This window comes from Micromonospora salmantinae (assembly GCF_022230905.1).
Classification (GTDB): Bacteria; Actinomycetota; Actinomycetes; order Mycobacteriales; family Micromonosporaceae; genus Micromonospora; species Micromonospora salmantinae.
Genome location: NZ_JAKKFG010000027.1, coordinates 1 through 55486 on the forward strand (window position 1 = coordinate 1; position 55486 = coordinate 55486).

At 71.5% G+C, this 55486-nt stretch carries 60 protein-coding genes and 1 pseudogene (1 of these 61 cut by a window edge); 19 read left to right on the forward strand and 42 right to left on the reverse strand.

What is annotated here, in order from left to right:
• Positions 1–425 precede the first annotated feature (425 nt).
• A complete protein-coding gene (locus tag PSH03_RS21010; protein WP_210787591.1) occupies positions 426–722 on the forward strand; it encodes a thiamine-binding protein in 297 nt (98 codons plus the stop codon).
• Between the two features lie 189 nt (positions 723–911).
• A complete protein-coding gene (gnd, locus tag PSH03_RS21015) occupies positions 912–2354 on the forward strand; it encodes an NADP-dependent phosphogluconate dehydrogenase (protein WP_210787592.1) in 1443 nt (480 codons plus the stop codon).
• A gap of 90 nt (positions 2355–2444) precedes the next feature.
• On the opposite strand, the gene PSH03_RS21020 is transcribed toward gnd, so the two are convergent.
• The 5 genes from PSH03_RS21020 to recO all read right to left on the reverse strand — a co-directional run bounded on the left by PSH03_RS21020 (position 2445) and on the right by recO (position 5670).
• The gene (locus PSH03_RS21020) at positions 2445–3206 is read right to left on the reverse strand and encodes a pirin family protein (protein WP_210787594.1); all 762 of its coding nucleotides are present in this window, start codon (positions 3204–3206) and stop codon (positions 2445–2447) included.
• On the reverse strand, positions 3203–3430 hold the full coding sequence (locus tag PSH03_RS21025) for a thioredoxin reductase (protein WP_238690171.1): 228 nt from the start codon (positions 3428–3430) through the stop codon (positions 3203–3205). The genes PSH03_RS21020 and PSH03_RS21025 overlap by 4 nt, the downstream gene beginning before the upstream one ends.
• A 299-nt stretch (positions 3431–3729) precedes the next feature.
• The gene (locus PSH03_RS21030) at positions 3730–3915 is read right to left on the reverse strand and encodes a hypothetical protein (protein WP_030336441.1); all 186 of its coding nucleotides are present in this window, start codon (positions 3913–3915) and stop codon (positions 3730–3732) included.
• A gap of 71 nt (positions 3916–3986) precedes the next feature.
• A complete protein-coding gene (locus tag PSH03_RS21035) occupies positions 3987–4799 on the reverse strand; it encodes an isoprenyl transferase (RefSeq protein WP_210786091.1) in 813 nt (270 codons plus the stop codon).
• 4 nt (positions 4800–4803) lie between these two features.
• Positions 4804–5670, reverse strand: a complete 867-nt coding sequence (gene recO, locus PSH03_RS21040; protein ID WP_210786090.1) for a DNA repair protein RecO — start codon at positions 5668–5670, stop codon at positions 4804–4806.
• Between the two features lie 102 nt (positions 5671–5772).
• Between recO and PSH03_RS21045 the strand changes: the two genes are divergently transcribed.
• A complete protein-coding gene (locus PSH03_RS21045) occupies positions 5773–6582 on the forward strand; it encodes a DUF4097 family beta strand repeat-containing protein (protein ID WP_210786089.1) in 810 nt (269 codons plus the stop codon).
• 4 nt (positions 6583–6586) lie between these two features.
• Here the strand turns inward: PSH03_RS21045 and PSH03_RS21050 are convergent.
• From PSH03_RS21050 to PSH03_RS21085, 8 genes and pseudogenes are all read right to left on the reverse strand, one after another.
• A pseudogene (locus PSH03_RS21050) lies at positions 6587–6754 on the reverse strand (acyltransferase family protein); the annotation flags it as partial.
• Between the two features lie 121 nt (positions 6755–6875).
• Complete coding sequence (gene era, locus PSH03_RS21055; protein ID WP_372494829.1) at positions 6876–7772, reverse strand: GTPase Era; 897 nt, start codon at positions 7770–7772, stop codon at positions 6876–6878.
• A gap of 5 nt (positions 7773–7777) precedes the next feature.
• On the reverse strand, positions 7778–8164 hold the full coding sequence (locus tag PSH03_RS21060; RefSeq protein ID WP_238690172.1) for a cytidine deaminase-like protein: 387 nt from the start codon (positions 8162–8164) through the stop codon (positions 7778–7780).
• Positions 8157–9581 carry a hemolysin family protein gene (locus PSH03_RS21065; protein WP_238690212.1) on the reverse strand — a complete coding sequence of 475 codons (1425 nt, stop codon included), beginning with the start codon at positions 9579–9581 and terminating at the stop codon, positions 8157–8159. The genes PSH03_RS21060 and PSH03_RS21065 overlap by 8 nt, the downstream gene beginning before the upstream one ends.
• Entirely contained in the window at positions 9557–10030 is a 474-nt protein-coding gene (ybeY, locus tag PSH03_RS21070) for an rRNA maturation RNase YbeY (RefSeq protein WP_030491788.1), read from the reverse strand. Before ybeY ends, PSH03_RS21065 begins: the two co-directional genes overlap by 25 nt.
• A 15-nt stretch (positions 10031–10045) precedes the next feature.
• Positions 10046–11104, reverse strand: coding sequence for a PhoH family protein (locus PSH03_RS21075; RefSeq protein ID WP_210786087.1), 1059 nt, complete (start codon positions 11102–11104; stop codon positions 10046–10048).
• 131 nt (positions 11105–11235) lie between these two features.
• The gene (locus tag PSH03_RS21080; protein ID WP_238690173.1) at positions 11236–12603 is read right to left on the reverse strand and encodes a serine hydrolase domain-containing protein; all 1368 of its coding nucleotides are present in this window, start codon (positions 12601–12603) and stop codon (positions 11236–11238) included.
• A 26-nt stretch (positions 12604–12629) separates the two neighbouring features.
• The gene (locus PSH03_RS21085) at positions 12630–12989 is read right to left on the reverse strand and encodes a histidine triad nucleotide-binding protein (RefSeq protein ID WP_088988083.1); all 360 of its coding nucleotides are present in this window, start codon (positions 12987–12989) and stop codon (positions 12630–12632) included.
• A 98-nt stretch (positions 12990–13087) separates the two neighbouring features.
• Between PSH03_RS21085 and PSH03_RS21090 the strand changes: the two genes are divergently transcribed.
• Complete coding sequence (locus tag PSH03_RS21090) at positions 13088–13849, forward strand: SDR family NAD(P)-dependent oxidoreductase (protein WP_238690174.1); 762 nt, start codon at positions 13088–13090, stop codon at positions 13847–13849.
• Positions 13850–13891: 42 nt separating this feature from the next.
• Here PSH03_RS21090 and PSH03_RS21095 read toward each other — a convergent pair whose 3' ends face one another.
• Positions 13892–14563, reverse strand: coding sequence for a hypothetical protein (locus tag PSH03_RS21095; protein WP_238690175.1), 672 nt, complete (start codon positions 14561–14563; stop codon positions 13892–13894).
• A gap of 144 nt (positions 14564–14707) precedes the next feature.
• On the opposite strand from PSH03_RS21095, the gene PSH03_RS21100 reads away from it, so the two are divergent.
• On the forward strand, positions 14708–14932 hold the full coding sequence (locus PSH03_RS21100; protein WP_238690176.1) for a hypothetical protein: 225 nt from the start codon (positions 14708–14710) through the stop codon (positions 14930–14932).
• Positions 14933–14998: 66 nt separating this feature from the next.
• Here the strand turns inward: PSH03_RS21100 and PSH03_RS21105 are convergent, their stop codons facing one another.
• The 3 genes from PSH03_RS21105 to hrcA form a co-directional block, all read right to left on the reverse strand.
• Positions 14999–15733, reverse strand: coding sequence for a 16S rRNA (uracil(1498)-N(3))-methyltransferase (locus tag PSH03_RS21105; protein ID WP_238690177.1), 735 nt, complete (start codon positions 15731–15733; stop codon positions 14999–15001).
• Between the two features lies 1 nt (position 15734).
• On the reverse strand, positions 15735–16880 hold the full coding sequence (dnaJ, locus tag PSH03_RS21110) for a molecular chaperone DnaJ (RefSeq protein ID WP_181518639.1): 1146 nt from the start codon (positions 16878–16880) through the stop codon (positions 15735–15737).
• A 75-nt stretch (positions 16881–16955) separates the two neighbouring features.
• The gene (hrcA, locus tag PSH03_RS21115) at positions 16956–17978 is read right to left on the reverse strand and encodes a heat-inducible transcriptional repressor HrcA (RefSeq protein ID WP_203124700.1); all 1023 of its coding nucleotides are present in this window, start codon (positions 17976–17978) and stop codon (positions 16956–16958) included.
• Between the two features lie 226 nt (positions 17979–18204).
• Here hrcA and PSH03_RS21120 point away from each other — a divergent pair, with 226 nt between their 5' ends.
• On the forward strand, positions 18205–18831 hold the full coding sequence (locus PSH03_RS21120; RefSeq protein WP_238690178.1) for a DUF4870 domain-containing protein: 627 nt from the start codon (positions 18205–18207) through the stop codon (positions 18829–18831).
• A 66-nt stretch (positions 18832–18897) separates the two neighbouring features.
• On the opposite strand, the gene hemW is transcribed toward PSH03_RS21120, so the two are convergent.
• Positions 18898–20121: a radical SAM family heme chaperone HemW gene (gene hemW, locus PSH03_RS21125; RefSeq protein ID WP_238690213.1), complete on the reverse strand. Its 1224-nt coding sequence runs from the start codon at positions 20119–20121 to the stop codon at positions 18898–18900.
• A 19-nt stretch (positions 20122–20140) separates the two neighbouring features.
• Between hemW and PSH03_RS21130 the strand changes: the two genes are divergently transcribed.
• The 4 genes from PSH03_RS21130 to PSH03_RS21145 all read left to right on the forward strand — a co-directional run bounded on the left by PSH03_RS21130 (position 20141) and on the right by PSH03_RS21145 (position 24510).
• The gene (locus PSH03_RS21130; RefSeq protein ID WP_238690179.1) at positions 20141–20929 is read left to right on the forward strand and encodes an enoyl-CoA hydratase-related protein; all 789 of its coding nucleotides are present in this window, start codon (positions 20141–20143) and stop codon (positions 20927–20929) included.
• A gap of 235 nt (positions 20930–21164) precedes the next feature.
• Complete coding sequence (locus PSH03_RS21135) at positions 21165–22025, forward strand: hypothetical protein (RefSeq protein WP_238690180.1); 861 nt, start codon at positions 21165–21167, stop codon at positions 22023–22025.
• A 221-nt stretch (positions 22026–22246) separates the two neighbouring features.
• A complete protein-coding gene (locus PSH03_RS21140) occupies positions 22247–23149 on the forward strand; it encodes a phytanoyl-CoA dioxygenase family protein (RefSeq protein WP_112604298.1) in 903 nt (300 codons plus the stop codon).
• A gap of 176 nt (positions 23150–23325) precedes the next feature.
• Positions 23326–24510 (forward strand): low temperature requirement protein A, encoded by a 1185-nt coding sequence (locus PSH03_RS21145; RefSeq protein ID WP_210786080.1) that lies wholly within the window; start codon positions 23326–23328, stop codon positions 24508–24510.
• A gap of 30 nt (positions 24511–24540) precedes the next feature.
• Here PSH03_RS21145 and PSH03_RS21150 read toward each other — a convergent pair whose 3' ends face one another.
• The 9 genes from PSH03_RS21150 to PSH03_RS21190 form a co-directional block, all read right to left on the reverse strand.
• Positions 24541–25734 carry a low temperature requirement protein A gene (locus tag PSH03_RS21150; RefSeq protein WP_238690181.1) on the reverse strand — a complete coding sequence of 398 codons (1194 nt, stop codon included), beginning with the start codon at positions 25732–25734 and terminating at the stop codon, positions 24541–24543.
• Positions 25735–25884: 150 nt separating this feature from the next.
• The gene (locus PSH03_RS21155) at positions 25885–26526 is read right to left on the reverse strand and encodes an MOSC domain-containing protein (protein WP_210786078.1); all 642 of its coding nucleotides are present in this window, start codon (positions 26524–26526) and stop codon (positions 25885–25887) included.
• A gap of 52 nt (positions 26527–26578) precedes the next feature.
• Positions 26579–27409, reverse strand: coding sequence for a carbohydrate ABC transporter permease (locus PSH03_RS21160; RefSeq protein ID WP_238690182.1), 831 nt, complete (start codon positions 27407–27409; stop codon positions 26579–26581).
• Positions 27406–28392 carry a carbohydrate ABC transporter permease gene (locus tag PSH03_RS21165; protein WP_210786076.1) on the reverse strand — a complete coding sequence of 329 codons (987 nt, stop codon included), beginning with the start codon at positions 28390–28392 and terminating at the stop codon, positions 27406–27408. Before PSH03_RS21165 ends, PSH03_RS21160 begins: the two co-directional genes overlap by 4 nt.
• The gene (locus PSH03_RS21170) at positions 28389–29675 is read right to left on the reverse strand and encodes a sugar ABC transporter substrate-binding protein (RefSeq protein ID WP_210786075.1); all 1287 of its coding nucleotides are present in this window, start codon (positions 29673–29675) and stop codon (positions 28389–28391) included. The genes PSH03_RS21165 and PSH03_RS21170 overlap by 4 nt, the downstream gene beginning before the upstream one ends.
• Positions 29676–29926: 251 nt before the next feature.
• Positions 29927–30211 (reverse strand): GlsB/YeaQ/YmgE family stress response membrane protein, encoded by a 285-nt coding sequence (locus PSH03_RS21175; protein ID WP_091410004.1) that lies wholly within the window; start codon positions 30209–30211, stop codon positions 29927–29929.
• 317 nt (positions 30212–30528) lie between these two features.
• Positions 30529–30813, reverse strand: coding sequence for a GlsB/YeaQ/YmgE family stress response membrane protein (locus PSH03_RS21180; protein ID WP_091409827.1), 285 nt, complete (start codon positions 30811–30813; stop codon positions 30529–30531).
• Between the two features lie 368 nt (positions 30814–31181).
• A complete protein-coding gene (gene lepA / locus PSH03_RS21185) occupies positions 31182–33059 on the reverse strand; it encodes a translation elongation factor 4 (protein WP_145792555.1) in 1878 nt (625 codons plus the stop codon).
• A gap of 116 nt (positions 33060–33175) precedes the next feature.
• On the reverse strand, positions 33176–33712 hold the full coding sequence (locus PSH03_RS21190) for a DUF4240 domain-containing protein (RefSeq protein WP_238690184.1): 537 nt from the start codon (positions 33710–33712) through the stop codon (positions 33176–33178).
• Between the two features lie 61 nt (positions 33713–33773).
• Between PSH03_RS21190 and PSH03_RS21195 the strand changes: the two genes are divergently transcribed.
• Both PSH03_RS21195 and rpsT read left to right on the forward strand, forming a co-directional pair.
• The gene (locus tag PSH03_RS21195; protein ID WP_238690185.1) at positions 33774–34760 is read left to right on the forward strand and encodes a phosphotransferase; all 987 of its coding nucleotides are present in this window, start codon (positions 33774–33776) and stop codon (positions 34758–34760) included.
• 249 nt (positions 34761–35009) lie between these two features.
• Positions 35010–35276 (forward strand): 30S ribosomal protein S20, encoded by a 267-nt coding sequence (gene rpsT, locus PSH03_RS21200; protein WP_030491765.1) that lies wholly within the window; start codon positions 35010–35012, stop codon positions 35274–35276.
• Between the two features lie 166 nt (positions 35277–35442).
• Here the strand turns inward: rpsT and PSH03_RS21205 are convergent, their stop codons facing one another.
• The 4 genes from PSH03_RS21205 to PSH03_RS21220 all read right to left on the reverse strand — a co-directional run bounded on the left by PSH03_RS21205 (position 35443) and on the right by PSH03_RS21220 (position 40204).
• Positions 35443–35865 (reverse strand): hypothetical protein, encoded by a 423-nt coding sequence (locus PSH03_RS21205; RefSeq protein ID WP_238690186.1) that lies wholly within the window; start codon positions 35863–35865, stop codon positions 35443–35445.
• Positions 35862–36842: a DNA polymerase III subunit delta gene (holA, locus tag PSH03_RS21210; RefSeq protein WP_210786071.1), complete on the reverse strand. Its 981-nt coding sequence runs from the start codon at positions 36840–36842 to the stop codon at positions 35862–35864. The genes PSH03_RS21205 and holA overlap by 4 nt, the downstream gene beginning before the upstream one ends.
• Positions 36843–36977: 135 nt before the next feature.
• Positions 36978–39380: a ComEC/Rec2 family competence protein gene (locus tag PSH03_RS21215; protein WP_238690187.1), complete on the reverse strand. Its 2403-nt coding sequence runs from the start codon at positions 39378–39380 to the stop codon at positions 36978–36980.
• Complete coding sequence (locus PSH03_RS21220) at positions 39377–40204, reverse strand: ComEA family DNA-binding protein (protein WP_238690188.1); 828 nt, start codon at positions 40202–40204, stop codon at positions 39377–39379. Before PSH03_RS21220 ends, PSH03_RS21215 begins: the two co-directional genes overlap by 4 nt.
• Positions 40205–40221: 17 nt before the next feature.
• Between PSH03_RS21220 and PSH03_RS21225 the strand changes: the two genes are divergently transcribed.
• Both PSH03_RS21225 and PSH03_RS21230 read left to right on the forward strand, forming a co-directional pair.
• Entirely contained in the window at positions 40222–40452 is a 231-nt protein-coding gene (locus PSH03_RS21225) for a hypothetical protein (protein ID WP_210785350.1), read from the forward strand.
• A gap of 77 nt (positions 40453–40529) precedes the next feature.
• Positions 40530–40853, forward strand: coding sequence for a hypothetical protein (locus PSH03_RS21230; RefSeq protein ID WP_238690189.1), 324 nt, complete (start codon positions 40530–40532; stop codon positions 40851–40853).
• An 82-nt stretch (positions 40854–40935) separates the two neighbouring features.
• Here PSH03_RS21230 and PSH03_RS21235 read toward each other — a convergent pair whose 3' ends face one another.
• The 6 genes from PSH03_RS21235 to nadD form a co-directional block, all read right to left on the reverse strand.
• Positions 40936–41310 (reverse strand): VOC family protein, encoded by a 375-nt coding sequence (locus tag PSH03_RS21235; protein WP_238690190.1) that lies wholly within the window; start codon positions 41308–41310, stop codon positions 40936–40938.
• A 239-nt stretch (positions 41311–41549) separates the two neighbouring features.
• Positions 41550–42323, reverse strand: a complete 774-nt coding sequence (locus PSH03_RS21240) for an SDR family NAD(P)-dependent oxidoreductase (RefSeq protein ID WP_238690191.1) — start codon at positions 42321–42323, stop codon at positions 41550–41552.
• Positions 42324–42326: 3 nt separating this feature from the next.
• The gene (locus PSH03_RS21245) at positions 42327–43181 is read right to left on the reverse strand and encodes a DegV family protein (RefSeq protein WP_210785346.1); all 855 of its coding nucleotides are present in this window, start codon (positions 43179–43181) and stop codon (positions 42327–42329) included.
• Between the two features lie 48 nt (positions 43182–43229).
• Positions 43230–43889, reverse strand: coding sequence for a histidine phosphatase family protein (locus tag PSH03_RS21250; protein WP_238690192.1), 660 nt, complete (start codon positions 43887–43889; stop codon positions 43230–43232).
• Entirely contained in the window at positions 43886–44293 is a 408-nt protein-coding gene (gene rsfS / locus PSH03_RS21255; protein WP_210785344.1) for a ribosome silencing factor, read from the reverse strand. The genes PSH03_RS21250 and rsfS overlap by 4 nt, the downstream gene beginning before the upstream one ends.
• A 110-nt stretch (positions 44294–44403) precedes the next feature.
• Entirely contained in the window at positions 44404–45000 is a 597-nt protein-coding gene (gene nadD / locus PSH03_RS21260) for a nicotinate-nucleotide adenylyltransferase (RefSeq protein ID WP_030336528.1), read from the reverse strand.
• 158 nt (positions 45001–45158) lie between these two features.
• Between nadD and PSH03_RS21265 the strand changes: the two genes are divergently transcribed.
• Together PSH03_RS21265 and PSH03_RS21270 are read left to right on the forward strand one after the other, a co-directional pair.
• Positions 45159–45902: a PadR family transcriptional regulator gene (locus tag PSH03_RS21265; protein WP_238690193.1), complete on the forward strand. Its 744-nt coding sequence runs from the start codon at positions 45159–45161 to the stop codon at positions 45900–45902.
• 187 nt (positions 45903–46089) lie between these two features.
• Positions 46090–47295, forward strand: a complete 1206-nt coding sequence (locus tag PSH03_RS21270; RefSeq protein WP_238690194.1) for an FAD-dependent oxidoreductase — start codon at positions 46090–46092, stop codon at positions 47293–47295.
• 115 nt (positions 47296–47410) lie between these two features.
• On the opposite strand, the gene pepN is transcribed toward PSH03_RS21270, so the two are convergent.
• A complete protein-coding gene (gene pepN / locus PSH03_RS21275; RefSeq protein WP_238690195.1) occupies positions 47411–49927 on the reverse strand; it encodes an aminopeptidase N in 2517 nt (838 codons plus the stop codon).
• A gap of 69 nt (positions 49928–49996) precedes the next feature.
• Between pepN and PSH03_RS21280 the strand changes: the two genes are divergently transcribed.
• Positions 49997–50215, forward strand: a complete 219-nt coding sequence (locus PSH03_RS21280; protein ID WP_124817462.1) for a DUF397 domain-containing protein — start codon at positions 49997–49999, stop codon at positions 50213–50215.
• A gap of 120 nt (positions 50216–50335) precedes the next feature.
• Here PSH03_RS21280 and PSH03_RS21285 read toward each other — a convergent pair whose 3' ends face one another.
• Positions 50336–50737: a hypothetical protein gene (locus tag PSH03_RS21285; RefSeq protein WP_238690196.1), complete on the reverse strand. Its 402-nt coding sequence runs from the start codon at positions 50735–50737 to the stop codon at positions 50336–50338.
• A 146-nt stretch (positions 50738–50883) separates the two neighbouring features.
• Between PSH03_RS21285 and PSH03_RS21290 the strand changes: the two genes are divergently transcribed.
• On the forward strand, positions 50884–52128 hold the full coding sequence (locus tag PSH03_RS21290; protein ID WP_238690197.1) for a cytochrome P450: 1245 nt from the start codon (positions 50884–50886) through the stop codon (positions 52126–52128).
• A gap of 48 nt (positions 52129–52176) precedes the next feature.
• On the opposite strand, the gene PSH03_RS21295 is transcribed toward PSH03_RS21290, so the two are convergent.
• The gene (locus PSH03_RS21295) at positions 52177–53346 is read right to left on the reverse strand and encodes a zinc-dependent alcohol dehydrogenase (RefSeq protein ID WP_238690198.1); all 1170 of its coding nucleotides are present in this window, start codon (positions 53344–53346) and stop codon (positions 52177–52179) included.
• Positions 53343–53981, reverse strand: a complete 639-nt coding sequence (locus tag PSH03_RS21300; RefSeq protein WP_238690199.1) for an SRPBCC family protein — start codon at positions 53979–53981, stop codon at positions 53343–53345. Before PSH03_RS21300 ends, PSH03_RS21295 begins: the two co-directional genes overlap by 4 nt.
• Before the next feature lie 158 nt (positions 53982–54139).
• On the opposite strand from PSH03_RS21300, the gene PSH03_RS21305 reads away from it, so the two are divergent.
• Entirely contained in the window at positions 54140–55219 is a 1080-nt protein-coding gene (locus PSH03_RS21305; protein WP_210785337.1) for a glycosyltransferase family 2 protein, read from the forward strand.
• Positions 55220–55325: 106 nt separating this feature from the next.
• On the opposite strand, the gene PSH03_RS21310 is transcribed toward PSH03_RS21305, so the two are convergent.
• A protein-coding gene (locus tag PSH03_RS21310) for a DUF3618 domain-containing protein (RefSeq protein ID WP_210785336.1) crosses the window boundary here: on the reverse strand, positions 55326–55486 show its final stretch. 457 nt of this gene lie beyond the right edge of the window; the window shows 161 of its 618 coding nt (coding positions 458–618); its start codon lies off the right edge, out of view — the gene reads right to left on this strand; the stop codon is at positions 55326–55328.

Sequence of the window (55486 nt, forward strand, 5' to 3'; positions counted from 1 at the left end):
GGAGGCGGGGGGGAGGGGGGGGGGGGCACGGGCGGGGGGCGGGGCCGGGAGGGTGGGTGGGAGCGGGCCGTGGCCGGCCGCCCGGTCGACGCCGAGCGGGGTACGGGTCTTCTTCGGATTACGCCTGGCAGGCATCCGGGCCTCCTTCAATGCCGACCGGCACGGCCGGTCCCGCGCTGCGGCGGTCGGTCGGATCGGCTGGTGACCGCCGTTGCGCGACGGTCGAGTGGGGAAGGGACTGCTCACCGGGGCCAGGCAGGGCCATCGCCGCCCAACGGCGGGGAGGGGATGCGGGACGCCCGGGAGCGCACGGACCGCGACGCGGGACGGCGGGCCGGCTCGGAAGTGGGGCGTCAGTTACGCATGTTCGTACCGTAGCCACCGCCGGACCGACGCGCATCCGGTTTTCCTGGCACGATCGGCACATGCTGATCGCGTTCTCGATCACCCCGCTCGGCGGTGACGACTCCGTGGGTGACCTGGTCGCCGAGGCGGTGCGGGTGGTCCGTGCGTCCGGTCTGCCCAACCGGACCGACGCCATGTTCACCACCATCGAGGGTGAGTGGGACGAGGTGATGGCGGTGGTGAAGCAGGCGGTCGAGGTGGTCGGCGCGCGGGCGCCCCGGGTGAGTGTGGTGATCAAGGCCGACGTCCGGCCCGGGGTCACCGACGCGCTGACCGGGAAGATCGCCCGAATCGAAGCCCGTCTCGCCGAAGGCTGATGCGCCCGGCGCGGGATGACGACACGTTTCCCTGCGCGGGGCACACCGACCGTTGTCGAGGGCCCGAGCGGCCAGGGGCAACGTCCACATCACGTGCAGTAAAGGGACGTCGATCACTGGTCCGTATCGGCTCACACCACGGTAAGTTTCCAAGCGCTGATAGTGGTGTGACGAGAGGTGGCGGCACGAATGGCTGATCAGGCGAGGGCACAAATCGGTGTGACCGGGCTGGCGGTGATGGGTCGCAATGTGGCCCGCAACCTGGCCCGCAACGGCTTCACGGTGGCAGTGCACAACCGCTCGCCGGAGCGCACCCGCAGCCTGGTCGCCGAGCACGGCGACGAGGGCACGTTCCTGCCGGGCGAGACGATGGCCGATTTCGTGGCGTCACTGGAACGACCCCGCGCGGTCATCGTCATGGTGAAGGCCGGCGCTCCCACCGACGCGGTGATCGACGAGTTGGTGCCGCTGCTCGACGAGGGCGACATCATCGTCGACTGTGGCAACGCCCACTTCGCCGACACCCGTCGCCGCGAGGAGGCGCTGCGGGCGCAGGGGCTGCACTTCAGCGGCACCGGCGTCTCCGGCGGCGAGGAGGGCGCGCTGCTCGGGCCGAGCATCATGCCGGGTGGCTCCGCCGAGTCGTACGCGAAGCTCGGGCCGATGTTCGAGAAGATCGCCGCCCAGGTGGACGGCGTGCCGTGCTGCACGCACGTCGGGCCGGACGGCGCCGGGCACTTCGTCAAGATGGTGCACAACGGCATCGAGTACGCCGACATGCAGCTCATCGCCGAGGCGTACGACCTGCTCCGGGCCGGCCTGGACGCGACGCCGGCCGAGATCGCGGAGATCTTCCGGGAGTGGAACAACGGCGAGCTGGAGTCGTTCCTCATCGAGATCACCGCCGACGTGCTCGCGCACACCGACGCGGCGACCGGCCGGTCGTTCGTGGACATCGTGCAGGACCGGGCCGAGCAGAAGGGCACCGGTCGGTGGACCGTACAGAGTGCCCTGGACCTGGGCATCCCGATCACCGGGATCGCCGAGGCGACCTTCGCCCGTTCGCTCTCCGGGCACGTCGACCAGCGTGAGGCGGCCCGTCGGGCGTTCCCCGACGCGGGTGACAAGTGGCAGGTCACCGACCGGGACACGTTCGTCGAGGATGTCCGCCGGGCGCTGCTCGCTTCCAAGATCGTTGCGTACGCGCAGGGCTTCGACCACATCCGCGCGGGCAGCCAGGAATACAACTGGGACATCGACCTGGGCGGCACCGCGACGATCTGGCGGGGTGGCTGCATCATCCGGGCCCGCTTCCTGAACCGGATCCGTGAGGCGTACGACGAGCAGCCCGACCTGCCGACGCTGCTGGTGGCGCCCTACTTCGCCGAGGCGGTCAGCGCTGGCGTGCCGAGCTGGCGGCGGGTGGTGGCCGACGCGACCCGGGCCGGCGTGCCGACGCCCGCGTTCTCGTCGTCGCTGGCGTACTTCGACGCGTTGCGCGCGGAGCGGCTGCCCGCCGCGCTGATCCAGGGTCTGCGGGACAACTTCGGCGCGCACACCTACCAGCGGGTGGACCGCGAGGGCTCGTTCCACACCACCTGGGCCGCCGACCGCACCGAGTCGCCGGCGTAGCTCGATCCTTGATGTGGTGGTCCTCCCCGGCTGGGAGGCCACCACATCCATGCTCGGGCGAGATCATGGGGTAGGCCGCGCGGGTGACGGTCAGGCAACAGTGGCGTGCATCTCCCAGACGAGGATCTCGGCCGGTTCGTCGGCGGTCACCCGCCGGCCACCGGTCATGGTGAGCCGGGCCGCGTCGCCGCTGCCGAGCGGGCCGCTGCCCTCCAGGGTCACCGTGCCGTCGGGCACGTAGAGGTGCACGTAGGGCGCGTCCGGGATGGTGACCTCGTCGCCGGGGGCGAGACGGGCGGCGTGCAGTGTCGCGTACCGGTTGCGGATCCGGATCGCTGACGCGCCGTCGTAACGGTCCATCCCGGAGGCGATCGGGACCAGGCCCCCGCGGAGCAGCTCGTCCTCGATCTCCAACTGCTCGTAGCCGGGGTCGACGCCCTGCTCGTCGGGGAGCACCCACATCTGCACGAAGTGCACCGGGTCGGTGTGCGGCTCCTGGTTGTTGAGCCGCCAGGCGTCGTTCTTCTCCGAGTGCAGGATGCCGGTGCCGGCGCTCATCCGCTGGGCCAGACCCGGGTAGATCACCCCGGAGTGCCCGGTGGAGTCCTGGTGCACCAGGGAACCACGCAGCACCCAGGTCACGATCTCCATGTCCTGGTGCGGGTGGGTCTCGAAGCCAGCGCCCGGTCGGACCACGTCGTCGTTGTTGACCAGCAGCAGGCCGTGGTGGGTGTTGTCCGGGTCGTAGTGCCGGGAGAACGAGAAGGAGTGCTTGGAGTCCAGCCAGGAGATCCGGGTGGCGAAGCGATCATCGGCACGACGGATGTCAACAGCAGGTGCGGGCGCGGTCACCAGGCACGCTGCCCGGCGTCGGGGGTCGACGGCGCCCAGGTCAGGGCCGGCTCGCCGGTGGCCAGTTCGGCGATCTCACCGGTGCGCAACTGCGGTGTGTGGCCGAACTCGGCGCAGTGCTGCTCGGCGATCTCGGCACAGATTTCGGCCACCTGCTCGCACATCGGGTCGCCCAGATCGGCGGCGTTCAACGCCATGATCATCTTAAAGCGGAGATCGCGCATCTGCCCCCCAACCGCCATCGTCCCACCACCTCCGGACCCTACCCGCCACCCTTGCGCAGGACCCCGAAACGACCGCACCCCACCCCAACCCGCCCCACCGGCCGCGCACCCGCCCCCGGGTCGCGTCGATCATGGAGTTGTGGTGGTGAACATAAGTCGCAAAAGCACCTAACCCGGCCACCACAACTCCATGATCGATGGGCGGGGCGGGGGCGGGGCCGGCGGGGCGGGGGCGGGGATGCGGCGGCGCCCCACGCACGAGGGTGCGGGGGGCGCCGGAGACAGTTGGGGTGGGTTGGTCAGAAGAAGCGGCGGCGCTTGGCCTTCTGCGGACGGATCAGGTCCGCACCCTTGGTCAGCAACCGGGTCGCCCCGGAGGGACCACGCCGGGCCTCCAGGGTGTGGCTGAGCCGGCGAGCGCCGGCCGCGGCCAGCGGCACCGCGATAGCCATCACCGCCCACTGGGCAATGCGCTTCTGGATCATGTGGGTTCACCTCCGTCAGTGGCTTCTGACGTCTCTGATACCCAGAGTGACGTGCGGGTAAGCGCGTCGGCTCAGATAACCGGAGCGACCGGGTTGGGCAACGCGCCGCCGAAGCGTCGGTCCCGCTGGGCGTACAACTCACACGCGTACCACAGGTGGCGGCGGTCGAAGTCGGGCCAGAGCGTGTCCAGGAAGACCAACTCGGCGTACGCGGTCTGCCAGAGCAGGAAGTTGGAGATCCGCTCCTCCCCGGAGGGGCGCAGGAACAGGTCCACCTCCGGGATCTCAGGGTGGTAGAGGTACTTCGCCACGGTCTTCTCGGTGACCTTCGCCGGATCCAGCCGGCCGGCCGCCACGTCCCGCGCGATCGCGGCGGCGGCGTCACCGATCTCGGCCTGCCCGCCGTAGTTGACGCAGAACTGCAGGGTCAGCGTCGAGTTGTCGCGGGACATCTCCTCGGCGGTCTGCAACTCGGAGATGACGCTCTTCCACAGCCGACCGGGCCGGCCCGACCACACCACCCGTACGCCCAGGTCGACCAACTGGTCACGGCGGCGACGGATCACGTCCCGGTTGAACCCCATCAGGAACCGGACCTCGTCGGGCGAGCGCCGCCAGTTCTCGGTGGAGAACGCGTACGCAGACAGGTACGGGATGCCCATCTCGATGGCGCCCTCGATGGTGTCGAAGAGGCTGTGCTCCCCCGCCTCGTGCCCCTTGGTGCGGGGCAGCCCGCGGTCCTTGGCCCAGCGGCCGTTGCCGTCCATCACCACCGCCACGTGCTTCGGCACCGCATCGGTGGGCAGCGCCGGGGGGCGGGCCCCGGACGGGTGTGGCACCGGCGGCGTCGGCTCGCGCCGGCCGGCCTTCTTCGATCGAATCACTCGGTCACTCCCTGTTCGCGCCGTCCGCCCCAGCCTCGACGTCGCCACGTGGCCGGAGCACCACGGCCCCGGTGCCCTCCGGCGGCGGGGCCGTGCCGGCCGCCGAGGAACCCCGGTCGACCAGCGGCAGCGAGCGTAGCGCGCGCTCCAGGTGCCACTGCAGGTGAGCCGCGACAAGCCCGCTGCACTCCCGACGTACGGCGGTGTCGGTGGCGTCGGCGATCACCCAGTCGCCGGAGGTCAGCGCGGACATCAGATCGATGGTGGCGGGGGCGGGATGAGCCGCCCCGGGAGGCCGACAATCCGGGCAGACCGCGCCGCCGGCCGGCACCGAGAACGCCCGGTGCCGCCCGGGCGTGCCGCAGACCGCGCAGGCGACCAGCGCCGGCGCCCAGCCGGCCAGGGACATTCCGCGCAGCAGGTACGCGTCGAGCACCAGGGTGGTGGCGTGCTCGCCCCGGGACAGCGCCTTCAGCGCGCCGATGGTGAGCTGGAACAGCCGCAGCGACGGCTCCCGTTCCACCGGGGTCAGCCGCTCGGCGGTCTCGGCGATCGCGCTGGCCGCCGTGTAGCGCGGATAGTCGCCCAGGAACCGTTTGCCGTACAGCTCGATGCCCTCGACCTGGCTCACTGTGTGCAGAGAACTGCCGTGGTTGCCCTTCGGGTCACCGGCGAGCTGGAGGTCGACGTGGCCGAACGGCTCCAGCCGGGCACCGAACTTGCTGGTGGTGCGGCGGATCCCTCGAGCCACCGCGCGCAGCCGGCCGTGCCGGCGGGTGAGCAGGGTGATGATCCGGTCGGACTCGCCGAGCTTCTGCACACGCAACACCACCGCGTCGTCGCGGTAGAGCTGTCGGCGATACCCGGCCATCGGGCCATTCTCCCTCGGGGTGTGAAATCAGGGTTGGTTCGGGGTGCAAGCGCGGATGAACCCCGATGCGGCCACCTCGTGCTCGGCCGTAGCGTGCTGGTCATGGCACTGCACCCGACCACCACCCCCCGCCGCCGTCGCGTCGCCGCTCCCGTCGCGCTAGGGCTCGCCACCACCCTCATCGTGCTCGCCGGGTGCGACAACCTGTCGTTCCGTCGGCTCGACTACGACAACACCGAGGCGGTCCGGATCACCACGGTGCGGGTCTCCGGGGGCTCGGGCGACGTGGTGGTCCGCGGCACCGGCCCGGCGTCCGAGGTGCGGATCAAGCGAGTGGTTCGCTACCAGGGCGGTGAACCGGACAACACCCGCTACGAGATCAAGGGCAGCGAGCTGGTGCTGGACACCGACTGTGGCTCGCGGTGCAGCATCTCCTACGAGGTGACGGTGCCGGAGGGTGTGGCGGTGCAGGGCGAGACCAGCTCCGGCAACGTCGAGCTGAGCCGGGTCGGCACCGTGGAGCTGCAGGTGAGCTCGGGCGACGTGCGGATCTCGGGTGCGTCGGGCGCGGTCGGGGTGGAGGCACGCTCGGGCAACATCGAGGTGAACGAGGCCACCGCGGCGGTACGGCTGCGCGCCTCGTCGGGAGACATCACGGCACGCCGGCTGGGCGGCACCGTCGACGCCGAGGCCAGCTCGGGCAATGTCAACGTGGAGCTGGACAAGCCCGCCTCGGCCCGGGTCCACGCCTCCAGCGGTGACGTCACGCTGGTGGTGCCGGAGGGCAGCTACCGGGTCCGGTCCAACGCCGACTCCGGCGACGAGACCGTCACCGTCGCCGACAACCCGGCGGCGTCCCTGGTGCTCGACGGTTCGGCCAACAGCGGCAACCTCACGATCAGCGAGCGTTGATCTCGACGCTGGCCCCGACCAGGGCGAAGACCAGCAGTACCCGGATGGCCAGGCCCACCGGGTCCTGGTGGGACCAGCCCACCACGTCGACCAGCGGAGTGAGCGCCACCACGAACGGCATGTGCCAGAGGTGGACGGTGAGCGCCCGCCGGTTGAGCAGGGCAACCGCCCGGTCGGCCCGACCCTGCGTGGCACCCGCACCAGACGACAGCTACCTCGACCGGGCGTGAACATCCCCGGCTGCCCGACCGAAGGCGATAGTGCCGCCGGTCGGGCACCGCAGACGAGGTGGGTCAGAAGCCCAGCTTGCGCAGTTGCCTCGGGTCGCGCTGCCAATCCTTCGCCACCCGTACGTGCAGGTCGAGGTAGACCCGACCGCCGAGCAGCTCCTCGATCTGCTTGCGGGCGTTGGTGCCGACCTCCTTGAGCCGGCTCGCCTTGTGCCCGAGCACGATGGCCTTCTGGCTGGGCCGCTCCACGTACAGGTCGGCGTAGATCTTCATGACCTGACCCTCGGGGATCATCTCCTCCACCACCACGGCGATGGAGTGCGGCAGCTCGTCGCGGACCCCCTCCAAGGCGGCCTCCCGGATCAGCTCGGCGACCAGCACCTGCTCGGGATCGTCGGTGAGCATGTCGTCCGGGTAGAGCTGCGGCGACGGCGGCAGGTACTTGGTCATCACGTCGACGAGGGTGTCCACCTGGTGCCCGGACACCGCGCTCACCGGCACGATCTCGGCGAACTCCCCCATCTTGCTGACCGCCAGCAGCTGCTCCGCCAGGCGACGCTTGTCCACCAGGTCGGTCTTGGTGACCACCGCCAGCACTGTCGCCTTCAACTCGGCCAACTCGCCGGTGATGAACCGGTCACCGCGCCCGACCGGCTCGTCGGCGGGGATGCACAGGCCGATCACATCGACCTCGGTCCAGGTGGACCGGACCAGGTCGTTGAGGCGTTCGCCGAGCAGCGTACGGGGGCGGTGCAGGCCCGGCGTGTCGACGAGGACCAGCTGCGACTCCGGTCGGTGCAGCACCGCCCGGATGACGTGCCGGGTGGTCTGCGGCTTGTTCGAGGTGATGGCGATCTTGGTGCCGACGATGGCGTTCGTCAGCGTCGACTTGCCGGCGTTGGGGCGACCGACGAAGCAGCCGAACCCGGCCCGGTACGGACGCGCCTGCGGATCCTGCACCGGGCTCACTGGGTCACCGTGCCGAGGACCGTGCCGTCCGGAGCGGCCACGTGGACCGGTGCGTCCACCGCGAGGTCCCGTACCGCAGCGTGCCCGGCACCATCCAGCGTCGACGCCTCGGTCACCACCACCGCCGCCTCCAGCCGACTCGCCCCGGCCGCCACTGCCGAAGCGACCGCCAGCTGCAACGCGGTGAGCGTCAGCGACGGCAGCGCGACACTGGCCGCCGCGTACGTCCGGCCGTCCTGGTCGCGGACCGCGGCGCCCTCGACGGCGCCGACCCGCGCGCGGGCTCCCCGGGCCAGGACGACGAGCTTGCCGTCCTCGGCGCTCAGCGCGCCCGACGCGGTGGGGGTGGGCCGGGCGGCAGGCGCGGCGGGTGTGTCAGGCATCGGCGGGTTGCCTCTCGTCGTCTCGATAGTTGTCAGTGTCGTCCCCGGGGCCGGTGTGCTCGCCGCGCCCCGCGGTGTCCTGCTCATCGCCCGGCTCCACCCGACTGACCAGGACGGTGTCGATCCGGTTGCGCCGGCCGGTGGTGCCCTCGGCGACCAGGCGGAGACCGGCGACCTCGGCCTCGGCACCCGGGATCGGCACCCGCCCCAGCGACTGGGCGAGCAGACCGCCGACCGTCTCCACCTCGTCGGTGGGCAGGTCGGCGTCGAACATCTCGCCGAGATTCTCCACCGGCAGGCGAGCGGTCACCCGCACCGAGGAGTCCGCCAGACGTTCGACGGGCGGGCGCTCGACATCGTACTCGTCGGTGATCTCGCCGACGATCTCCTCGAGGATGTCCTCGATGGTGACCAGACCGCCGGTGCCGCCGTACTCGTCGACCACGATGACCAGGTGGTTGCGGGCCGCCTGCATCTCGGACAGCAGGTCGTCGACCGGCTTGGACTCCGGTACGAAGGTCGCCGGGCGCATCAGCTCGGCCACCGGCAACTGCTCGGCCCCCGGGTCCCCGCCACGGGAGCGCCGGATCAGATCCTTGAGGTAGAGCACCCCCAGCACGTCGTCGACGCTCTCGCCGATCACCGGGATGCGGGAGAAACCGGAGCGTAGGAAGAGCGCCAGCGCCTGCGCGAGCGTTTTGCCCTCCTCGATCCACACCATCTCGGTACGCGGCACCATCACCTCACGGGCGATGGTGTCGCCGAGCGCGAAGACGGAGTGGATCATTTGGCGTTCGCCGTGCTCGACCACGCCGCGCTGCTCGGCGAGGTCGACCAGCTCCCGCAGCTCCACCTGGGTGGCGAACGGACCTTCCCGGAAGCCGCGCCCCGGGGTGACCGCGTTGCCGATCAGGATCAGCAGCGACGCGAGCGGGTTGAGCGCCCGGCCCAGCCAGCGGACCAGCGGCGCCACCGCACGACCCACGGCGTAGGCGTGCTGCCGGCCGATGGTGCGTGGTGCGACGCCCACCACCACGAAGCTGACCACTGTCATCGCGCCGGCGGTCACCAGCGCGGCCCGCCAGCCGGCGCCGAAGCTGTCCACCGCCACGAGCGCCACCAGTGTGGTGGCGGTCAGCTCGGCGAGCAGCCGCAACAGCAGGAGCAGGTTGAGGTGCCGGACGACGTCGCCGGCCACGACCTGGAGGGTACGGGCGCCGCGCACGCCGTCGCGGGCCAGCTCGGCGGCTCGGGCCGGTGAGACCGCGGCGAGGGCCGCCTCGGTCATCGCGATCAGGCCGGCCAGCACCACCAGACCGGCCGCGAAGACGATCAGCTGAAAGTCGGGAAGGCCGGCGGTGGCGCCGGCCGCGAGTAACGGAGGAGTGGACATCACTGGGTGCGGGTCGACCGCCAGCTCGCCAGCAGCCGAGCCTGGAGTGCGAACATCTCCCGCTCCTCCTCCGGCTCGGCGTGGTCGTAGCCGAGCAGGTGCAGCACACCGTGCACGGTGAGCAGGTGCAGCTCGTCGGCCGGTGCGTGCCCGGCGGTCGCCGCCTGCTTGGCCGCCACCTCCGGGCAGAGCACGATGTCGCCGAGCAGTGCGGGCTCGCCGCCGGCCGGTGCGGACTCACCCGGGCCGTGGTCGACGCTGCCCTCGTCCATGGGGAAGGCGAGCACGTCGGTCGGGCCGTCGCCACCCATCCAGCGGTGGTTCAGCTCGGTCATGTAGTCGATGTCGACAAGCAGCACTGACAGCTCGGCGAGGGGGTTGACCCCCATCTCGTCGAGGGCGTGCCGGGCGACGGCGAGCACGGCGTCGGTGTCGACGTCGACGCCGGACTCGTTGGCGATCTCGATGGACAACTGCTTTCCTCTGCTTTAGCGGCGGCGGCCGGCCCGGCCGCCCTGGGCGGGTCGCCCAGGCACGGCGTGAACGCCCTGCGCCTGCTGGTTCTCCCGCTCGGCGTCCCAGCGGGCGTACGCGTCGACGATCTCCCCGACCAGCTGGTGGCGGACCACGTCGGAGCTGGACAACTGGGAGAAGTGCACGTCATCGACGTTTTCCAGGATCTCCCGAACCACCCGCAGGCCGCTGCTCGTCCCGCCGGGAAGGTCCACCTGGGTGATGTCACCGGTCACGACGATCTTGGAGTTGAAGCCGAGTCGGGTGAGGAACATCTTCATCTGCTCGGGCGTCGTGTTCTGCGCCTCGTCCAGGATGATGAACGCGTCAGAGAGCGTACGACCCCGCATGTAGGCCAGCGGGGCGACCTCGATCGTCCCCTGGGCCATCAGCTTCGGGATCGTCTCTGGGTCGAGCATCTCGTGCAGCGCGTCGTAGAGCGGGCGCAGGTACGGGTCGATCTTCTCGTTGAGCGTGCCGGGCAGGAAGCCCAGTCGCTCGCCCGCCTCGACCGCCGGCCGGGTGAGGATGATCCGGTTGACCTGCTTGGCCTGCAACGCCTGGACTGCCTTCGCCATCGCCAGGTAGGTCTTTCCGGTGCCGGCCGGGCCGATGCCGAAGACGATGGTGTGGGTGTCGATCGCGTCGACGTACTTCTTCTGCCCGAGCGTCTTGGGGCGGATGGTGCGCCCGCGCCGGGAGAGGATGTTGAGTGTCAGGACCTCGGCGGGCCGCTCGGCGCTGCCCTGCTCGAGCATGCCGACGGTACGCCGGACGGCGTCAGTGGTCAGGGTCTCGCCTTTCTCGATGAGTTCGAGGAGCTCGCTGAAGACCCGCTCGGCGAGGGCGTTGTCCGCAGGGTCACCGGTGATGGTGATCTCGTTGCCGCGGACGTGCACGTCACTGGTGACCGAGCGTTCGACGAGTCTGAGGATCTCGTCGCCTGCGCCGAGCAGATTGACCATGATCTTCGGGTCGGGCACGGTGATCCTGGTCTGCACCCGGGGCGGGCCGGGAGGTGGGGTGCCGGTCATAGGTTGGGCCGAAGGGCCCTGCGCCACCTGCTCTCGATCTCGGCGCCGGCCTCCTGGCCTGGCGTGCGGACGTTACACCCATCGTATCGGTTCAACGCGGGCCGCATCGCGCCCATTTCCGCTGGCCGCGATCAACTCCCGGCCCGGAAGTCGTACCTGTCGAAGGTCTCCTGGTGGCGGGTGAACCGGTACGTCGCCCAATGCATCCGGACCACCGCGCCGGCCCCGTCCCGGGTCAGCCGCAGCAGCTCACCGACCTCCCGACCGGAGACCACCCGGAACACGTCCGGCTGGTCCGCCAGCGGCGTGAAGATCGCCGGCGGACGTCCGGCCGGGTCACCGACCCCACGCGCTCGGAGGGTGCCGTCGTGCCAGGAGAAGACGTACTCGGAGCCTTCGCCCCACCAGCGACCGAGCACACCCCGCAGGGCCGCCGGCGCGGGTGCGCCGGGCCGCCAGGGCTCGATCTCGGCCGGGTCGTGCTCGACCGCGGCGGCGAGCAGCCGGTGCGACAGGTCGAACAGTTCGCTCGCCGTGCCGGACGAGCCGAGCACCGCGGCGCCCATCGCGCCGGGTGTGCCGTCACCGCCGCGGCGGCCGTACGCCCCGGCGAGGAACCCGGGCATCGCCCCGTCGTGCCCCACGTGCATCACCCGTTCCCCCTGCGGGATCAGGATCAGCCCGAGCCCGAAGCCCGCGCCCCAGAGCGTCTCGTCGGTGGTGGTCAGCGGCCAGCGCATCTCGTCCAGGGTGGCCGGGGCGAGGACCGCGCCGGCCGGGTCCAGCGCCACCGGGTCGGCCAGGAACGCCGCCCAGCGGGCCATGTCGGTAGCGGTGCTCCAGAGCTGGGCGGCCGGGCCGACCGCGCCGAAGTCGGTCGGCGGTTCCGGGTGCGCCTCGTCGGAGTACGCGTCGACCAGGAACCCGGTGGCCGCCGTCGGCCGTGGGGTCACAGTGGTGTCGGTCAGCCCCAACGGCGTCAGGATCCGCTCGGCGAGCGCCTGCGCCCAGCTGCCGCCCCGGAGCCGGGCGACGAGTTGGCCGAGCACGGCCACGCCCAGGTTGGAGTAGTGGAACCGCCGGCCGGCCGGCAGCACCCGCTCGGCCCGATCCAGCTCGGCGACCAGTTGGTGGTCGTCCGGCGCGCGCAGGCTGTCCCACACATCGCCGAACGGCTCGCGTTGCAGCCCACCGGTGTGCGACAGCAACCGGCGTACGGTCAGCTCGCCGTGCGCCGGGAGGTCCAGGTGCCGGCCCACCGGGTCGTCCAGGTCCAGCAACCCGTCGTCGCGGCACTGCAGGACCAGCACCGCGGTGAACGTCTTGGTGATCGAACCGATCCGGAACTGGGTGCCCGCGCCCAGGGGGCTGTCGGTGCCGGTCTCGCCGACGGTGCGGCTCCAGAGCGGTCGGTCTGCCCGGTGCAGCGCCGCCGACACCGCGGGCACCCGGGCGTCGGCCTGCACCCGCCGGACCAACCGGTCCAGGTGCTCGTTCACCCGAGAGCCAGGCGCCGCACCTGGGGTCACGCCAGGTCCCGGGCGAGCATCGGGCCGAGCGGCGCACCACCGAGCAGGTGCGCGTGCACGTGGAACACCTCCTGCCCGCCGTACGCGCCGGTGTTGAACATCAGCCGGAAGCCGTCGCCGAGCAGTCCCTCGTCCTCGGCCACGGCGGCGGACGTCGCCAGCACGTCGGCGGCCAGCGCCGGGTCGCCCTGGGCGAGCGTGGCGACGTCGGCGTAGTGCTCCTTCGGAATTACCAGGACGTGCACCGGCGCCTTCGGGTCGATGTCGCGGAAGGCGAGCGTGGTGTCGGTCTCCCGGACCACGGTGGCCGGGATCTCCCCGGCGACGATGCGGCAGAACAGGCAGTCGGATCCCATCGGGGCAGTGTAAGGACTAACGGGCCGGGGGTGCTCCGGTGCAGCATGCGCCGCCGGCCCGTTAGCAGGGGAGGCACGGCTGAGGCAGGATGGCCGGCATGACGGATCGGGCGGTACTCGTGACCGGGGCCTCGCGCGGGATCGGCCGCGCGGTGGCGAAGGCGTTCGCGGCCGGCGGCGACAGGGTGGCCATCCACCACCGCGACTCCGCCGACGCGGCCGAGGAACTGCGCGCGCAGCTGCCGGGCACCGGGCACGTGGTGGTCCGCGCCGACCTCACCGATCCGGACGCGGTCCGGGTCATGGTCGACCGGGCCGCCGAACTGCTCGGCGGGCTGGACGTGCTTGTCAACAACGCCGGGACGTACGGCGACCGCGACGACCCGCACCCTATCTTCGGCGCCTCGTACGAGGAGTGGCAGCAGCGCTGGCGGCAGGTGCTGGAGACCAACCTGACCGGCGCCGGCAACGCCACCTGGTGCGCCGCCCAGCACATGCGCGAACGCGGCGGGCGGATCGTCAACGTCTCGTCCCGTGGCGCGTTCCGCGGCGAGCCGGAGCAGCCGGCGTACGGCGCCAGCAAGGCGGGGCTGAACGCGCTGGGCCAGTCCCTCGCCGTGGCGCTCGCGCCGTACGGCATCACTGTCGCCACCGTCGCGCCGGGCTTCGTGGCGACCGACATGACCACCGAACACCTGCGCGGCGAGCGGGGCGCGGCCATCCGGGCACAGAGCCCGTTCGACCGGGTGGGCCAACCGGAGGAGATCGCCGCCGCCGTGCACTGGCTGGCCTCGCCGCAGGCCGAGTGGGCCTCCGGCACGATCGTCGACCTCAACGGGGCGTCCTACCTGCGCAGCTGACCCGACAACGCGAAGCGGGTGACAGTGACGTGGTAGGCGTGCCTACCTGTAGATGAGGATGGCCAGGAAGACCGCCACAGCAACAACTGCGGCGATCGAGGCTGCAAACCGGAACCTTGATTTGTTTCGACGGGCCATCGCCCGCAGCGTCATCTCCTTTTTGAGCCTCGCTCTCGCCGCTGCACGTTGCTGTTCACGACCAGTAATTTGGCTCCAGCGGTCATCGCTTTGCACCCGAGTCGGTGGCTCACGGTTGAGTTTGCTCCAGCGCAAACCAGAAGCGTCGGTGAAATAGACTCCGATGGCCAGATCGCCGGTCTTGGCGATCCCCGCGACGTCAACCCCTGGCACCGCCAGATAGGAGAAGCTCCCCGCGACCTCTTCCATCAGGACGTGGAGAGCGGACGGATAGTTGCCTATCAACCGCTCCCTCCAGAGGAGCATGACCCGAAGGTCATAGAACGGCACGCCACTGTAATTTGCAATCGTGAAGCTTCGCACCTCATCAAGACCCCGAGGCAGGTCGTTCAACACCGGAACGATCAGCCGCGCCTGAGCTGCCTCATTGTCGCGTTGTTCTTCTCGCCGCACCTGGATCTCATGGCGAAAGAGCAGCCAGGTGGCCATTGCGGCAAGACCCGACAGCAGCAGGCCGACGACACTTCCCCACGCCTGCATCCAGTCGGTGATCTTCGGAGCCTCGGCAGCGAGCACCGCGCCAGGGTACGCGCGACCATCCACAAGGGTTGATCGATTGTCAGCCATTGGACCGTCCGCGGCGGGCTCTCGTGCGACCGCCGGCGGATCACCCGGCCGGGGAGGTGGTTGGCGGTTCGCGGGAGGGTAAGTCCCACCGACATGGCCGACCTCGCGCTGCTGGACCTCACCGCCGACTACCGGGTGGCCGATGGCCACGACGACGATCCTGTCCTGCTCCGCCCCGACGGCACCCCCGTCGAGACCTGGCGCGAGGACTACCCGTACGACGAGCGACTGGACCGCGAAGAGTACGACCGCGACAAGCGGCTGCTCCAGGCGAGGTCGGCGCACCGGACCCGCAGATCATCGGGCCGGCCGGGCTGAACCTGGGGCCGGAGGAAGAGGTGGTGCCAGCGTTTCCCCGGCCCTGAAACCAGCCAAAGCCCGCTGTCACCAGCGGCCGAGGCGGGCGGCGAGCACGCTGAGGGCCGCCACCCCGGCGGTGGAGGTGCGCAGCACGGCCGGTCCGAGGCGTACGGGTCGCCCGCCGGCCTCGGCGAAGGCGGTCAGCTCGGCCGGGGCGATGCCCCCCTCCGGGCCGATCACCAGCACGATCTCTCCGGTGGAGGGCAACTCGGCGGTGGTGAGCCGGTCTTCGGCCTCCTCGTGCAGCACGAACGCGGCGGCGGCACCGGCGATCCGACGGGCCACAGTGGCAGTGGACTCGTCCGGCGCACCGGCCACCACCGGCAGCCACGGCCGGCGGGCCTGCTTGGCCGCCTCCCGGGCGGTGGCCACCCACTTCTCCCGGGCGCGTACGCCCCGGTCGCCGCGCCACTGGGTCACCGAACGCGAGGCCGCCCAGGGCACGATCTCGTCCACCCCGACCTCGGTCATCGCCTGCACGGCCAGTTCACCCCGGTCGCCCTTGGCGATGCCCTGCACTGTCACCAGACGGGGTACGGGCGCGTCCGCGTACCCCCGGGAGGTGATGGTGACCTCCAGGCTGCCCCGGCCGACGGCCGTGACCACGGCGGCGGAGGTGCCGCCCCGGCCGTCGGCGAGCAGCAGCTCCTCGCCGACGCGCAACCGCTGCACGGTGGCGGCGTGGTGCCCCTCCGGGCCGTCCAGGGTCAGCGCGTCGCCGGTGGGCAGCGCCTCCACCAGGAACAGCGGTGCGGACACCTCAGGCGTGCCCGTTGAACGCGTCGCGCATCCGGGAGAAGAAGCCGCCCTGCTTGGACAGCTCGGCGACCTCCTCACCACGGGTCTTGGCGAAGTCGCGCAGCATCTTCTCCTGGTCCGGGTCGAGCTTGGTCGGCGTCCGCACGTCCAGGTGCACGTAGAGGTCGCCTCGGCCGGTGCCGCGCAGGTGCGGCACGCCCCGGGCGCGCAGTCGCAGCGTGCTGGCCGGCTGGGTGCCGGCCTTGACGTCGACGGTCTCTTCGCTGTCCAGCGTCTTGATGGTCAGCCGGGTGCCCAGCGCCGCCGCCGTCATCGGCACTGTGACCCGGCAGTGCAGGTCGTCGCCCTTGCGGGAGTACACGTCGTGCGGCCGCTCGTGGATCTCCACGTAGAGGTCGCCGGCGGTGCCGCCGCCGGGGCCCACCTCGCCCTGCTGGGCCAGCCGGATCCGCATGCCGTCCTCGACGCCGGCCGGGATCTTGACGGTCAGCGAACGGCGGGTCCGCACCCGGCCGTCGCCGGCGCAGGTGGGGCAGGGGTGCGGGATGGTGGTGCCGTAGCCCTGGCACACGGTGCACGGCCGGGCGGAGACCACCTGGCCGAGGAAGGTGCGCTGCACCGACTGCACCTCGCCCCGACCGCCGCACGCCTCGCAGGTCGCCAGGTGCGTGCCGGCGGCCGTGCCAGCGCCGGAGCAGGTGGTGCAGAGCACTGCGGTGTCGACGGTGATCGGAGCCTCGACGCCGAAGGCCGTCTCGTGCAGGTCGAGTTCGAGCCGCAGGATCGCGTCGGCGCCCGGGCGGGTACGCGGCCGTGGGCCACGGGCGCCACCTCCGGCACCGCCGAAGAACGCGTCCATGATGTCCTGGAAACCGACGAACGGGCCGGCGCCTCCGGGGCCACCCGGGCCGCCGGCGCCGCCGCCACCCGGGGCGAGCGGGTCGCCACCCAGGTCGACGATCTGCCGCTTACGGTCGTCCGAGAGGACCTCGTACGCGGCGTTGATGTCCTTGAACTTCTCCTGAGCCTCCGGGTCCGGATTGACGTCCGGGTGGAACTGACGCGCCAGCTTGCGGTAGGCGCGCTTGATCTCGTCGTCGGAGGCTTCCCGGCTCACACCGAGAATGCCGTAGTAGTCCCTGGCCACTGCGTTCCGTGTCCTCATGTTCGTCTCGCGTTGCGCCGGTCGGCGGCCGCAGCCGGCCGCATCGGCCCTGACCAATCAGTTCTGGGCCAGCAACTCGCCCACGTAGCGTGCCACGGCGCGTACCGTGGCGATGTTGCCGGGGTAGTCCATCCGGGTGGGCCCCAGCACCCCCAGGCCGCCCACGATGGTGGTGCCCGGGCCGTACCCGGTGCTGACCACCGAGGCGGCGCGCAGGTTGTCGAACTCGTTCTCGTCGCCGATCAGCACCCGGGTCGTGCTCGGCTCGGTCTCACCGATGAGCTTGAGCAGCACGACCTCCTCCTCCAGAGCCTCGAGGATCGGCCGCAGGGAGCCCTGGAAGTCGAGCAGGCCACCCCGGGTGAGGTTCGCGGTGCCGGCGAGCGCGATCCGCTCCTCGTGCCGCTCGACGAGCGTCTCCAGCAGGACGGTGGCGAGCGTGGTCATTGTCGGACGCAGGCCGGTCGGCGCTTCCTCGACCAGCGCCTGCACCAGCGGTGGCGTCTCGGACAGCCGGGCGTTGGCGAGCTTCTCGTTGATCAGGCGGCGCAGGTCGGTGACGTCGGCGGCGGGCACCGGCCCGGGCAGCTCCACGAGTCGCTGCTCCACCCGCCCGGTGTCGGCGATCATGACGAGCATCAGCCGGGTGGTGGAGATCGGCACCAGCTCCAGGTGACGCACCGAGGAGCGGGCCAGGCTCGGGTACTGCACGACGGCAACCTGCCGGGTCAGCTGGGCGAGCAACCGCACCGTGCGGTGCACCACGTCGTCGAGGTCGACAGCGCCGACCAGGAATCGCTCGATGGCCCGGCGCTCGGCCGGGCTGAGCGGCTTGACCCGGGACAACCGGTCGACGAAGAGGCGGTAGCCGCGGTCGGTGGGCACCCGGCCGGCACTGGTGTGCGGCTGCCGGATGTAGCCCTCCTCCTCCAGCACGGCCATGTCGTTGCGGACCGTGGCCGGGGAGACCCCGAGCTGGTGCCGCTCGACCAGCGCCTTGCTGCCGACCGGCTCCTGGGTGGAGACGTAGTCTTCGACGATGGCGCGGAGCACTGCGAGTTTCCGGTCGTCGAGACCCATCCTCCGCACCTCCTGTCGCACGTCGGCCGCCGGCGCTCTGGGCCGGCCGAGCCGTCCTGGCACTCGACTGTAACGAGTGCCAGTCTACGTCGGCGGGCCCCCCGACGCGATGATCAACGGCCACCCGTCGGTGCGGCCCACGCCACCGGCGTTGGGCCGATCGGCCCGCACTGCCGGGCGGTGTCGCTCTGGTGCGGCGTTGCCACTGGCACCTACCGTGACATCCATGACTGAACCTCCTCGCCCTCCCGGGTCGGGCGACCCCGGCAACTACCCGCCGGAGCCCACCTCCCCAGGCCCGTCCCCGTCGGCCGAGCCACCCACCGCACCACTGTCCGGGGCGCCCGGCCCGGCCGGCTATCCTCCGGCCGGTGGCTATCCGCCGCCCACCGGTGACCAACCGCCGTCAGGCGGCTACCCTCCGGCAGGCGGCTACCCCCCGCCCGGGGGCTACCCACCGCCCGGCGGCTATCCGGCCGGTGGGGCCTACGGCGGCCCCGGCGGTGGCTACGCCAACAACGAGGACAAGACCTGGGCGTTGGTCGCGCACTTCGGCGGCGCTCTCGGCGCGCTGGTCAGCCTCGGTCCGCTGGGCTTCGTCGCCCCGCTGATCGCCTACCTGGCCCGCGGCCAGCAGTCGCCGACCGTCCGGGCGCACGCCCTCGCCGCCCTGAACTTCCAGATCCTCTGGTCGATCATCGCGTTCGTGCTGCTCTTCGTGAGCTGGTGCCTGCTCTTCCTGCCCAGCATCGCCGTCGTGGTGATCCAGATCCTGTTCGGGATCATCGCCGGCATCAAGGCCAACGAGGGCACCCCGTACCGCTACCCGATGACTGCCAACTTCATCAAGTGAACCGGTCCGGCCGCTCCCCCGGCCGGACCGGTTCGCCGCTGTCCCGGTCCGGGGGCGGTGGGCCACTCAGGGCAGCAGGTCGCGGACGACCGCGTCGGCGAGCAGCCGCCCGCGCAGTGTGAGCACCGCCCGGCCGGCGGCGTACTCGTCGGCGGCCAGTAGACCGCCGGCCAGCGCCCGCTCGGCACCGGCCCGGCCGGTGGCGTCGAGCACCGCCAGCGGGAGGCCGCTGGCCAGCCGCAGCCGGAGCATCACGTCCTCCATGTGCGCCTCGTCGACGGTGAGCACCTCCCGGGCCAGGCCGGGAGACGCGCCGGCGGCCAACCGCTGGGCGTACGCCGAGGGGTGCTTCACGTTCCACCAGCGCACCCCGCCGACGTGGCTGTGCGCCCCCGGTCCCAGCCCCCACCAGTCCGCGCCGGTCCAGTAGAGCAGGTTGTGCCGGCAGCGGGCCTCCTCGGTGCGGGCCCAGTTGGAGACCTCGTACCAGGAGAGCCCGGCCGCGTCGAGCGCGGCCTCCGCGGCCAGGTAGCGGTCCGCGGCCACGTCGTCACTGGGGTACGCCAGCTCGCCGCGTCGCATCCGGGCGGCGAGCCGGGTGCCGTCCTCGACGATCAGGGCGTACGCGCTGACGTGGTCCACCCCCGCGGCGACGACCTGCTCCAGCGAGGCGGCGAAGTCCTCGGCCCGTTCCCCCGGGGTGCCGTAGATCAGGTCCAGGTTGACGTGCTCGAACCCGGCGTCGCGCGCCTCCAGGGCGGCGGCGGTCGCCCGGCCGGCGCTGTGTTTGCGGTCCAGGATCGCCAGCACCCCCGGGGAGGCGGACTGCATGCCCAGCGAGATCCGGGTGTAGCCGGCGGCCCGCAGCAGCTTCAACGACTCCGGGGTGACCGACTCGGGGTTGGCCTCGGTGGTCACCTCGGCGTCGGCGGCCAGCCCCCAGGTGCGGTCGATGCCGTCGAGGATGCGGGCCAGGTCGTCGGCGGGGAGCAGGGTGGGCGTGCCGCCACCGACGAAGACGGTGTCGACCCGGGGCGGCGGGGCGTCGCCGAGCACCCGGGCGGCGAGCCTCAGCTCGGCCAGCACCGTGTCCGCGTACCCCTCGCGGCTGGCACCGCCGCCCAGTTCGGCGGCGGTGTAGGTGTTGAAGTCGCAGTATCCGCAGCGGCTGGCGCAGAACGGCACGTGCACGTACACGCCGAAGCCGCGCGCGCCGACCGCCGCGGTGGCGGTGGCGGGCAACGATCCGTCGACGGGGACGGTCTCACCATCTGGAAGGACGCCGGGCATGGCCACTAGTGTGCCCGGCATGACCTCTCCCGACGTCCTCGTGCGGGTCGCCACGGCCCGTGGGGTGACCACCCTCACCCTGGACAGCCCACACAACCGCAACGCGCTCTCCACCGGACTGATGACCCAACTGCTGGCCGGGCTGGCGGACGCGGTCGCCGACGAGGCGGTCCGCGTGATCGTGCTCGACCACACCGGCCCGGTGTTCTGCTCCGGCGCGGACCTGAAGGAGACCGCCGCGGCGTACGCCAGCGGGACTGTGCCGGCCGGAATGCTGGGTGACGTGCTCGCGGCGCTGTGGGAGTGCCCGAAGCCGGTGCTGGCTCGGGTCGGCGGGCCGGCGCGGGCCGGTGGGCTGGGCCTGATCGCCGCCGCCGACCTGGCGGTCTGCGCCGACGAGGCGACGTTCGCGTTCACCGAGGTACGCATCGGGGTGATCCCGGCGGTCATCTCGGCGACAGTGCTGCCCCGGCTGCACCCCCGCGCCGCCGCCGAGCTGTACCTGACCGGGGACACCTTCGACGGTCGCCGGGCCGCCGAGATCGGCCTGGTGACGGCCTCGGTCCCGGCGGACGGGTTGGACGACGCGGTACGCGGCTACTGCGACTCGCTGGTGCGCGGCGCGCCCGGGGCGCTGGCCGGCGCCAAGGAGCTGCTGCGCCGACCGGGTACCGCCGAGCTGCGCGCCGACCTGGCCCGACTCTCCGCCGTCTCGACCGGCTACTTCCTCTCCGACGAGGGGCGCGAGGGGGTCACCGCGTTCCGCGAGAAGCGACCGGCGCGCTGGGTGCCCGCTCTCGACGACTGATGATCGGGGTGCCACCGTCGTTCGGCGGCGCCCCCGTCACGACAGCCCGCACCGGGAAGGGCGACAGAACGACGTGGCAGGTGAGATCGCCACCGGAGCGGGAACGTCGCCAACCGGTACGCGACAGCGGAGCCGACCCCGAACCGGTCGGAGTCGGCCAGGTTGGGCCCGAACCACACGGACGACCCGGGAAGGGCCTGCGGGGACGTACGCTTGGCGAACTGTCGATCTGGGGGTGTGGGTGCGAACTCGGGCAACCGTGGCGGGTGGAGTGGTGCTCATCCTCGTCGCCGTGATCGCGATCTGGCTCGTCGTACGGCAGGTCGGCGACAACCTCACGTTGCCGCTGGTGACGCGGAAGTGCACAGTGCAGGCCGACGGACGGGTCGCCCTGGACGCCGACCAGATGGCCAACGCGGCGACCATCGCCGCGATCGGCGCGAAGCGTGGAATGCCCGAGCGGGCCGTCGTGGTCGCGCTCGCCACCGCGTACCAGGAGTCCGGGCTGCGCAACCTCGCCAACGGCGACCGCGACTCGATCGGCCTGTTCCAGCAGCGGCCAAGCCAGGGCTGGGGCACTCCGGCGCAGATCCGCGACCCGCGTTACGCGGCCAACCGGTTCTACGCGGCCCTCAAGAAGGTGCGCGGCTGGGAGGAGATGCGGGTCACCGACGCCGCCCAGCGGGTGCAGCGCTCGGCGTTCCCCGAGGCGTACCAGAAGTGGGCAGACGACTCCGAGGTGCTCAGCCGGGCCCTGCTCGGCGACGCCAGCGGCGCGGTCGCCTGCTCGGTGGGACGCACCCCGGCGATGCACGGCGCGGCGGCGGCCGCGCAACTGACCCGCAACCTGGTGCTCGACTGGGGGCTCAAGGGCACCGACCCGACCGACCCGACCGGGCTGGCGGTGACTCCGGGCGACCAGCGTGACGGCTGGCGGTACGCGCACTGGCTGGTCTCGCACGCCCAGGACCACGGTGTGAAGCGGGTCCGCTTCGGCGACCTGGAGTGGACGGCCCGCGACGGCTCGTGGGGCCGGGTGGACGGCCGGCAGAACCCCGCCGGCCAGGTGGTCGCCGAGGTGTTCAACGAGGGTTGACCGACCCGGATCTCTTAACCGGCAGTCACCGCACAATCGGGCAATGCCCACCGAATCGCACTATTGATCACTCCGATCTCACTCTGTGCGTTTCTCTCGCTGCGTGGGGTCCCGCCGTGGCCCAATCCCGCACCACACCCTCCCCGATGCCTGGGCCGCCGCGTTACGATCGGCGGCCTGTGCCAGAAAAGGTTTCACCTCATGGGGAGGGGTACGACGCGGTGTTCGATTACGGCGACCGGACCGGTTACGAACCGATCAGCGACATTGACCGCAAGGAGTTCCACGAGCAGGGTTTCCTCCTGCTGCGCAACGTCCTGACGGAGGACCACCGGGCGGCGCTGGAGGCGGCGGTCGACCGCGTCTACGCGGAGGAGCAGGCCAAGGGCACCACCAAGAAGGACGGCACCCTGCACCTGCTGGGCTTCCTGGAGCGCGACGAGCTCTTCGGTGAGCTGCTGACCCACCCGATCGCCTTCCCGTACATGTGGGGGCTGGCCGGCTGGAACATCTACACCCACCACAACCACCTGGACGTCACCCCGCCGGCCGCCGAGCCGGAGAAGCCGTACTGGGGTTGGCACCAGGACGGGTACCGGCAGAACTCCGACCCGGAGACGATGGACCCGAACCTGCCTCGGCCGATGTTCTCGCTGAAGGTCGCGTACGTGTTGTCGGACCTCTCCGAGACCGGCCGCGGCGCCACCAAGGTCATCCCGGGCAGCCACCTGAAGAACTCGCTGCCCCGGCCGGCGGACCTCACAGTGCAGAACCCCGACCCGGAGGGCACGGTGGAGATCACCGCCAACCCGGGCGACGCCTTCATCTTCGACCGCCGGCAGTGGCACTCGCGGTCGACGAACCTGTCGACCATCACCCGCAAGATGCTCTTCGTCGGCTACACCTACCGGTGGATCCGTCCGCTGGACGAGCTGCACCCCGACGTGAACGGCGAGTGGTACCGCAACCGCACCCCGGTTCAGCGCCAGCTGATCGGCGAGGGCACCCACACCGCCAACTACTGGGGCATCAACTGGGACGGGTACGTCGACGACGAGATCCCGCTGCGCAAGGAGCTCAAGGAGCGCGGTCTGCTCGACCGCAACATCCCCTGGCTCCGCTGATCCACTGCTCGTAGGACGGCCCCCTGCCGACGCTCAGCGTTGGCGGGGGGCCGTTTCACGTCCGCGGCCCCGACCGTTCGGGCCGAGCCCGTTCCGGCCACCGGAGACCGCACTGTCGGTAGCGTGGCGGGTGCGCAGGTCGGGGCAGGGCGTGGGGTGGCACAGGAGGCAGCGCAGTGACATCCGCTCCGCTCCCCCGGATCCTCCGCCGCCGCGGCGAGCCGGAACACCCGACCTTCCTGGAACTCTTCTTCGATCTCGTCTACATCTTCATGTTCTCCCGGCTCGCTGCCAGCCTGGCCGAGAACCTCACCGTCCGGGGTGCGGCGCAGACCGCCGTCCTGCTGCTGGCCGCCTGGTGGGTCTGGGTGCTGACCGCGTGGCTCACCGACCTGTTCAATCCCCGACTGCCGATCATCCAGGCGACCGCCCTGCTGGTCATGCTCGGCACCCTGCTGATGGCGATCGCGACGCCGTACGCCTTCGGTCGGTACGGGTGGCTCTTCGTCGCGGCCTACTTCGGCATCCACCTGGTCCGCGACGCCGTCCTGATCCCCGGCACCCGGGTGAACCAGCCGATCCAGGCCAGGAGCATCCGGGTGTTCTTCTGGTTCGGCGTCACCGTGACGCCCTGGGTGGCCGGGGTGTTCGTGGACGGGACGGCCCGACTGGTGCTCTGGTCTCTCGCGGTGGCGGTCGACCTCGGCTCGGCCCGGATCGGTTGGCCGACGCCGAGGCTGGGGCGTACAGAGCTTGCCAGCCAGATCTTCACCGGGGTGCATCTCTCCGAGCGGCATCGGGCGATCTTCATCGTCGCGCTCGGCGAGTTGATCCTGAGCACCGGCACAGGGCTGGCCGGCAGCGGATTCACGGCCGGCGCGGTGGCCACCGGCGCTGTCGCGTTCGTCAGCGCGGTCCTGCTGTTCCAGCTCTACTTCCAGCGGGTCCAGCGGATCCTGGCACCACCGAGCGTCGCAACCGTGGAACGGGTCCGCTCCGGCACCTCCACCTCGTACAGCCATCTGGTCATGGTGGCCGGGGTGGTGCTGGTCTCGACCAGCACCTCGCTGGTCATCGACCGGCCGTTCGGCCGCGCCCCGGTCGAGCTGATCGTCGCCACCCTCGGTGGACCGGTCCTGTTCCTGCTCGGCAGCGTCCTGTTCGATGCCGTGGTGACCGGGCGGACCCTCTGGTCCCGGGTGCTGGCGATCGTGGTGTTGTGCGCCCTGACAGCGCCCGCCACACTCATGCTTCCGCCCCTGGCCGCCCTGATGCTGGCGAACCTGGTCCTGCTGATCACCCTGGTCGGCGAAGGGCTGGCCGCGCGCCGACGCCCGGTCGGGGCCGCCGCGCCATCGTGATGAAGGGCAGTCCGCGACCGCCGTGCGAGGTCAGCGCAGCATCGGCGGCGCCGGCGTACGCGCGTGTCGCCGGGTGCTCACCAGGTTCGCCACGGCGATCAGGAGCAGCACCGTCATGGCGAGCAGAGCGACCAGCACCGGCGGCAGCAGGAGCGTGGTCGGTGCCATGCCCGCCAGCAGCACCAGCCCGGCCAACCGGGACCGCGAGATTCGCCCGAACACGGTGAAGTCGAGGACGCCCCGGCCGACCAGGTACAACGCGGGTCCGCCGAGGATCACCGCGGCCCACGAGGGCGGGGTCTCGCCCAACGGGCGACTCACCACGAGCCGGCTGGTGACCGCCGCACCGACAATTCCGGCCACCATGATCAGATGGGTGACCGCGGCGGACTGGGTGAGCAGCGCCGGGTTGGACGACCGGCCGATCGCGTCGGTCAGCAGCTCACCGGCACGGTAGATGTAGATCCGCCACATCAACACGATGGTGGTGAACACCACCAGTAGCGCCCAGGATCGCTCCAGCGTGTACTCGCTCATGCTGAAGGTCGTACCGGTCACGAAGATCGCGACACCGAGCGCGACGATGACGAACTGCCGGTAACGCTCGGCCACCCGCGCGCCGACCAGCCGCCAGTCGCGCGGTCGTGAGCGGCCGATCCCAGGCACCGGCCAGCCCAGCGCCGCCGCGCCATACTCGACGACGACAGCGAGCACCCAGATCGCCAGCTGCCCCGAACCGCCGACGAGCGCCCCACCGATCCAGCCGATGCCCGCGACGGCCTCCCAGATCAGGATCCGGATGCTGCGACGCGGCGGCCTCCTGAGCGAGACCACAAGGATGTAGTAGGCCGCGGTACTGAGGTGGATGACCACGTACGTGGTGGCGAAGAGCAGCCGGTGATCGCTGTACGCGTCGGCCGCGAGCGCGGCCAACAGCAGGCTGGCCGCCGCCACCCAGATGAACTGCCCCTGCCCGGCCGGACGGGTCAGGTCGACGCTGTCCGCCGTCCACACGGTCAGCGCCCAGATCATCGTGAACCCGAGCAGCAGCACCAGCGTCTCGGCGACGCCCGTCCAGGTCAGGTCGTCGGCCAGCACGGTCGCCAAGGTGACCAGCGCGAAGACGTAGACGAGGTCGAAGAAGAGTTCCAGGAACGCCGGACGCTCCAGGCCCGGATCGGGGGATGACGCCGCCGCGACACCGCCGTCCGTCGTCATCGACATCGCGCTCCACCCGGTCCCCGCCGCACGCCCTCCGTGGGGACAATACGGGCAAGTCCGGCGCTGAGCCCGTCATCGGGGGTTCTTCCAGGTCGGATCCGCCGAGCGCGTCACTGCTCGTCGCGGCATCGCGGCGGATGCCGTCGGGGCCGATCAGCCCCGGGCGGCGAGGCGTCGGCGAGCCTTCTCCCGGATCGGCGCCGGCAGATCCTCGGCGTCCAGCAGCCGAGGCAGCAACTCCGGCTCCAGGCTGTTCGCCCGGAACACCTCGCCGATGGTGACACCGTGCGCCGGCCGGTCCACCACCTCGACCGGGTCGCCCGCGCCGACCTCCCCCTCGCGCAGCACCCGTAGATAGGCCCCGGGCGACGCCCGGACGGTGAACCGCTTGATCAGATCCGGTACGCCCCAGAACCCGGCGAAGGTCGTGCAGGGGGTGCGCGGCTTGGTGACCTGGAGCAGGGCGGAGCCGACCTGCCACTGCTCGCCGATCACCGCACCCGTCACGTCGACCGCGTAGGTGGTCAGGTTCTCGCCGAAGCCGCCGGGCGGTATGGCGCGGCCCAGTTCGGCCACCCACCAGGCGGCGTCCTCCTCCGCGTAGGCGTAGACCGCCTGGTCGGGGCCACCGTGATGGGCCCGCTCGCCGATGAAGTCGCCCGCCACGCCGCCGGTGAGCAGCGACACCGGGCCGTCGACCGGCCGCTTGTCGATGCCGCTGCGACCGCTCGCGTCGCCGGCCCAACCAGCCTCGGTCACGATGCCGAGGTTCACCGCTGCCACCCTGCCCGTCATGACCGCCAGCCTAACGGCGGTCAACACCGGCGTCGGCCCTCGCGGCGCGGGGTCAGCCCTTGACGGCGCCGGCCACCAGGCCGGAGACCATCCGACGCTGCACCAGCAGGAAGAAGATGATGACCGGCAGGGTGAACAGGGTGGACGCGGCCATCACCGGCCCCCAGTTGGTGTCGTCCCGACCGAAGAAGAAGGTCATCGCCACCGGCAAGGTGTAGCTGCCCTGGTCGTTGATGAACGTCAACGCGAAGATCAGCTCGTTCCACGCGGTGATGAAGGAGAAGATGCTGGTTGCCACCAGGCCGGGCGCGACCAGCGGGAAGAGCACCCGGCGGAAGATCTGGGCCCGGCTGGCCCCGTCGATCGCCGCCGCCTCCTCCAACTCCCTGGGCACCGCGGCGACGAAGCCACGCAGCATCCAGACCGCGAACGGCAGCGAGAAACCGAGGTACGTGAGGATCAGGCTGGGCAGGGTGTTGTAGAGCCCGAGCCGTTGGATCATCAGGAACAGCGGGATGACCAACGCCTCCAGCGGGATCATCTGCACCACCAGCAGCATGATCAGGAAGCTGGTCCGCAGCTTGAAGCGGAACCGGGCCACCGCGGTCGCGGCGAGCAACGCCACCAGACCGCTGAGCACCACGGTGGAGACGGCTACCAGCGCGCTGTTGAGGAAGAAGTCGAGGAAGCTGACGCCGGGGATCAGGTTGCCGGTCAGGATCTCCCGGTAGTGCGCCAACGTCGGGTGGGTCGGCACCGGCTGCGGGGTTGCCGAGAAGATCTCGTTGCTCGGCTTCAGCGAGGTGGAGATCATCCAGTAGACCGGGAACGCCGCGAAGAGCGCGACCAGCAGCCCGGCGCCGTTGAGGGCGATTTTCTTCACGACTCGTCCTCCTGCCTGAGCACCATCCGTACGTAGAAGCCGGTGACCGCCAGCAGGATCAGCGTGAGGATCACCGCGATCGCCGCGCCGAGCCCGTACTTGGGCGGTGGGGAGAATGCCTCGGCGTACGAGTAGATGGCGAGCATGAACGTCGGCCGGTCCTGGGTGCCGCCGGCCAGCACGAACTGCTGGGTGAAGACCTTGAAGTCCCAGATCGTGGAGAGCACGATCAGGATCCCGAAGACCGGGCGCAGCAACGGGAAGGTGATCTTCCAGAAGACCCGCCACGGGCTGGCGCCGTCCACCCGGGCCGCCTCGTGCAGCTCACTCGGCACGCTCTTGAGACCGGCCAGCACACTCACCGCGATGAACGGGAACGAGTGCCAGACCACCACCAGGGTGAGGATGGAGAAGAAGAGCAGCGGCGAGTTGAACCAGCCGTAGCCGGTCCAGTCGCTGCGCCCGAACAGGCCGTTCGAGAGCCCGTCCGGCAACGCGTTGAACAGCCACGTGACCAGGCCGCTCGTGTCGTCGAAGATCCATTTCCAGACGATGGTGCCGGTCAGCGCGGGCGTGGCCCAGGCGAGCATCACGCAGCTGGCCACGAACGTCGCCATCTTGCGACCGAGCCGATTGAGCAGCAACCCCACCAGGGTGCCGAGCACCATGGTGAGCAGCACGTTGGCCGCGGCGAACAGAACCGTGTTGCGCAGCACGGTCAGGAAGAACGGGTCGGAGAGGATGTCGACGTAGTTGCCGAACCCCACCCACGGCCAGTCCCGATCGCCGCGCAGTTGCCGGACGCTGTTCAGCCGGTAGAAGGACATCACCACCACCTGGCCGAGCGGCCAGAGCAGCAGCACCCCGATGATCAGCAGGGCGGGCAGGAGCAGCAGGTAGGGCAGGCGGTCCACCCGGCGACGCCGCCGCGCGGGGGTCTCCCGCGCGGCGGCCGTCTCCGGGCTTTTTGTCTGTGAGCTCACTTGCTGTTCAAAATGCCTTCCATCTCACCGGCCGCGTCGGCGGTAGCCTTCTCGACCGTCTTCTGACCCTTCATGACCGAGCTGTTCATCGCCTGGGTCACCGTCTTCGTCCGGCTGACCTCCACCCACTTCGGGGTGAGCGGCGTGAGCTTGGTGTTCTGCATGGTGGTGGCGAACGACGCCATCACCTTGTCGTTCGCGTACGCGCCACCGGAGACCAGGTCCTGGTAGACCGGGAAGAAGCCGAGGCTGCTGGCGAAGCTCTGCGCGTTCTTCTTGTTGAGCAGCACGGTCAGGTAGTCCCAGGCCAGGTCCTGCCGCTCACTGTCCTTCCAGATCGCCACGTCCGAGCCGCCCGCGAAACCGGGCGCCGCCTTGCCGTCCGGGCCGGGGATCGGGAACGTACCCCAGACCTTCTCGATCTCGGGGTTGTCCTTCTTGATGGCGCCCTGCTGCCAGCTGCCGGCGAAGGCCATCGCGGCCTTGCCGGTGGCGAACTGGGTACGCGCGTCGATCTCGTTCCAACCCGCCGCGGCCGGCGGGGCGACCTTGTGCACGGTCACCAGGTCGGTCCAGAACTTGACGGCCCGCTGCGCCTCGGGCGTGGTGTAGCCGGACTTCCAGGTGCCGCCCTGGTTGCTGGCGATCTCGCCGCCGGCGCCCCAGAGGAAGGAGTAGAAGGGCAGCTCGGAGTTGCCGGGCAGGGCGATGCCGTAGGTGCCCTTCTTCTTCGCCTGCACGGCCTTGGCCACAGTGACCAGGTCGTCCCAGGTCTTCGGGGGCTGCACGCCGGCCTCGGCGAACCAGTCGGTGCGGTAGTAGATGGCGCGCACACCGGCGTACCAGGGCACGCCGTACTGCTTGCCGTCGAGCTGAGCGTTGCGCACCAGGTCGGGCAGCAGATCCTTGCCGTCGGCCCAGCCGCCCATCCGGCCACTCACGTCGGCGAGCGCCTCCTGGGCGGCCCAGCCCTGAGTCTCGGTGTTGCCCAGCTCGGTGATGTCCGGCCCCTCACCGCCGGCGAGCGCCGCCTGGAACTTCTTGGGCGCCTCCAGCCAGGGGATGTACTGCACGACCACGTCGGTGTCGGGGTGCTTCTGGCGGAACTCGGCCTCGACCCCGTCGAGGAAGGAGTTCTGCGCGTCGCCGCCCTCGCCCATCATCCAGACCGTGAGCTTGCTGTCGTCAGCCGCGTCGTCGCTGGAGCCTCCACAGCCGGTCAGCACCATCGCGGCCGAGGCCACCATGGCGGTGACCGGGGCCAGCCGCTTCCACCTGTTCACGCCACTTCTCCCCTCGCGCCGCCTGGAACTAACCTTCTCCGCCGCACCCTAGTACGGAGAATTCCTTTACGACAGTGGGCGGAACTGGCCGAAGCGTGGCGACCGTACCGCAGCGGCCCGACGACCGGCACTCCAACATCCGGCCAAAGCCGGGCCTTTCAGCACGAAAGAGCGCCCGGCTCTCGGCCGGGCGCCCTTTCCAGTAGTGCTGTCCTAGCAGTGGTGCTGTGTCGCCAGATGATGCCGGGTCGTTATCGGGTGACGCTGCGGCGGCGACCAACACCGGCCACCAGCGCTACAGCGATCGCGGCCACCACGACCTGCACCAGCAGCTCGGCCCAGTCGATACCGCTCGTCTCGGTCGCGATGCCGATGGCCCGCGCCAGGACGGTGCCCAGCAGCGCGGCGCCGACACCGATCAGCAGGTGCAGCCAGATCGGCATGTTCTGCCGGCCCGGGACGACCAGGCGGCCGAGCGCGCCGACGATGAGACCAACAACGATCGCAGTGATGATGCCCCACACGGTGAGCTCCACGGCCACCCTCCTTCAAGAATGTCTGACACACGATGTGTGTGCTTCCTGTCGTGACCGTTAATTGCCCTACCCACCGAAAATCCAAACCGACTTCACTCACCAAACGATCACGACTTGGCCGACAAGAGCACGTTCCACCGCAGGCAAACCCGTCGGTCGCAGGCACGGGCCGAGTCGATCAGCGCGATCCAGCCCGCCGGAGACGTCGAGCAGGACCGGCGACGGCCCTCGCGACGGGCAGAACGCCGATGGGCGCCCGGCCTGTCGGCCGGGCGCCCATCGGAGGTGTCGCGGTGGTACGAGTTGGTGCTGTGGTGTTACCGGGTCACGCGGCGGCGGCCACCCACACCGGCCACCAGCGCGACAGCGATCGCGGCCACCACGACCTGCACCAGCAGCTCGCCCCAGTCGATACCGCTCGTCTCGGTCGCGATGCCGATGGCCCGCGCCAGGACGGTGCCCAGCAGGGCCGCGCCGATACCGATCAGCATGTGCAGCCAGATCGGCATGTTCTGCCGGCCCGGGACGACCAGACGGCCGAGCGCGCCGACGATGAGACCAACAACGATCGCAGTGATGATGCCCCACACGGTGAACTCCACGGTCGCCCTCCTTCAAAGAATGTCTGACACACGAGGCGTGTGCTTCCTGTCGTGACGGCTAAGTGCCCGACCCACCGAAAGCCCAAACCGACTCATCTCAATCGACAACGTCAACCGTCAATGTTCGGGAGGTGCGTCGGTTGACGCGTGAGTACGTCCACACAGGTCGGAGCCCGTTTGGTCGACCCGTCGGCCCCACGACAGCGACGGAAAAGTTTTCCGCACCGGGCGGTCACACTCCCCCACCGGCGCGCTCGGCCGGCAGTCTCTGCGGCCCAACAGGCCCGGCGGGGGCACTGTGGGCGAGGCGTCCGGAAACGCGACGCGCCCGGGTGCGGATGGCACCCGGGCGCGTACGGCGGCGCGAACTACTTCTTGCCGGCGGCCTTGCCGTCTCCGGAGTCGGAGGAGAGGGCGGCGATGAACGCCTCCTGCGGCACCTCGACCCGGCCGACCATCTTCATCCGCTTCTTGCCTTCCTTCTGCTTCTCCAGCAGCTTGCGCTTACGGCTGATGTCACCGCCGTAGCACTTGGCGAGCACGTCCTTGCGGATCGCCCGGATGGTCTCCCGGGCGATGACCCGGCTGCCGATGGCAGCCTGGATCGGTACCTCGAACTGCTGGCGCGGGATCAGGGTGCGCAGCTTGGCGGCGATGGTGACGCCGTAGTTGTACGCCTTGTCCTTGTGCACGATGGCGCTGAACGCGTCCACCGGCTCGCCGTGCAGGAGGATGTCCACCTTCACCAGGTCGGACGCCTGCTCGGTGGTGGGCTCGTAGTCGAGTGAGGCGTAGCCCTTGGTACGGCTCTTCAACTGGTCGAAGAAGTCGTAGATGATCTCCGCGAGCGGCAGCGTGTAGCGCAGCTCCACCCGGTCGGCGGAGAGGTAGTCCATGCCGAGCAGGTTGCCGCGCCGACCCTGACACAGCTCCATGACCGCGCCCACGTAGTCGTTGGGCGTCAGCACTGTGGCCCGGACCACCGGCTCGTACACCTCGGCGATCTTGCCGGTGGGGTACTCGCTCGGGTTGGTGACGACGATCTCCTCGCCGTCGTCCGTGATCGCCCGGTAGACGACGTTGGGCGCGGTGGAGATCAGGTCGAGGTTGTACTCGCGCTCCAGCCGCTCCCGGATGATCTCCAGGTGGAGCAGGCCGAGGAAGCCGCAGCGGAAGCCGAACCCGAGCGCGCCGGAGGTCTCCGGCTCGTAGTCGAGGGCGGCGTCGTTGAGCTTGAGCTTGTCCAACGCCTCACGCAGGTTGGGGTAGTCGGACCCGTCGATCGGGTAGAGGCCGGAGTAGACCATCGGCTTCGGGTCCTTGTAGCCACCCAACGCCTCGGCCGCCGGCCGACTGTTGATGGTGACCGTGTCACCGACCCGGGACTGCCGGACGTCCTTCACACCGGTGATCAGGTAGCCGACCTCACCGACGCCGAGCGCCTCGGCCTTGACCATCTCGGGTGAGATGACACCGATCTCCAGCAGCTCGTGCACCGCACCGGTGGACATCATCTTGATCCGGTCGCGGGCGCTGATCCGGCCGTCGATGACCCGGACGTACGTGACGACGCCGCGGTAGACGTCGTACACCGAATCGAAAATCATCGCCCGGGCGGGCGCCACGGCGTCGCCGACCGGTGGGATGAACTGCCGGACGATCTCGTCGAGCAGGTACGGAACGCCCTCGCCGGTCTTGCCGGAGACCCGGATGCAGTCGGCGGGGTCACCGCCGATCAGGTGGGCCAGTTCCTCGGCGTACTTCTCCGGCTGCGCGGCCGGCAGGTCGATCTTGTTGAGCACCGGGATGATGCGCAGGTCGTTCTCGAGAGCCAGGTAGAGGTTGGCCAGGGTCTGCGCCTCGATGCCCTGCGCAGCGTCGACCAGCAGCACGGCGCCCTCGCAGGCAGCCAGCGAACGGGACACCTCGTACGTGAAGTCCACGTGCCCCGGAGTGTCGATCATGTTGAGCACCGCGTGCTCGCCAGCCCGCTCACCCTCACGGATGGTCCACGGCATGCGAACGGCCTGGCTCTTGATCGTGATGCCGCGCTCGCGCTCGATGTCCATCCGGTCCAGGTACTGGGCGCGCATCTGCCGGGGGTCGACCACACCGGTGAGCTGCAACATCCGGTCGGCCAGGGTCGACTTCCCGTGGTCGATGTGGGCGATGATGCCGAAGTTCCGGATGCGACCGGGGTCGGTGGAACCAGGGGCGTTCGCGCCGGGATCGAGCTTCGGTGGCACAGCGGTCCGTTCTGGTCGGCTGACGTCAACAGGCCGGCGCGCCGCCGACCCCCTCTATGTTCCCACGCCGCCGGGGTGCGCCCACTGCGCGGGCGATGGAACGGCCCGAGGATCCCTCACTCCATCGGCGGCTCGACGAAGAGCGCGGCCAGCCGGGGCAGCCGGCGACGCGCCTCGTCCTCGTCGTCGAAGTCCCAGAAGTCGTTGAGATCCGGCGTCCGCACCGGGTCGCGGTCCGCCGGCAGTTCGGTAGCGGTGGCCTTGCGGTACGCGTCCCAGGGCACCGAGAGCATCTGCTCGGCGGAGAACTCCTCGCCGCTGAGCGAGGCCGCCCGCACCTGGGGCAGTTCGGCCAGCGAGTCCGGTTCGGCGACCGCGCGGGCGAAGACGGCCCGGCCCTGGGTCATCAGCCAGCCCCGGAAGTGTTCGAAGCCGTCAGCCGAGGCACCACCGTTGATCAGGTACGCCGCACCCCACAGATCCGCCTTGTGCGACGCGGCCAGCACCCGCGTCTGGTGCCGCGCGTACCCGATGATGTCCTCCGGGTCGCGCTCGGCGAGCAGCGCCACGGCCCGCGCGGCGACCGGGCCGGGCTCAGCCCCGCCGCCGGCCCGCGCCTCGTCGATCAGCTGCCAGAAGTCCTCGGTCCTCATGGCTTGGCAGTCTGGCAGTGTCGCCGTGCGTCGCGCACGTACCCCGGGGCAGCATGGTGGGATGTCCCCTTCCCTGCTGCCGCCGGTGCCGTACCACGCGAGCGCCCTGCGCCCGTCGTGGCCGGCGTTACCGGCGGCGCTGCGGGCCGCGGTCGCCGACCGGCTCGGCGCGCCGGTGGTCACCGCCCGGGTCGCGGGCGCGGGCTTCACCCGCGGGTTCGCCGCCGTGCTCGACACCGCCGACGGTGGTCGGGCCTTCGTCAAGGCCGCACCCGCCGCCGAGCAACCGCATCTGGTCGACTGGTACGCCCGAGAGGCCGCGATCCTCGACCGGCTGCCGGCCGGCCTGCCGGCGCCCCGCCCCCGGTGGACCCTCTCCGCGGCCGGCTGGTTCGTGCTGTGCACCGACGCCGTCGACGGGCACACACCGCACCTGCCCTGGGTGCCCGCCGAGTTGGACGCCACCCTCGCCGGGTACGCGCGGATCGCCGCCGCCCTGGCCGACCCGCCGGCCGAGCTGACCGCGCTCGGCCTGCCGCACCTGGCCGATCTGGCCCGGTCGGACATCCTCTGGTGGGAGGAGGTCGCCGCCGGTCGGGAGCCGACCCCGCCACTGCCCGCGCCGCTGCTGGACCGGCTGCCCGAGTTGGTGGAGTTGGAATCCCTCCTCCCCCGGTACGCCGCCGGCGCGACCGGCCTGATCCACGGCGACCTGCGGGTCGACAACGTGCTGATCGGCCCGGACGGTCGAGCCTGGTTCTGCGACTGGACCTGGGTCTGCACCGGGCCGGCCTGGTTCGACCTGGCCGGCCTGCTGCTCACCGCGTACGCCAGCGGGCTGGACGCGGACCGGCTCTTCGCCGCGCACCCGACCACCGCCGGCGCGCCCCCGGACGCGCTGGACGCGACACTGGCCGCGTTGGCCGGCTACTACCTCACCGGCGCTGCGGCGGCACCGCCGACGGCCTCGCCGCACCTGCCCGCCCACCAGCGGTGGAGCGGCGAGCAGTCGCTCGACTGGCTGGCCCGCCGCCAGGGCTGGCGGTGACGCGGACCGGCCTGGGGCAGCCTGGACTCCCGGTGACGCGGACCGGCTGCCCAGGGCTGGCGGTGGGGCGCCACCGTGGTCGAGGGCGTAACCTGGTCCCCGACGGGCCGGGTCCGTTCGCGCGAAGGCCGAGCCGTTTTGGCTCGTCCCGGGCGACCTGGTAACCTGGCTCTTCGCGCAGCGATGACGCACGTTCGTCATCACGCGCAATAAGCTGACCAACCCGAGCTATCAAGACGAGGCTGTCGCGTGGCGAACATCAAGTCCCAGATCAAGCGCAACCGGCAGAACGAGAAGGCCCGGCTGCGCAACAAGTCGGTCAAGTCGTCGCTGAAGACCGCCGTCCGGAAGTTCCACGAGGCTGCCGAGGCCGGTGACGTCGAGAAGGCGACCGCGCTCATGCTGGACGCCTCGCGCAAGCTGGACAAGGCCGTCAGCAAGGGCGTGATCCACTCCAACCAGGCCGCGAACCGCAAGTCCGCGATCGCGAAGCGCGTGGTGTCGCTCTCCGCCTGACGACTTCACCGTCAGACTGATTCGGAAAACCCCGGGCCCCAGGCCCGGGGTTTCCGCGTGTCCAGAGGCCGGCCGGGTCTATCCGGGCCGGCCGTTCTGTGCGTGCTGCCGGACGCGTTTCTCCGGCCGGCCGTTCCTGTGCGATGGGCTCCGACGGGGTCGGCGCTCAGTCTGACGGGTTGGTCCGCCGGGGCGGCGGCAACGGGTCGGCGGTGATCACGACGCCGGGAACGCTGTGCGAGACCCACTCCACCCGGGCTCGGCCGACCACCGGTTCCATCTGCCGGCGAAACCGGTCCCGTTCCTGCTCGGGCACGAGCGCGGCGGAGCGGACCACGATCGCGGCCACCATGTCGTTGAGCTTCACCATGGCGGCCACCACTGCCGGCAGCACCAGCACCGCCCACCAGCTGACCAACTCGGCGAGGGCGAGCAGCACCGCAAGGGCGATGGCACCTTCGAAGAAGAGGAAACACAGCACGCCGCCGGGGTTGACGAACCGCAGGCCGAGGAGCCGGGCGTAGAGCGGCCGGTACCGCTCCTCGTCCACGGGAATGGTGGCCCACGCTGGGCGGTTCGCCCCCGTCACCTGGCGCTGCCCTGCCGGGCCGCCGCGACCGAGAAGACCGCACGCTCCAGGGCGTACGCCCGGTCGTCGGAGCCGCCCTTGACGGCCGCGTTGCACTCGGCGGCGACCTGCATGGCCCGGACCAGGCCCTCCGGCGTCCAGCCCCGCCCCTGCCGCTGCGCCCGCTCGATCTTCCAGGCGGGCATTCCGAGGCTGCTGGCGAGCTGGTACGGGCTACCCCGCCCGGCCGACGCCACCCGGGCCACAGTGCGCACCCCGTCGGCCAGGGCATCGGCGATGGGTACCGGGTCGACCCCGACGTGCAGGGCCCAGCGCAGTGCCTCGAGCGCCGCCGGCACGTCGCCGACCATCGTGGCGTCCGCCACCGTGAAGCCGGTCACCTCGACCCGGCCTCGGTAGTAACGGGAGACCGCCTCGGCGCTGATCCGCCCATCGGTGTCGGCGATCAGTTGGGAGCAGGCGGCGGCCAGCTCACGCAGGTCGTTGCCGACCGCGGCGATGAGCGCCTCGGCGGCGTCGTCGGTGCACCTTCCGCCGGCCCGCCGGATCTCGTCGCGGACGAAGGCCACCCGATCGCGGTGCCCCTTGAGCTTGGCGGCCGGGACCACCGTCGCGCCGGCCGCCCGCAGGCCGTCGGCGAACGCCTTGCCCTTGGCACCGCCCAGGTGCAGCACCAGCAGTTGGACCTCCGGGTCGGGATTCTTCGCATACGCCAACAGCGCGGCGACCAGATCCTTGCGGGCGTCCTGGCCGGAACGCAGGATCAGCAGCCGCCGCCCGCCGAACAGCGAGGGGCTGAGCATCTCGGCGATCTCGCCGACGGTGAGCGCACTGGCCTGGTACTCGCGGACGTCCACCTCGGGGTCCACACTGCGAACCTTCGCGACAGCTTCGGTGACCGCGCGCGTGGCGAGCAGTTCCTCGTCACCGAGGACGAGCAGAATGGGGGCGAGGCTGGCGGGGGTCACGCCGCCCATATTCGCACGGCCTGCGGCGGGATCGTGCCTGCTCATTCGCTGCTTGATCGGCGCAGCCCGCACACAGCGCAAATCCAGACATCCAACTCAATTGTTCGCTAAATCCGCAATTCGCTCGATTAACCGAAGACCTATTCAAGGCTGTCGGCTCGCGGGCACACCTCGTCGGGCCACCGCCAGACCGCCGTCCGTCCGGACCGCCGCCACGTAGCCGTCCGTGTCGGTACGCAGCACCCGCACGCCGTCCCTGCCCAGTTGGGCGAGCAGTCCCGGACTCGGGTGCCCGTAGGTGTTGCCCGTGCCCACCGGCACGAGCGCCACCGCCGGCCGCACCGCGTCGAGGAAGCCCTGGTACTGGTACGCCGACCCGTGGTGCGCGACCTTCAACACGTCCGCCCGTAACTGGCCGGGGGCCGCCCGCGCCACCATCGCGTGCTGCTCCTCGGTCTCCGCGTCGCCGGCCAGCAGGATCCGTACCCCGGCCACCGTGGCGCGCAGCACCAGCGAGTTGTTGTTCGGGTCGGACCTGGTCCCGGCCAGCGGGTACGGCGGGCCGAGCACCAGCAGGTCGACCCCGCCCACGGGGTGGCGAGCGCCGGCCACTGTGGTCAGCAGCGCGGCCCGCCCGCCGGTGGCCGCCGCCCGAACCAGGTCCCGACCGCTCTCCGGGTCGGTGGACGACGGCGTCAGCACGGCACCCACCCGCCGCCCCCGGAACACCCCGGCCACCCCGCCCACGTGGTCCGCGTGGAAGTGACTGATCACCAGCAGGGGCACCTCCCGTACGCCGAGCCGACGTAGACAACCGTCCACCGCACCCGGTTCCGGCCCGGCGTCCACCACCACGGCCCGGCCGGGGTCGACCGGGAGCACCAGGGCGTCGCCCTGCCCCACCGCGCAGGCCACCACCACCCACCCCGCGGGCGGCCAGCCGGCGGCCACCAGCCGAACCGGCAGGGCACCCAGCACGGCGGCGACCCCGACCACCGCCACCAGCCGGCGTACGAGTGGCCGGCGCACCGCGATCAGCAGCGCGACGGTCAGCCCGGTCAGCAGCAGTGCACCGGGCACCCCACCCGGCCACGGCAGGGTGCCACCCGGCAGTCGAGCACCCTGGCGGGCGATGAGCACCAGCCACCAGGCCGGCCAACTCGCCAGCCACGCGACGAACTCGGCGCCGGCCGGCCAGATCGGCGACACCATGGCCGCCAGCACGCCCAGCACGGTCGCCGGGGCGATGGCCGGCACCGCCAGGAGGTTTGCCGGCACCGCCACCAGGCTCACCGTGCCGGAGATCCCGGCGACGACCGGGCCGCAGGCAAGTTGGGCAGCCGCCGGCACGGCCAGCGCCTCGGCCAGCCCGGGCGGGACGCCTCGCCGACGCAACCCGTCCCGCCAACGTGGCGCGAGCAGCAGCAGGCCACCGGTGGCCAGCACGGAGAGGGCGAACCCGGGGTCCCCGGCCAACTCGGGGTCGACGAGCACCAGCACGGTCACGGCGGCGGCCAGCGCGGGCAGTGCCGCCCGAGGTCGACCGGCGGCGAGCGCGGCAAGCCCGATCGCTCCCATCGTGGCTGCCCGTACGACGCTCGGCGACGGGCGCACGAGAATGACGAACCCCACCAGCGCCACCCCACACAGCGCGGCGGCGAGCCACGGGCCGGCGCGCGACCACCGGGCCAGCAACAGCACCGCACCCACCACGATCGCCACGTTGGAGCCGGAGACCGCGTTGAGGTGGGTCATCCCGGTGGCCTGGAAGTCCGCCTCGACGGCGGGTGGCAGTCGGCTGGTGTCGCCCACCACCAGACCGGGCAGCAGCCCACCGGGGTCGTCGGGCAGCGGCGCGCAGGCCCGTTGCAGGCCGGCACGCAGCGTCCCGGCGGCGCGCTGCGCCCAGGACGGCGCACCGTGCCGATCCGGTGGGCCGTTGGTGCTGAGCACCGCCGCGGTGAGGTCGCCACCGCGCGGTACGCCGAGCCGGCCGTCGGCGGTGAGGCGCTGCCCGGGCAACAGGCCCCGCCACGCCGGGTCGGTCGCCAGGACCAGTAGCCGCACCGACGCGTGGATCCGCCGACCATCCGGGCCGGTGAGCCGGACCAGCTCGGTCGAGACCAGCAACATGCCTGGCCGCCCGGCACTGCGGATCGGGCGCGGATCGTCCCGGACGACCAGGTCGGCGGTGACCGGAGCGCGTTGCTCGGCGAGGACACGGATCGGCGGCGCGTCGCGAACGGCGAGCTGGGCGGCGGTGCCCGCACCACCGCAGACCACACCGAGGCCGACCGCCACGGCGACCCACCCGTAGCGTCGCAGCACGGCTCGGGGACGGCCGAGGCGGCCGAGCAGGTGTACGGCACCAATCGCCGTCAGCCCGGCCGCCGTGCCGGCCACCAGCAGCGTGGCGCGGCTGCCGAGGTGCAGGCCGGCGAGCGCCGTGAGCCAGGCCGCCACGGCGAGCCCGGCCAGTCGCAGATCCGGCGGCCCGAGCTGAGCCCCGCCGGCCGGTGGGTCAGCGGGTACGGAGAACCCGCTCACACCGTCACCAGGTCCTTGAGCTGCTCGTAGCGGGCATCGCCGATCCCGTCGACCTGGCGTAGGTCGCCAACGGATTTGAACCCGCCGTGCTGATCCCGGTGGGCGAGGATCCGTTGGGCGAGCACCGGCCCCACCCCGGGCAGCGCGTCGAGCTGCGCCAGCGTCGCGGTGTTGAGGTTCAGCGGCCCGGCGACGGGAGCCGCACCACCTGCCGCAGGCCCGGCCGCACCGCCCGGCACCGGCGGTGGCGTCACCCCGACCACGATCAGCTCGCCGTCGATGACCTTGCGGGCGGGGTTGAGCAGCGCCACGTCGACCCCCGGGAGGGCGCCGCCGGCCGCCTGCACCGCGTCGGCGAGACGGGACCCGGCCGGCAGGCGTACCAAACCGGGTTTTCGGACCTTGCCCGCGACCGCCACCACCAACTCGCCGGAGCTGGACACACTCGGGTCACCGGCCGGCGCGGCCGACGCGGCCTCGCTGGCCAGTGGGACGACCGGCTCCGACTGCGGCCGGGCCTGCCAGGCCCAACCTGCCGCGCCCACGACCACCACCACGGCGACCACCGCCAACGCCCGCACGCCCCGCCGCCCAGGGTCGAACGCCGACGGGCCGGGCAACCGCGACTCGGGCGGGACCGCAAGGCCCGCCGACGACGGTTCCGCGGCGGGCTGGGAGGACAGCACGTCCGCCGGCAGCGCGCCGACCAGGGACGACTGGGGTACGCCCGCGAGCGGCACCTCCGGCCGGGGCAGCGGTGCGACAGCCGCCTCGGTCAGCCGGCGCAGGCGCTGGCGTACCTCTGTCTCCTCGTCGTGCGACACACCGCGACGCTATGGCGGTGGCCGGAACGGCGGAGCGGGACGACGCCGTCCTGTGGACAACCAACGCCACTGTGGACAACGCCCTGATCATGCCCCGACCTGCTATGGCCGCAGACGGCGGCTACGCCGTTTCAGTCAGACATCGCCGCTGCGTGACTCGCCGCCCGGCCCAGAAGCGGAGGGTCGATCTCGTGCTGATCTTGACCGACGTTCGATGGGCACTCGGCAACCGGCACCAGATCGCCTGAGAATATTCACTCACCGCGCCACGATCGCAGGCGGCCGGAGCGACCGGTCACCGTTCGAGCAGTCCAGGAGCATCGCCGTGAGCAGTGATTTCGTGTTCTGGAAGGCTGGCGTGGGCGACCCCGGCGAGATCTATGACGGCTTGGCCGACGGGGCGACAGACCCTCTCGAACCGCACCCCGACGTCACCCGCTTCCGGGGCGAGCTGTTGTCACGCTGGCCCGATCTGGTGGACGTCCTCGAACCGACCGAATACGACCTTGTCGACGCGCCCGACGATGCGGCGAAGTACGTGCTGCTCACCCTCCCGGTAGGGATGCTCGGCCAGCTCGATGCCATCTACGCGCTGGCTCGGCAGCACGGTCTACGCGGCTACAGCGGGGTGGCCGACGAGGCGTTCTAAGGGTCCGGCCGTTGGGCGGGTGGTGCCGGCCCGATGCCCGCCGGGGCCGACACCGTTCTCGACGAACGACGGACGCCGCCTGCTACAGGTACGGCCGGGTGATGATTTCGATCGCGTGGCCGGACGGGTCGAAGAAGTAGAAGCCCCGGCCACCGTGCTCGGTGTTGGTCTCCCCCTCCCGCTTCAACTGCGGGTCGGCCCAGTACGTGATGCCACGTCCCTCGACGAACGCCAGGCAGCGCACGAACAACTCGTCGTCGACGAGGAACGCGTAGTGCTGCATCTGGATGTCCACCGGCGGCTCGGCGAACTGGAGCAGCACACCCTCGTCCAGTTGGACGTTGGCGAACGGCCCCCACGATGGCGCCTCTGGCAGCTCGAACAGCTCCCGGTAGAACGCGGCCGAGGCGCTCTTGTCCTTGCTGGCGATGATGGTGTGGTTGAACGTGACTGTCATCCGTACCGTCTTCTTCCCGGTCGATCCGAAGACCCGACCGGAGGCCCACAGCGTTCACCCAGCCACACAGATGACGAAGCCCCGAGGGCACCGACGCCCCGGATCCCGCACGAGAGACGCGTACATCGCATCGATCTCGGCGTGGTGGCTGAAGTAGCCAGAACCTCCGGGGGTAGGCCCATCTGGGGCGCGCACGGAGGCTAACACAGCGGCGCGAAGCAGCGGCGCGACGAGAACGGTCAGCGGGTCTCTGGGTCGAGGCCGAGTACGGCCCGTCCGCCGTCCACCGGCAGCGTCACCCCGTTGACGAAGCTCGCTGCGGGCGACAGCAGGTACGCGACCGCCTCGGCCACCTCCTCGGCCCGCCCGATGCGACCCACCGGGTGCAGCCGGGTCAGCTCGGCGTCGATCCACTGGGCCTGGGTGGGCTCCTGCGTGGCGAGGAATTCGGTGTGCCGCTCGGTGGCGATCGAGCCGAGCGCTACCGCGTTGGCGCGGATGCCGTGCCGCCCGTACTCGACAGCCAGCGCCCGGGTCAGCCCCTCCACGGCGGCCTTAGCCGTCGCGTACGGCAGGGCACCGGACACCGGCCGGCGGGCCTGGTGCGACGAGACGTTGACGATCGCGCCGCCGGCGGCGCGGGCCAGGAAGCGGCGGACGGCGACCGCGGCGCCCACCACGGCCGGGCGCAGGTTCAACCCGATCAGGTCCAGCACCGTGTCGGCCGACGCGGTGTGCAGCGTGGCATCGCGGAAGACCGCTGCGTTGTTCACCCAGCCGGTCAGCGGCGCGGCGCGGTCCGCCAGCTCGGCGGCGCGCTCGGCCACCTGCTCGTCGGCGGCGTCGCCGACCACCGCGACGAGCCGATCGGCGGCCGGATGGTCGGCCAACCAGTCGACCGCGTCGGCGTCGCGTTCCAGTACGACGATGGTGGCGCCGGTCGCCAGCAGCCGTTCCACCACGGCCCGGCCGACACCGCGACCGCCTCCGGTCACCACGCACGACGTGGGCACGGCTCAGCCCTCCGGTCGGCGGTGGACGACCACGCAGGCCAGGCCAGGCCCGGCGTGCGCGGCGACGACGGCGCCCGCCTCGGAGACGTACGTGTCGTGCAGCCGGTCACCGAACCGCTCGGTGAGCGCGGCACGCAACGCCTCGGCCCGTTGCGGCGCGGCCAGGTGGTGCACTCCGAGATCCACGTCGTCGCCGTCGGCCGCCTCGACGGCCAGGTCCACGAGACGGGCCACTCCCCGGCTGGCGGTGCGCACCTTCTCCCGCAGCACTATCGCCCCGTCCGGCATGTGCATGATCGGCTTGACGGACAGCGCGGTGCCGACCAACGCCTCGGCCGCGTTGATCCGGCCGCCCCGGCGAAGGAACTCCAGCGTGTCGACGTAGAACCAGACTGTGGTGCGGGCGGTGGCGGCCAGCGCCGCGTCGCGTACAGCGGCAAGGTCGGCGCCGGCCTCGGCCGCGGTGGCGGCGGCGATGGCCGGAAAGCCCAGCCCCATGCCCGCCGAGCGGCTGTCCACGACCTCGACCCGGCCGTCGAGGTCGGCGGCGGCGAGCCGGGCGGCCTCCACCGTGCCGGACAGCGCGGCGGAGATGTGCACCGAGACGATCCCGTCGGCGCCGGCGTCGAGCAGTCGGCGGTACGTCCGGGCGAACTGCTCGGGTGCCGGGCGGGAGGTGGTCGCGGTGACCCGGCGGGCGCTCAGCGCCAGTGTGGCGTCGGCCGGCTGGGTCTCCACCCCCTCCAGCCCTTCCGCGCCGTTGAGCACGACGGTCAACGGCACGACGGTCAGCCGGTGCGCCTGCACCAGCTCGGGCGGAAGGTAGGCGGTGGAGTCGATGACAACCGCGACGGGCATGCCCGGCACGCTAGCCGATCGAGGCCGCGAACGCCGAGGCGCGAGTGCTCAGACCGCGTCGACGGCGACCGGGGCGGTGATCAGGCCGACGTTGTGCGCCCGCAACTGCCAGCCGCTGACGTCCTGCGGACGCCCGATGGCCGGCGCACGGTCGTCGTGCCGTAGCTCACTCCAGTGGCAGTTGGCCAACGAGCCGACGGAGCGCAGCACACCGGTGTCCCAGCCGAGCAGATGACCCATGCCCTGCCGGGAGCCGCCACCGTGGGTGGCGACCACCACCGTGCCGCCGGCTGCCGCCTCGGCAGCCTCCCGCAGTGCGGCGCCGACCCGCTCGCCGAGGTCGTGCAGGGGTTCCAGATCCGCGCCCGGGTCGGGGTCGCCGGCCCGCCAGCGCGCGTACTCCTCGGGGAAGCGCTCGGCGACCTCGGTGAGGTGCAGACCCTGCCACTGGCCGAAGTGCCGCTCGCGCAGCCGGGCGTCGGTGCGTACCGGCAGACCCGTCAGCGCGGCGAGCGCGGCGGCGGTGTCGGCGGCGCGGCTCAGGTCGCTGGCCACGATGGCGTCGGGCCGCAGCCCCGCGAGCAGCGGGGCGGCGGCGCGGGCCTGGTCGCGGCCAAGCTCGTTGAGGGGTACGTCGGTCTGCCCCTGGACGCGGTTGGCGGCGTTCCAGTCGGTGTTGCCGTGCCGCCAGACGATCAGCCGGGTCATTCGGCGGCGGCGGACCCGCTGGCGTCGGCCTCGACCAGGTCGCGATCGACGAACGGGATGGTGGGGCAGTCCTTCCAGAGGCGGTCGAGCCCGTAGAACTCGCGCTCCTCGGTGTGCTGGACGTGCACCACGATGTCGACGTAGTCGAGCAGCACCCAGCGGCCACCACGCTCGCCCTCGCGCCGCACCGGCTTCGCCTTGTCCGGCAGCTCCAGCAGGCTCTCCTCGATGGCGTCGACGATGGCCAGCACCTGACGCTCGTTGGGGGCAGCGGCGAGCACGAACGCGTCGGTGATGGCGAGCTGGTCGCCGACGTCGATGATCGTGATGTCCTGCGCCTTCTTGTCGGCGGCGGCCTGGGCGGCCGCGATAGCCAGCTCGTGAGCGCGTTCGGAAATCGTCACCGTTCTCCTTCGATCAAGCGTGCGATCCTCCAAGCGTCTCATACCCGCCGGCACCCCGATCGTCCAGTTCTGGTCGGTTAGCGCCACGAACCTGGGCATAACGGGTGCGCTCAGCGCTGATAGAGGCTCCGCTTGGCGATGTACTGCACCACACCGTCGGGCACCAGGTACCAGACCGGCTCGCCTCGGGCGACCCGAGCGCGACAGTCGGTCGACGAGATGGACATCGCGGGCACCTGGATCAGGCTGACGGTGTCCGCCGGGAGGTGCTTGTCACTCAGCGGGAAACCGGGGCGGGTCACGCCGATGAAATGCGCCAACTCGAAGATCTCGTCCAGGTCCTTCCAGGACAGGATGCGTTGCAGGGCGTCCGCGCCGGTGATGAAGAACAACTGCACCTTCGGGCCGTACTCGGCCTGCAGGTCACGCAGCGTGTCGACCGTGTAGGTCGGCCCACTACGGTCGATGTCCACCCGGCTGACCTGGAAGCGAGGGTTGGAGGCGGTGGCGATCACTGTCATCAGGTAGCGGTCCTCGGCCGGGCTGACCGGCTCGTCGGCCTTCTGCCACGGCTGGCCGGTGGGCACGAAGACCACCTCGTCCAGGCCGAACCGGTCCGCCACCTCGCTGGCCGCGACGAGGTGCCCGTGGTGGATCGGGTCGAAGGTGCCACCCATGATCCCGATCCGCCGGATATCTTCCTCCACCCGATGATCGTAGGCCGAGCGTCGTGGCCGACCGTCCCGGCCCGGCACCGCCGTACGTCACCCCACTCCGGCCCACGGTCCAGCGCGAGGGGTCGCCGCGTTCTGGCCGTCGGCGTATATTCGTCGACGAGTAACCGTCGACGAGCGAGGGGGTCATCGTGCCGAAGCGGCGCAAGGTCGGCAACCTGCTGGCGCTGGCCGTGCTGTCCGCACTCGTCCAGCGGCCGATGCACCCGTACGAGATCGCCACCGCACTGCGGGCCTGGGGCAAGGACCAGGACATGGAGTTCAAGTGGGGCTCCTTCTACACGGTGATCGGCAACCTGGACAAACACCACCTGATCGAGGCGGTGGAGAGCGTGCGCGAGGGCCGACGCCCGGAACGCACCGTCTACCGGATCACCGACGCGGGGCGGGCGGAGCTGGTCGACTGGGCCCGCGAGCTGGTCTCCACCCCGATGGCGGAGCATCCCCGTTTCCGGGCCGGGTTGTCAGTGCTCGCCGCGCTGCATCCCGACGAGGCCACCGGCCTGCTGCGGCAACGACTCGACCTGCTGGAGGCCGCGATCCGCCAGGACCGCGAAACCCTCGACGCGCACCTGCGGGAGATCCCGCGGCTGTTCCTGGTGGAGTCGGAGTACGACCTCGCCATGCGGGACGCGGAGGCGGACTGGCTGCGGGCACTGCTCGCGGAGTTGACCTCGGGGAGCTACCCCGGGTTGAGCACCTGGCGGGCCTTCCACGAGACCGGCGAGATGCCGGCCGAACTGACCGAGTTGGCCGAGGGAACGCACACCCCGAGGTTCAACCCCGACACCCCAACCACCCACACCCCGGAGGCCAGCCCCGACAGCACCGAACGCCCCGACAGCAGCAGCCGGAGAGCCGACAGCACCGGCTGAAGAGCGGCCCCGGCGAGGTGCGCCAACACCTCACCGGGGCCCTGACCCCGAACCGACGCCTGGGAAGGCACCCGGCCCGAAGCGGCAATCACGAGGATAACCGGGCTCCCTCCCAGGTCCGCGCGCCCGCGCACCGACCACGACAGGTCCGCGCGCCGCGCACCACCGACCACACCAGGGAGAGAGCATGACCACGGTACGAACCGCGATCGTCGTCGGCGGTGGCATCGCCGGGCCGGTGACAGCGCTCGCGCTGCGCCGCGCCGGCATCACCGCAACCGTCTACGAGGCGTACCCGACCACGGCCAGCGGCATCGGCGGCACCCTCGCCCTCGCGCCCAACGGCGTGGCGGCTCTGCGTACGGTCGGCGCGCACGAGGCGGTGACGGCGATCGCCACACCGATCGACCGCAGCGCTCTGGCCGTCGGCCGCCGCCGCCTCGACATGCCCACGCTGACCGGGGTGCCGCCACTGCACGTGGTGCACCGGTCCGAGCTGTACCAGGTGCTGCACGACCAGGCATTCGCCGAGGGCGTGCCGTTCGCGTACGGCAAGCGGCTGGTCGACGCCGAGCAGACCGGCGACGGCGTGACCGCACGCTTCGAGGACGGCAGTACCGCGACCGCCGACATCCTCGTCGGCGCGGACGGGATCCGTTCCACGGTCCGGGATCTGATCGACCCGGCCGCGCCCGGACCCCGGTTCACCGGGCTGCTCGGCTTCGAAGCCGTCGCCCGGCACGAGGTGGACGCCGAGTCGGGCACCATGACGTTCGCGTTCGGCCGACGCGGCTACTACCTGTACTGGCCGGAGCCCGGCGGCGGCACCCGGTGGGGGGCCAACCTGCCGCAGCAGCGGCCGATGAGCCTCGTCGAGGCCCGGGCGGTACCGGCGGAGCAGTGGCTGGACACGCTGCGCGCCACCTACGGCGACGACGACCCGGGCCGGGAGTTGGTCGGCACCAGCAACGCCGACGACCTCCAGGTGGTCGGATCGTTGCAGATCATGCCGCCCGTGCCGCACTGGCATCGGGGCCGGATGGTGCTGGTCGGCGACGCGGCGCACGCACCGTCGAACAGTTCGGGGCAGGGCGCGTCGCTGGCCATCGAGAGCGCTGTACAACTCGCCCGCTGCCTGCGCGACCTGCCGGACGTCAAGGCGGCGTTCGCCGCGTACGTACGGCTGCGTCGTAGCCGGGTGGAGAAGGTCGCGGCCCGCGCGGCCCGGATCAACCACGCGAAGGCCCCCGGTGCGGTCGCGCGGACGCTGATGCCGTTGCTGATGCCGCTGATGGTGCGCACGGTGCTGGACCCGGAGAAGACCGTCGCCGACGAGCAGCGCTACGTCATCGACTGGGACGCGCCGGTCACCGCGGAGCCCGCCCTGCGCTGAGCGGTGGCTGCGGGGTGGCCGGCCAGCCACCCCGCAGCAGCCCGCCGGCAGCGCCCAGCCCGCGCCGGGCCAGTCGCGCCGGCCACCCCACGGCGTCAGGGCGCGCGGGCAGCGGTCAGGCCGAGGCGGCGGCCACCGCCGTCCGGGCGACCAGCGCGCGACGCAGGTCGTCGTCGGCGTCGGTCACCACCCGGCGCAGGCCAGGGGTCAGGTCGTCGCGGGTCAGCAGCGCCGCGGCCGCCTCCCGGGTGGGTTGCGCCACGGCGTAGCGGGGGAACGCCAGGGCGGCCACCCGGTCGGCCGTCCAGGGGGTACGCCGGTGCGCGGCGGCCGGCATCTCCGCGAAGTACCGATCGACGTACGCGGCGGTCAGGTCGGCCTGTTCGGGTTGCCAGAACCCCTCGGTGATCGCCTCCAGCAGTCGACTGGACAGCGCGGTGTCCCGCAGGATGATCTCCCAGGTCGCCTGCTTCGTCACCGGGTCGGGCAGTGCCGCCCGGCAGTGGGCGGCCCGTTCCGCGCCCGTGGAGCTGTTGTCGGCGGCGGCCTCGATGGCGATCTCCGCCTCGCCGGCGGCGCCCAGCACCACCAGGCGACGCAGCACCGCCCACCGCAACTCCGCGTCGATCTTCAGACCGGCCGGCACGTCCCGGCCGGCGAGCCAACCGACGAGCAGATCCGCGTCGGTGGTCGCGGCGATCCAACCCCGTGCGGCGGCGAGCTGCAACGACTCCCCGGCCGGCGCGCCGTCGAGCAGCCGCCGGCACGTCCCAGCGACCCTGGCCAGCGCCGTGGAGCGGGTCAGCGGGTCGAGGTAGCGGTCGACCAGGGACCGGCTGAGTGTCAGCACGTCCTCCGCGATGATCACCTCGGTCTCGGTGGGCAGCGCGGCGGCCATCAGGTCGACCAGGCCGGTGACCGGCCGCTCGCCGTCGGTCACCGCGTCCAGTGCCTCGCGCCAGAGCACCGCTCGCGCCAGCGGGTCGGCCAGACCGGGCAGCACCTGCGGGACGGCGTCCGCCGACGCCGGGTCGAGGCGTACCTTCGCGAAGGTGAGATCACCGTCGTTGAGCAGCAACAACCGGGCCGCCGGCTCGCCTGTCAACGCACCGAGCACGGTGCGGCCTCCGTCGGCGTTCGGGTCGATGTCCACCTCGTCACGCCGCCCGGTGCCGTCCATCGAGTAGCGGCCCACGCCGATCCGGTGCGGGCGCAGCACCGGGTACGACTCGGGCGCGGTCTGCACCACTGCCACCTCGGTGTAGCGACCGTCGGCGTCGACGGCGACCTCGGCACGCAGCGTGTTGACCTGCGGGCGGCGCAACCACAGCTCGGCCCAGTCGGACAGGTCCCGCCCGCTGCTGGCGGAGAGGCTGGCCAGCAGGTCGGCGAGCGTGGCGTTGCCGAAGCGGTGTGCGGCGAAGTGCGCGTTCAGGCCGGCGAGGAATGCCTCGTCGCCGAGCCACGCCACCAGCTGACGCAGCACGCTGGCGCCCTTGGCGTACGAGATGCCGTCGAAGTTGAGCAGGCCCGCCTCGGCGTCGACGACCTCCTGCGGGGCGATCGGGTGGGTGGAGGGCCGCTGGTCGGCGGCGTAGCCCCAGGCCTTGCGCCGCATGGCGAAGGTGGTCCAGGCCTGATCGAAGCGGGTCGCCTCGGCGGTGACCCGGGTGCCGAGGTACTCGGCGAAGGACTCGTTCAACCACAGGTCGTCCCACCAGCGCATGGTGACCAGGTCACCGAACCACATGTGGGCCATCTCGTGGGCGATGGTGCCGGCGCGCTGCTCGCGCTGGGTGTCGGTGACCGCCGAACGGAACACGTAGTCGTCGCGGAAGGTGACCAGCCCCGGGTTCTCCATCGCGCCGCCGTTGAACTCGGGCACGAACGCCTGGTCGTACTTGCCGAACGGGTAGCGTTCGGTGAAGAGCTGGTGGAACCGGTCCAGGCACTGCCGGGTGATGGTGAAGATCTCCTCGGCGTCGGCGTCCAGGTGCTCGGCGAGCGACCGGCGGCAGTAGATGCCCAGCGGTATGCCGTCGTGCTCGGCCCGCCGGACGTGGTACGGCCCGGCGATCAGCGAGAAGAAGTACGTGGCCAGGGGCTCGCTCGGGGCGAACTCCCAGCGCCCGGGGGCCGGGTTGGCGGCCAGCTCGGCGTTGCCGGCGACGATCCACTGCGCCGGCGCGGTGACCGAGAGCGTGACCGGGGCCTTGAGGTCGGGCTGGTCGAAGGCGGCGAAGATGCGCGGCGCGTTGTCGAGGAAGGACTCGGCGTAGAGGTAGGTCTCGCCGTCGGCCGGGTCGACGAAGCGGTGCATCCCCTCCCCCGTCTTGGAGTACGCCATCTCGGCCTCGACGACGAGCGTGTTCTCCTCGGCCAGGTCGTCGAGCGGCAGCCGGTTGTCGGTGAGCAGGGCGGGGTCCAGGTCGCGGTCGTTGAGGCGTACACAGCGCAGTTTGGCGGGCTTGGCCTCGACGAAGGTCGCGGCGCCGACGGTGGCCCGGAACCGGATCTCGACGCGGGAGCGGAACAGGTCACCGTCACCGGTGAGGTCGAGGTCCACCTGGTAGGACTCGACGCTAATCGCCGCGCCACGCGCGGTCGCCTCTACACGGGTCAGGCTCGGCATCCGCTTATCCTGCCCGATGGGGATCGGCAACCGGTCACCACACGACCCTCGGCACTGGAGGAAAGAACCATGGCGCAGCACCCCAAGGGCGACTTCGACCTCTCTCGGGCGGTCTGGCAGCGGGCCGAGGGGGACACCTCCGACAGCGCCGTCGAGGTCGCCTTCGTCGACGACCTGATCGGGATGCGCAACTCGGCCGAGCCGAACGGCCCGGTGCTGGTCTTCACCCAGGCCGAGTGGGACGCCTTCGTGGCCGGCGCCCAGGACGGCGAGTTCGACCTGGACTGACAGTGCCCGCCGATCCGTCGGTGGGGGATCGCCGTGCCGGTGCCCGTGGTCGGGACACCGGCACGGCCACGCTGGCACGTTGGCCGGCGCACCCCCGGACCGGCCGTCCAGGGCCGGTGGTCAACCATCGCCGGGGACGTCGCCGTCGCCCCAGCCGAGACCACCCGGGCCCGGGGCGTGGTGGAAGCCCGGGTGGTCGGCCACGTCGACGCAGCGTTCGCCGTCCGGGCCGACCGCGCCGCAGAACAGCCGCTCGGCCCGCTGCCAGGCGTCCGCCGGTGACAGGGCCGCCGCACCGAGTGCCACCTCCGAGCGGAGCAGGCTCAGCGCCTCCGCGTACGCCACGGCCAGCTCGCGGGCCTCGGCCGGGCCGGGCGCGGTGAAGCCCAGGTGCACTGTGAAGAACCGGTGCGGACGGGTGGGCCGCCGCGGCGGCCCGATCAGTGACCGCCCGTCGCGGCCTGCGCCGAGTGCCCCGGCCGCTCGCCGCTGCCGCCAGTGCGGCGATCTGTTGTCGCGCATCCGCCCTCCCCGTGCTCGTCCCACCAGCAGCAAACCAGGTTCCGCCGCCCCTGGGAGGGGCCAGCCGGGCGGGGTTCAGCGGCGTGGACGGGGGTAAGCGCACCGGCAAACGGCGACCAGCCGCACCTGCGCGTGAGGAGAACCCGATGGCGACCATGCCGGCCGACCGCAGCCCGGACAGCACCCTCGCGTTGCTCCGCGCCGGTTACCGGTTCATCGGCGAACGCTGTGAGCGGTACGGCAGCGACGTCTTCAAGACCCGGATCCTGCTCGCCCCGACCATCTGCCTGCGCGGCCGGCCGGCGGCGGAGCTGTTCTACGACAACGACCGCTTCCAACGCGCCTCAGCGATGCCGCTGCGGGTGCAGCGGACCCTGACCGGGCGGGGCGGGGTGCAGGGGCTGGACGGGCCGGAGCACTCCGACCGCAAGGCCATGTTCATGTCGATCATGACACCGGCGGCGATCCAGCGGCTCGGTCAGCTCTTCGACGACGAGTGGCGGACCCGGGTCGCCGCCTGGGAGGGCGCCGGCCCGGTGTCGCTCTACGACGAGCTGGGCCGAATGCTGACCCGGGTGGTCTGCGCCTGGGCCGGCGTGCCGCTGCCCGCGTCGCAGGTCGAGCGCCGCGCCGTCGAGCTGCACGCCATGATCGAGGGTCCGGCCGTGCTGGGACCCCGGCACTGGAGGGGACAGCTGGCCCGGTACCGCGCCGAACGCTCGCTCGCCGATCTCATCGAACGGACCCGGGTCGGTTTCGCTCCGGCACCGGCCGGTAGCGCCCTGGCCGTGATCGCCGAACACCGGGACGGGGGCGGCAACCTCCTCCCCCGGCGGATCGCGGCGGTGGAGCTGCTCAACGTGCTGCGCCCGGTGGTCGCCGTCGACCAGTACCTGACCTTCGCCGCGCTCGCCCTGCACGACCATCCGGCCTGGCGGGAACGGGTCCGTGACGGCGAAGCCACCGAGCAGTTCGTCCAGGAGGTACGCCGCTACTACCCGTTCTTCCCGATGGCGGCGGCCCGGGTCCGGCGGTCCTTCGACTGGCAGGGCCACCACTTTCCGCGCGGCCGGCGGGTGCTGCTCGACCTCTACGGCACCAACCACCACCCGACGCTCTGGCCGCAACCGGAGCTGTTTCGCCCGGAGCGGTTCGCCGGCCGCCGGGTGGACCCGTTCGAGCTGATCCCGCAGGGTGGCGGCGACCACTGGGGCGGGCACCGCTGCGCCGGTGAGTGGATCACCATCGACCTGATGAAGCGGGCGGTCACCAACCTCGTCACCACCATGCGTTACGACGTTCCCGTCCAGAACCTCGCCCTGGATCTGCACCGGATGCCAGCGCTGCCACCCCTCGGGCTGACCATCACCAACGTGCGCCGCGCCGGCTGACCCCGCCCCGCCGATCGCAGCGACCGGCGAGGCGGGTACGCCCAGCCGTCAGGGATGCAGGACGCTGCGCAGACAGCCGTCCTCCTTCTTCTCGAACAGCTCGTACCCCTGGGCCCCCTGCTCCAGGGAGAGCGGGTGGGTGGCCAGATATCCGGGGTCGATCTCGCCGGCGGCGAGCCGGTCGAGCAACATCGGGATGTAGCGCTGCGCGTGCATCTGCCCCATCCGCAGCACCAGGGCCTTGTTCATGGCAGCGCCGAGCGGAAACTTGTCGACCAGACCGGCGTACACACCGACGATGCTCACCGTGCCGCCCTTGCGGCACGCCATGATCGCCTGGCGGACCGAGGTCGGGCGGTCGGTCTGCAACCGCGCCGCCTGCTTCACCCGGTCGTACGCGTAGGTCGGTCCGACGTCGTGCGACTCCATCCCGACGGCCTCGATGCAGGCGTCCGGCCCGCGCCCGGCGGTCAGCTCACGCAGCGCCTCCAGCACGTCCGTCTCCGCGTAGTTGATCGTCTCGACCCCGATCCGTTCGGTGGCGGTCTTGAGCCGATCCGGGAATCGGTCGATCATGATGACCCGCTCGGCGCCCAGGAGTTGCGCCGAACGGGCCGCCATCTGACCGACTCCACCGGCACCCCAGACGGCCACCACCTCGCCGCCGGTGAACCCGCAGAAGTCCGCCGCCATCCACCCGGTGGGCATCGCGTCGGAGGCGAACACCACCGAGTCGTCCGGTACCCCGTCGGGTACGGCGAAGGCGCCGATGTCGCCGAACGGCACCCGGATGTACTCGGCGTGTGATCCCGAGTAGCCGCCGGCGGCGTGCGAGTAGCCCAGGATGCCGGCCGGCGAGTGTCCCCACAGCTTCTCGGTGAACACCGGTTGCGGATTGGAGTTGTCGCAGAGCGAGTACTGCTCGGTCCGGCAGTACCAACAGCCACCGCAGGCGACCACCGACCCCACCACCACCCGGTCGCCGACCCGGTGCCGCCGTACGCCGGGCCCGGTCTCCACCACCTCGCCCATGAACTCGTGGCCGAGGATGTCCCCCTCCCGCATCGCCGGCAGGTACCCGTTGATCAGGTGCAGGTCGGAGCCGCAGACGCTGCTGGCCCGGACCCGGACGACGATGTCCCCCTCGGCGCGGATCTGGGGCTCCGGCACGTCCCGGACGGCCAGCTTGCCGACGCCTTCCCAGCAGAGCGCCCTCATGCCCGTCCTCCCGTCATCAACGTCTCCCGCACCTTGTCGGTCGCCTTCTCCTGGGCGGGGCTCCGGCCGGACGGGTCGTCCCGGGTGTCCACCACCTGGCCACACTCGATCAGCGCCTTCACCCGACGCAGCGCGTCCCGCAGCGCCAGGTCCGGCTCGTCGCCGCCGACCAGGCCGGCCAACCGACGCACCGGACCGGAGCGGTAGCGCAGCTCGGCGCGGATCTCGGTGCCCCGGCCCTGAGGTGCTTCGGTCAGCTCGATCCGACCCAGCTGCGGTGTCGGCCCGTCCTCGACCCGCCACCGCAGGGTGCCCGTCCCCTCGACGGTGATCTCGGCCTGCCACTGCGTCTCACCGCCGGCCCGGTCGCGGGCCACGCACCGCCAACGCCGCTCGTCGAGCTGCTGCAACGTGGCCCACCCGGCCAGCGCGCGGTCCAGCCGTTCGCGGTCGGTCCAGAAGCCGATCACCTCGTCCCGGGACCGGTCCACTGTCACCCCACGACGCACCACGTACCAACCGTCCTGCCGCTCCGGCTGATGCCGGTGCCGACGGCGGGCCACCGCACGCCCCACGCCGACGGCCGTCGCCGCGGTGACGCCGAGCAGCGCCCACCTGGTTCCGTTGTTGGTCATCACGTCTCTCTCCTCCACCCGCACAACCGGGCATGGACAGCTCTTGAGCGCAGCGCTACCCGGGCTCCGGCAGTCGAAACGACCCATTGTTTGATCGACGGAAATGCGGGCAGATGCTGCTCAACACCGACCGCGACCCTGGCCGCCACGGAGTTGCCATGTCCTCGTTCAGCCCTACTGGAGACGCCCGGCCCGCCACCCGCCGGTCGGCGGTCGCGCACGAGGGCGCCGGCACGTCGCCGGTCCGCCTACCGATGACGTACGTGCTGCCGCTGCGCTGGGACAGCGACACCGGCCTGGCCGAGCTGACCGACTACCTGCGCTGGCTCGGTGACCGGGTCGAGGTGCTCGTGGTCGACGGCTCACCTCCGCCCCTCTTCGCCCGGCACGCCGAGGCGTGGCGGGGCCTGGCCCGGCACCTTCCACCGGATCCGAGCGAGCGTGGGCTCAACGGCAAGGTGCTGGGCGTACACACCGGCGTCCGCGCGGCCGGCCACGAGCACGTGGTGATCGCCGACGACGACGTCCGGTACGACGAGTCCGCGCTGGCCGCGGTGCATCGGCTGCTGGGCCGGGCGGACCTGGTACGACCGCAGAACTACTTCGACCCGCTGCCCTGGCACGCCTGGTGGGACACCGGCCGCACGCTGCTCAACCGGGCGCTCGGGACGGACTACCCGGGCACCCTTGCCGTGCGGCGCAGCACCTTCCTGGCCATGGGCGGGTACGACCCGGACGTGCTCTTCGAGAACCTGGAGCTGATCCGCACTGTGCGCGGGTACGGCGGCACCGAGGCCGCCCCGGCCTGGCTGTACGTCCGCCGACTGCCTCCGGACGCCGCGCATTTCCGTGGTCAACGGGTCCGTCAGGCGTACGACGATCTGGCGCAGCCGGCTCGCCTGCTGACCGCGCTCGCGGTGCTGCCGGCGCTGGCGGCGGCGGTCGCGTCGCGCCGCCCCAGGCTGCTGCTCGGCGCGGCGGCCGGTGTCGTCGCCCTGGCCGAGACGGGTCGCCGCCGCGCCGGCGGCACCCGGGTGTTCCCGCCGGCCACGGCGCTGGCGGCCCCACTCTGGCTGCTGGAACGCGGTCTGTGCGGCTGGCTGGCGGTCGGCCAACGCCTCCTGCTGGGCGGAGTCCGCTACGGCGACACCCGAATCCGCCGAGCCGCCAACCCCGCCCCGCGCAACCCACGTCTCCCCGCGATCTTGCACTTTCGGTCGGGACAAAACCGCCGTTAGACCCACAGAACACCAGCCGAAACCGCAAGATCGGCGCTGGCTTCGACGCGACAGCTCGCGGGCACCGGAGGGTGACCGCGAGCTGTCGTGCTGGGTTGAGGGTGGGTCAGGGGGTGGCGTGGTCCTTGACCTGGTGGGCGGCGGACTTCGTGTCGTCCCTGACCGCGTGCACGGCGTCCTGAGCGGTGGACTTCACCGACTCGGCGGCCTGCTGGGCCGGCTCGCGCAGCTCGCCGGCCACCTCGCCCAGCTTCTCCTTCACGGCCC

What these genes read in the sequence shown, in the direction of transcription:
- PSH03_RS21010 (WP_210787591.1), top strand. Translation starts at nt 426, where the DNA reads ATGCTGATCGCGTTCTCGATCACCCCGCTCGGCGGTGACGACTCCGTG.
- gnd (WP_210787592.1), top strand. Translation starts at nt 912, where the DNA reads ATGGCTGATCAGGCGAGGGCACAAATCGGTGTGACCGGGCTGGCGGTG.
- PSH03_RS21025 (WP_238690171.1), bottom strand. Translation starts at nt 3,430, where the DNA reads ATGCGCGATCTCCGCTTTAAGATGATCATGGCGTTGAACGCCGCCGAT.
- PSH03_RS21030 (WP_030336441.1), bottom strand. Translation starts at nt 3,915, where the DNA reads ATGATCCAGAAGCGCATTGCCCAGTGGGCGGTGATGGCTATCGCGGTG.
- recO (WP_210786090.1), bottom strand. Translation starts at nt 5,670, where the DNA reads ATGGCCGGGTATCGCCGACAGCTCTACCGCGACGACGCGGTGGTGTTG.
- PSH03_RS21045 (WP_210786089.1), top strand. Translation starts at nt 5,773, where the DNA reads ATGGCACTGCACCCGACCACCACCCCCCGCCGCCGTCGCGTCGCCGCT.
- PSH03_RS21060 (WP_238690172.1), bottom strand. Translation starts at nt 8,164, where the DNA reads ATGCCTGACACACCCGCCGCGCCTGCCGCCCGGCCCACCCCCACCGCG.
- PSH03_RS21075 (WP_210786087.1), bottom strand. Translation starts at nt 11,104, where the DNA reads ATGACCGGCACCCCACCTCCCGGCCCGCCCCGGGTGCAGACCAGGATC.
- PSH03_RS21085 (WP_088988083.1), bottom strand. Translation starts at nt 12,989, where the DNA reads ATGGGATCCGACTGCCTGTTCTGCCGCATCGTCGCCGGGGAGATCCCG.
- PSH03_RS21090 (WP_238690174.1), top strand. Translation starts at nt 13,088, where the DNA reads ATGACGGATCGGGCGGTACTCGTGACCGGGGCCTCGCGCGGGATCGGC.
- PSH03_RS21100 (WP_238690176.1), top strand. Translation starts at nt 14,708, where the DNA reads ATGGCCGACCTCGCGCTGCTGGACCTCACCGCCGACTACCGGGTGGCC.
- hrcA (WP_203124700.1), bottom strand. Translation starts at nt 17,978, where the DNA reads ATGGGTCTCGACGACCGGAAACTCGCAGTGCTCCGCGCCATCGTCGAA.
- PSH03_RS21120 (WP_238690178.1), top strand. Translation starts at nt 18,205, where the DNA reads ATGACTGAACCTCCTCGCCCTCCCGGGTCGGGCGACCCCGGCAACTAC.
- hemW (WP_238690213.1), bottom strand. Translation starts at nt 20,121, where the DNA reads ATGCCCGGCGTCCTTCCAGATGGTGAGACCGTCCCCGTCGACGGATCG.
- PSH03_RS21130 (WP_238690179.1), top strand. Translation starts at nt 20,141, where the DNA reads ATGACCTCTCCCGACGTCCTCGTGCGGGTCGCCACGGCCCGTGGGGTG.
- PSH03_RS21150 (WP_238690181.1), bottom strand. Translation starts at nt 25,734, where the DNA reads ATGTCGATGACGACGGACGGCGGTGTCGCGGCGGCGTCATCCCCCGAT.
- PSH03_RS21155 (WP_210786078.1), bottom strand. Translation starts at nt 26,526, where the DNA reads ATGACGGGCAGGGTGGCAGCGGTGAACCTCGGCATCGTGACCGAGGCT.
- PSH03_RS21190 (WP_238690184.1), bottom strand. Translation starts at nt 33,712, where the DNA reads ATGAGGACCGAGGACTTCTGGCAGCTGATCGACGAGGCGCGGGCCGGC.
- PSH03_RS21195 (WP_238690185.1), top strand. Translation starts at nt 33,774, where the DNA reads ATGTCCCCTTCCCTGCTGCCGCCGGTGCCGTACCACGCGAGCGCCCTG.
- holA (WP_210786071.1), bottom strand. Translation starts at nt 36,842, where the DNA reads ATGGGCGGCGTGACCCCCGCCAGCCTCGCCCCCATTCTGCTCGTCCTC.
- PSH03_RS21235 (WP_238690190.1), bottom strand. Translation starts at nt 41,310, where the DNA reads ATGACAGTCACGTTCAACCACACCATCATCGCCAGCAAGGACAAGAGC.
- PSH03_RS21245 (WP_210785346.1), bottom strand. Translation starts at nt 43,181, where the DNA reads ATGCCCGTCGCGGTTGTCATCGACTCCACCGCCTACCTTCCGCCCGAG.
- PSH03_RS21250 (WP_238690192.1), bottom strand. Translation starts at nt 43,889, where the DNA reads ATGACCCGGCTGATCGTCTGGCGGCACGGCAACACCGACTGGAACGCC.
- PSH03_RS21270 (WP_238690194.1), top strand. Translation starts at nt 46,090, where the DNA reads ATGACCACGGTACGAACCGCGATCGTCGTCGGCGGTGGCATCGCCGGG.
- pepN (WP_238690195.1), bottom strand. Translation starts at nt 49,927, where the DNA reads ATGCCGAGCCTGACCCGTGTAGAGGCGACCGCGCGTGGCGCGGCGATT.
- PSH03_RS21280 (WP_124817462.1), top strand. Translation starts at nt 49,997, where the DNA reads ATGGCGCAGCACCCCAAGGGCGACTTCGACCTCTCTCGGGCGGTCTGG.
- PSH03_RS21285 (WP_238690196.1), bottom strand. Translation starts at nt 50,737, where the DNA reads ATGCGCGACAACAGATCGCCGCACTGGCGGCAGCGGCGAGCGGCCGGG.
- PSH03_RS21290 (WP_238690197.1), top strand. Translation starts at nt 50,884, where the DNA reads ATGGCGACCATGCCGGCCGACCGCAGCCCGGACAGCACCCTCGCGTTG.
- PSH03_RS21295 (WP_238690198.1), bottom strand. Translation starts at nt 53,346, where the DNA reads ATGAGGGCGCTCTGCTGGGAAGGCGTCGGCAAGCTGGCCGTCCGGGAC.
- PSH03_RS21300 (WP_238690199.1), bottom strand. Translation starts at nt 53,981, where the DNA reads ATGACCAACAACGGAACCAGGTGGGCGCTGCTCGGCGTCACCGCGGCG.
- PSH03_RS21305 (WP_210785337.1), top strand. Translation starts at nt 54,140, where the DNA reads ATGTCCTCGTTCAGCCCTACTGGAGACGCCCGGCCCGCCACCCGCCGG.